This window comes from Nucisporomicrobium flavum, from assembly GCF_016464385.1.
GTDB classification, from domain to species: Bacteria; Actinomycetota; Actinomycetes; order Mycobacteriales; family Micromonosporaceae; genus Actinoplanes; species Actinoplanes flavus_A.
This window is the reverse complement of sequence record NZ_JADMLH010000011.1, coordinates 172,605-229,058: the sequence shown is the minus strand read 5'-3', so window position 1 is coordinate 229,058 and position 56,454 is coordinate 172,605. Positions and strand designations below refer to the sequence as shown.

At 72.6% G+C, this 56,454-nt stretch carries 57 protein-coding genes (1 of these 57 cut by a window edge); 27 read left to right on the top strand and 30 right to left on the bottom strand.

The window, feature by feature from the left end; all coding sequences use genetic code 11:
* Positions 1–484, bottom strand: the 5' end (the start) of a protein-coding gene (locus IT780_RS25855) for a tyrosine-type recombinase/integrase (RefSeq protein WP_307831378.1). Its footprint begins 509 nt before the window's first position; the window shows 484 of its 993 coding nt (coding positions 1–484); it begins with the start codon at positions 482–484; its stop codon lies beyond the left edge, outside the window.
* A gap of 35 nt (positions 485–519) precedes the next feature.
* Positions 520–879 carry an AbrB/MazE/SpoVT family DNA-binding domain-containing protein gene (locus IT780_RS25850; protein ID WP_199514254.1) on the bottom strand — a complete coding sequence of 120 codons (360 nt, stop codon included), beginning with the start codon at positions 877–879 and terminating at the stop codon, positions 520–522.
* Between the two features lie 333 nt (positions 880–1,212).
* On the opposite strand from IT780_RS25850, the gene IT780_RS42820 reads away from it, so the two are divergent.
* On the top strand, positions 1,213–1,335 hold the full coding sequence (locus tag IT780_RS42820; RefSeq protein WP_267910141.1) for a hypothetical protein: 123 nt from the start codon (positions 1,213–1,215) through the stop codon (positions 1,333–1,335).
* 546 nt (positions 1,336–1,881) lie between these two features.
* Entirely contained in the window at positions 1,882–2,106 is a 225-nt protein-coding gene (locus IT780_RS25845; RefSeq protein WP_199514253.1) for a hypothetical protein, read from the top strand.
* A 15-nt stretch (positions 2,107–2,121) separates the two neighbouring features.
* On the opposite strand, the gene IT780_RS25840 is transcribed toward IT780_RS25845, so the two are convergent.
* Positions 2,122–3,108, bottom strand: coding sequence for a YihY/virulence factor BrkB family protein (locus IT780_RS25840; protein ID WP_307831377.1), 987 nt, complete (start codon positions 3,106–3,108; stop codon positions 2,122–2,124).
* 409 nt (positions 3,109–3,517) lie between these two features.
* Between IT780_RS25840 and IT780_RS25835 the strand changes: the two genes are divergently transcribed.
* A complete protein-coding gene (locus IT780_RS25835; RefSeq protein WP_199514252.1) occupies positions 3,518–5,023 on the top strand; it encodes a hypothetical protein in 1,506 nt (501 codons plus the stop codon).
* A gap of 92 nt (positions 5,024–5,115) precedes the next feature.
* On the opposite strand, the gene IT780_RS25830 is transcribed toward IT780_RS25835, so the two are convergent.
* On the bottom strand, positions 5,116–6,459 hold the full coding sequence (locus IT780_RS25830; RefSeq protein ID WP_199514251.1) for a diacylglycerol/lipid kinase family protein: 1,344 nt from the start codon (positions 6,457–6,459) through the stop codon (positions 5,116–5,118).
* A 155-nt stretch (positions 6,460–6,614) separates the two neighbouring features.
* The gene (locus IT780_RS25825) at positions 6,615–8,069 is read right to left on the bottom strand and encodes a DUF2252 domain-containing protein (RefSeq protein ID WP_233413491.1); all 1,455 of its coding nucleotides are present in this window, start codon (positions 8,067–8,069) and stop codon (positions 6,615–6,617) included.
* A gap of 320 nt (positions 8,070–8,389) precedes the next feature.
* Here IT780_RS25825 and IT780_RS25820 point away from each other — a divergent pair, with 320 nt between their 5' ends.
* Positions 8,390–8,632, top strand: coding sequence for a DUF8691 family protein (locus IT780_RS25820; RefSeq protein WP_199514250.1), 243 nt, complete (start codon positions 8,390–8,392; stop codon positions 8,630–8,632).
* Positions 8,633–8,727: 95 nt separating this feature from the next.
* A complete protein-coding gene (locus IT780_RS25815) occupies positions 8,728–9,345 on the top strand; it encodes an HdeD family acid-resistance protein (RefSeq protein ID WP_199514249.1) in 618 nt (205 codons plus the stop codon).
* A gap of 39 nt (positions 9,346–9,384) precedes the next feature.
* Here IT780_RS25815 and IT780_RS25810 read toward each other — a convergent pair whose 3' ends face one another.
* Positions 9,385–9,873, bottom strand: a complete 489-nt coding sequence (locus tag IT780_RS25810) for a DUF1269 domain-containing protein (RefSeq protein WP_199514248.1) — start codon at positions 9,871–9,873, stop codon at positions 9,385–9,387.
* A 227-nt stretch (positions 9,874–10,100) separates the two neighbouring features.
* Between IT780_RS25810 and IT780_RS25805 the strand changes: the two genes are divergently transcribed.
* On the top strand, positions 10,101–10,508 hold the full coding sequence (locus IT780_RS25805; RefSeq protein ID WP_199514247.1) for an SHOCT domain-containing protein: 408 nt from the start codon (positions 10,101–10,103) through the stop codon (positions 10,506–10,508).
* 4 nt (positions 10,509–10,512) lie between these two features.
* On the opposite strand, the gene IT780_RS25800 is transcribed toward IT780_RS25805, so the two are convergent.
* Positions 10,513–10,812 (bottom strand): hypothetical protein, encoded by a 300-nt coding sequence (locus IT780_RS25800; protein WP_199514246.1) that lies wholly within the window; start codon positions 10,810–10,812, stop codon positions 10,513–10,515.
* Between the two features lie 176 nt (positions 10,813–10,988).
* Between IT780_RS25800 and IT780_RS25795 the strand changes: the two genes are divergently transcribed.
* From IT780_RS25795 to IT780_RS25770, 6 genes are read left to right on the top strand one after another with little or no spacing between them, the layout of a single operon-like run.
* Positions 10,989–11,801: an alpha/beta fold hydrolase gene (locus IT780_RS25795; protein ID WP_199514245.1), complete on the top strand. Its 813-nt coding sequence runs from the start codon at positions 10,989–10,991 to the stop codon at positions 11,799–11,801.
* Positions 11,802–11,833: 32 nt separating this feature from the next.
* Positions 11,834–12,814 carry a hypothetical protein gene (locus IT780_RS25790; protein WP_199514244.1) on the top strand — a complete coding sequence of 327 codons (981 nt, stop codon included), beginning with the start codon at positions 11,834–11,836 and terminating at the stop codon, positions 12,812–12,814.
* 38 nt (positions 12,815–12,852) lie between these two features.
* Positions 12,853–13,704: a serine/threonine protein kinase gene (locus IT780_RS25785; protein WP_199514243.1), complete on the top strand. Its 852-nt coding sequence runs from the start codon at positions 12,853–12,855 to the stop codon at positions 13,702–13,704.
* Between the two features lie 34 nt (positions 13,705–13,738).
* Positions 13,739–14,770 carry a glutaminase A gene (gene glsA, locus IT780_RS25780; protein WP_199514242.1) on the top strand — a complete coding sequence of 344 codons (1,032 nt, stop codon included), beginning with the start codon at positions 13,739–13,741 and terminating at the stop codon, positions 14,768–14,770.
* A 59-nt stretch (positions 14,771–14,829) separates the two neighbouring features.
* Positions 14,830–15,555, top strand: a complete 726-nt coding sequence (locus IT780_RS25775; protein WP_307831376.1) for a CPBP family intramembrane glutamic endopeptidase — start codon at positions 14,830–14,832, stop codon at positions 15,553–15,555.
* A gap of 26 nt (positions 15,556–15,581) precedes the next feature.
* On the top strand, positions 15,582–17,294 hold the full coding sequence (locus IT780_RS25770; RefSeq protein WP_199514241.1) for an alpha/beta hydrolase: 1,713 nt from the start codon (positions 15,582–15,584) through the stop codon (positions 17,292–17,294).
* 35 nt (positions 17,295–17,329) lie between these two features.
* On the opposite strand, the gene IT780_RS25765 is transcribed toward IT780_RS25770, so the two are convergent.
* The 6 genes from IT780_RS25765 to IT780_RS25740 form a co-directional block, all read right to left on the bottom strand.
* On the bottom strand, positions 17,330–18,004 hold the full coding sequence (locus tag IT780_RS25765) for an HdeD family acid-resistance protein (protein ID WP_199514240.1): 675 nt from the start codon (positions 18,002–18,004) through the stop codon (positions 17,330–17,332).
* Between the two features lie 103 nt (positions 18,005–18,107).
* Positions 18,108–19,880, bottom strand: coding sequence for a SulP family inorganic anion transporter (locus IT780_RS25760; protein ID WP_307831375.1), 1,773 nt, complete (start codon positions 19,878–19,880; stop codon positions 18,108–18,110).
* Positions 19,844–20,428, bottom strand: coding sequence for an Rv1733c family protein (locus IT780_RS25755; RefSeq protein ID WP_199514239.1), 585 nt, complete (start codon positions 20,426–20,428; stop codon positions 19,844–19,846). Before IT780_RS25755 ends, IT780_RS25760 begins: the two co-directional genes overlap by 37 nt.
* A gap of 13 nt (positions 20,429–20,441) precedes the next feature.
* On the bottom strand, positions 20,442–20,894 hold the full coding sequence (locus IT780_RS25750; RefSeq protein ID WP_199514238.1) for a DUF7144 family membrane protein: 453 nt from the start codon (positions 20,892–20,894) through the stop codon (positions 20,442–20,444).
* Positions 20,895–20,909: 15 nt separating this feature from the next.
* Positions 20,910–21,311 carry a hypothetical protein gene (locus IT780_RS25745; RefSeq protein WP_199514237.1) on the bottom strand — a complete coding sequence of 134 codons (402 nt, stop codon included), beginning with the start codon at positions 21,309–21,311 and terminating at the stop codon, positions 20,910–20,912.
* 162 nt (positions 21,312–21,473) lie between these two features.
* Positions 21,474–22,013 (bottom strand): DUF1269 domain-containing protein, encoded by a 540-nt coding sequence (locus tag IT780_RS25740; RefSeq protein WP_199514236.1) that lies wholly within the window; start codon positions 22,011–22,013, stop codon positions 21,474–21,476.
* A 254-nt stretch (positions 22,014–22,267) separates the two neighbouring features.
* Here IT780_RS25740 and IT780_RS25735 point away from each other — a divergent pair, with 254 nt between their 5' ends.
* From IT780_RS25735 to IT780_RS25725, 3 genes are all read left to right on the top strand, one after another.
* Entirely contained in the window at positions 22,268–22,804 is a 537-nt protein-coding gene (locus tag IT780_RS25735; RefSeq protein WP_199514235.1) for a hypothetical protein, read from the top strand.
* 237 nt (positions 22,805–23,041) lie between these two features.
* Entirely contained in the window at positions 23,042–23,593 is a 552-nt protein-coding gene (locus IT780_RS25730; protein WP_199514234.1) for a hypothetical protein, read from the top strand.
* Positions 23,590–24,045, top strand: a complete 456-nt coding sequence (locus IT780_RS25725; RefSeq protein ID WP_307831374.1) for an RDD family protein — start codon at positions 23,590–23,592, stop codon at positions 24,043–24,045. Before IT780_RS25730 ends, IT780_RS25725 begins: the two co-directional genes overlap by 4 nt.
* Position 24,046: 1 nt before the next feature.
* Here IT780_RS25725 and IT780_RS25720 read toward each other — a convergent pair whose 3' ends face one another.
* Positions 24,047–24,835 carry a metallophosphoesterase family protein gene (locus IT780_RS25720; RefSeq protein WP_199514233.1) on the bottom strand — a complete coding sequence of 263 codons (789 nt, stop codon included), beginning with the start codon at positions 24,833–24,835 and terminating at the stop codon, positions 24,047–24,049.
* A 164-nt stretch (positions 24,836–24,999) separates the two neighbouring features.
* Here IT780_RS25720 and IT780_RS25715 point away from each other — a divergent pair, with 164 nt between their 5' ends.
* From IT780_RS25715 to IT780_RS25700, 4 genes are all read left to right on the top strand, one after another.
* Positions 25,000–25,866, top strand: a complete 867-nt coding sequence (locus IT780_RS25715) for a M48 family metallopeptidase (RefSeq protein ID WP_307831373.1) — start codon at positions 25,000–25,002, stop codon at positions 25,864–25,866.
* A gap of 91 nt (positions 25,867–25,957) precedes the next feature.
* The gene (ppk2, locus tag IT780_RS25710) at positions 25,958–26,836 is read left to right on the top strand and encodes a polyphosphate kinase 2 (protein WP_233413490.1); all 879 of its coding nucleotides are present in this window, start codon (positions 25,958–25,960) and stop codon (positions 26,834–26,836) included.
* 34 nt (positions 26,837–26,870) lie between these two features.
* The gene (locus tag IT780_RS25705) at positions 26,871–27,113 is read left to right on the top strand and encodes a DUF8691 family protein (RefSeq protein WP_199514232.1); all 243 of its coding nucleotides are present in this window, start codon (positions 26,871–26,873) and stop codon (positions 27,111–27,113) included.
* Positions 27,114–27,123: 10 nt separating this feature from the next.
* A complete protein-coding gene (locus IT780_RS25700) occupies positions 27,124–27,816 on the top strand; it encodes a potassium channel family protein (protein WP_199514231.1) in 693 nt (230 codons plus the stop codon).
* Positions 27,817–27,822: 6 nt separating this feature from the next.
* On the opposite strand, the gene IT780_RS25695 is transcribed toward IT780_RS25700, so the two are convergent.
* Both IT780_RS25695 and IT780_RS25690 read right to left on the bottom strand, forming a co-directional pair.
* Complete coding sequence (locus IT780_RS25695; protein WP_307831372.1) at positions 27,823–29,754, bottom strand: alkaline phosphatase family protein; 1,932 nt, start codon at positions 29,752–29,754, stop codon at positions 27,823–27,825.
* 53 nt (positions 29,755–29,807) lie between these two features.
* On the bottom strand, positions 29,808–31,088 hold the full coding sequence (locus IT780_RS25690) for a cation:proton antiporter domain-containing protein (RefSeq protein WP_199514229.1): 1,281 nt from the start codon (positions 31,086–31,088) through the stop codon (positions 29,808–29,810).
* 188 nt (positions 31,089–31,276) lie between these two features.
* Here IT780_RS25690 and IT780_RS25685 point away from each other — a divergent pair, with 188 nt between their 5' ends.
* From IT780_RS25685 to IT780_RS25670, 4 genes are read left to right on the top strand one after another with little or no spacing between them, the layout of a single operon-like run.
* Positions 31,277–31,762, top strand: coding sequence for a DUF6069 family protein (locus IT780_RS25685; RefSeq protein WP_199514228.1), 486 nt, complete (start codon positions 31,277–31,279; stop codon positions 31,760–31,762).
* Between the two features lie 38 nt (positions 31,763–31,800).
* A complete protein-coding gene (locus tag IT780_RS25680; RefSeq protein ID WP_199514227.1) occupies positions 31,801–32,313 on the top strand; it encodes a hypothetical protein in 513 nt (170 codons plus the stop codon).
* A 26-nt stretch (positions 32,314–32,339) separates the two neighbouring features.
* The gene (locus IT780_RS25675; RefSeq protein ID WP_199514226.1) at positions 32,340–32,816 is read left to right on the top strand and encodes a DUF2231 domain-containing protein; all 477 of its coding nucleotides are present in this window, start codon (positions 32,340–32,342) and stop codon (positions 32,814–32,816) included.
* 34 nt (positions 32,817–32,850) lie between these two features.
* On the top strand, positions 32,851–33,144 hold the full coding sequence (locus IT780_RS25670; RefSeq protein ID WP_199514225.1) for a hypothetical protein: 294 nt from the start codon (positions 32,851–32,853) through the stop codon (positions 33,142–33,144).
* Between the two features lie 196 nt (positions 33,145–33,340).
* Here the strand turns inward: IT780_RS25670 and IT780_RS25665 are convergent, their stop codons facing one another.
* From IT780_RS25665 to IT780_RS25640, 6 genes are all read right to left on the bottom strand, one after another.
* Positions 33,341–34,243: a YihY/virulence factor BrkB family protein gene (locus IT780_RS25665; RefSeq protein ID WP_199514224.1), complete on the bottom strand. Its 903-nt coding sequence runs from the start codon at positions 34,241–34,243 to the stop codon at positions 33,341–33,343.
* A 3-nt stretch (positions 34,244–34,246) separates the two neighbouring features.
* Positions 34,247–35,407, bottom strand: coding sequence for an AI-2E family transporter (locus IT780_RS25660; protein WP_307831371.1), 1,161 nt, complete (start codon positions 35,405–35,407; stop codon positions 34,247–34,249).
* Positions 35,408–35,436: 29 nt separating this feature from the next.
* Positions 35,437–35,910 (bottom strand): DUF7144 family membrane protein, encoded by a 474-nt coding sequence (locus IT780_RS25655; protein ID WP_233413489.1) that lies wholly within the window; start codon positions 35,908–35,910, stop codon positions 35,437–35,439.
* Between the two features lie 21 nt (positions 35,911–35,931).
* Entirely contained in the window at positions 35,932–36,393 is a 462-nt protein-coding gene (locus IT780_RS25650) for a hypothetical protein (RefSeq protein WP_199514223.1), read from the bottom strand.
* A 116-nt stretch (positions 36,394–36,509) separates the two neighbouring features.
* The gene (locus IT780_RS25645; RefSeq protein ID WP_307831370.1) at positions 36,510–39,176 is read right to left on the bottom strand and encodes a winged helix-turn-helix domain-containing protein; all 2,667 of its coding nucleotides are present in this window, start codon (positions 39,174–39,176) and stop codon (positions 36,510–36,512) included.
* A 391-nt stretch (positions 39,177–39,567) separates the two neighbouring features.
* Positions 39,568–39,831 (bottom strand): DUF8691 family protein, encoded by a 264-nt coding sequence (locus IT780_RS25640; protein ID WP_199514221.1) that lies wholly within the window; start codon positions 39,829–39,831, stop codon positions 39,568–39,570.
* A gap of 337 nt (positions 39,832–40,168) precedes the next feature.
* Here IT780_RS25640 and IT780_RS25635 point away from each other — a divergent pair, with 337 nt between their 5' ends.
* Entirely contained in the window at positions 40,169–42,838 is a 2,670-nt protein-coding gene (locus tag IT780_RS25635) for a winged helix-turn-helix domain-containing protein (protein ID WP_199514220.1), read from the top strand.
* Positions 42,839–42,859: 21 nt separating this feature from the next.
* On the opposite strand, the gene IT780_RS25630 is transcribed toward IT780_RS25635, so the two are convergent.
* Positions 42,860–43,381, bottom strand: a complete 522-nt coding sequence (locus tag IT780_RS25630; protein WP_199514219.1) for a DUF7144 family membrane protein — start codon at positions 43,379–43,381, stop codon at positions 42,860–42,862.
* 541 nt (positions 43,382–43,922) lie between these two features.
* Here IT780_RS25630 and IT780_RS25625 point away from each other — a divergent pair.
* Positions 43,923–44,252 (top strand): hypothetical protein, encoded by a 330-nt coding sequence (locus IT780_RS25625; protein WP_199514218.1) that lies wholly within the window; start codon positions 43,923–43,925, stop codon positions 44,250–44,252.
* Here the strand turns inward: IT780_RS25625 and IT780_RS25620 are convergent.
* On the bottom strand, positions 44,228–45,496 hold the full coding sequence (locus IT780_RS25620; RefSeq protein ID WP_307831369.1) for a threonine/serine exporter family protein: 1,269 nt from the start codon (positions 45,494–45,496) through the stop codon (positions 44,228–44,230). The two genes, IT780_RS25625 and IT780_RS25620, sit on opposite strands and share 25 nt — an antisense overlap.
* 171 nt (positions 45,497–45,667) lie before the next feature.
* Here IT780_RS25620 and IT780_RS25615 point away from each other — a divergent pair, with 171 nt between their 5' ends.
* Complete coding sequence (locus IT780_RS25615) at positions 45,668–47,155, top strand: MFS transporter (protein ID WP_199514217.1); 1,488 nt, start codon at positions 45,668–45,670, stop codon at positions 47,153–47,155.
* A 36-nt stretch (positions 47,156–47,191) separates the two neighbouring features.
* A complete protein-coding gene (locus IT780_RS25610) occupies positions 47,192–48,310 on the top strand; it encodes an aminopeptidase P family protein (RefSeq protein WP_199514216.1) in 1,119 nt (372 codons plus the stop codon).
* 45 nt (positions 48,311–48,355) lie between these two features.
* On the opposite strand, the gene IT780_RS25605 is transcribed toward IT780_RS25610, so the two are convergent.
* The 6 genes from IT780_RS25605 to IT780_RS25580 all read right to left on the bottom strand — a co-directional run bounded on the left by IT780_RS25605 (position 48,356) and on the right by IT780_RS25580 (position 56,346).
* Entirely contained in the window at positions 48,356–49,696 is a 1,341-nt protein-coding gene (locus tag IT780_RS25605; RefSeq protein WP_199514215.1) for a dipeptidase, read from the bottom strand.
* A 5-nt stretch (positions 49,697–49,701) separates the two neighbouring features.
* A complete protein-coding gene (locus tag IT780_RS25600) occupies positions 49,702–50,145 on the bottom strand; it encodes a DUF732 domain-containing protein (RefSeq protein WP_199514313.1) in 444 nt (147 codons plus the stop codon).
* Positions 50,145–51,617, bottom strand: coding sequence for a glutamate/gamma-aminobutyrate antiporter GadC (gene gadC / locus IT780_RS25595; RefSeq protein WP_307831368.1), 1,473 nt, complete (start codon positions 51,615–51,617; stop codon positions 50,145–50,147). Before gadC ends, IT780_RS25600 begins: the two co-directional genes overlap by 1 nt.
* 27 nt (positions 51,618–51,644) lie before the next feature.
* Positions 51,645–52,493, bottom strand: a complete 849-nt coding sequence (ppk2, locus tag IT780_RS25590) for a polyphosphate kinase 2 (protein ID WP_199514214.1) — start codon at positions 52,491–52,493, stop codon at positions 51,645–51,647.
* Between the two features lie 17 nt (positions 52,494–52,510).
* Positions 52,511–55,327 carry a cation-translocating P-type ATPase gene (locus IT780_RS25585; RefSeq protein ID WP_199514213.1) on the bottom strand — a complete coding sequence of 939 codons (2,817 nt, stop codon included), beginning with the start codon at positions 55,325–55,327 and terminating at the stop codon, positions 52,511–52,513.
* Positions 55,328–56,088: 761 nt separating this feature from the next.
* Positions 56,089–56,346: a hypothetical protein gene (locus IT780_RS25580; protein ID WP_199514212.1), complete on the bottom strand. Its 258-nt coding sequence runs from the start codon at positions 56,344–56,346 to the stop codon at positions 56,089–56,091.
* Positions 56,347–56,454: the final 108 nt, after the last annotated feature.

The window sequence follows — 56,454 nt, the reverse complement described above, 5'->3', positions numbered from 1 at the left end:
TGATCAAACTGTCCAGCTCCGGATCATTACCCGACGTACCCGCCATGGTGACAAGCTCGGCCAATCGGTCATCGGCCAGCGCAGTGCGGGTGCTGGTCGGGCGGTGCGGCTTGGCGACCTTCTGCGCCGGATCCTCGGACGCCGAGATCAACCCGTCCGCCACCGCCCGCTTGTACAGGCACCGCAGCGCGCCGATGAGGTGCTCGGCCGCGCTGTGACCACCACGGAAGTTGCGCCGCCGCAACGCACTGTCCTGCACCTGCCGCATCAGCGTCTCGACGTCCGTGGGCGTCACCTCATCCAGGCGCCGATCACCCCACCGCTCCACAGCCTTACGCCAATAGGTGCCGTACACCTTGCGTGACCCTGGACCCACAGCGGCCTGCACGACCGGTACGTACTCAACGAAGGTCGGCACCGTTGGGCGAACACCGGTCGCTTGCAGCAGATCCGCGACGCTGATACCCATCTGATCCAGCAGCACTCGGGCCGCCTCAACCAGCTCCGGCCGTGCCCGGGTCACGACCCACCGCCTGACACCGCGGCGTGCACGGTGGCCGACCAGTGCTCCAGCATCACCAGCGGATGCACCACCAGCCGGCCCGGCCCGGGCAGGGCCGCCAACAGCACCCGCTGCGGCGATTCGATGCCCACCGCGCGGCGCACGTTCATCGGCAGCCGCACACTCCCCCGCCCGGACACCACATAAGGCGCCGCCTCATCCGCTCCGATCACGATCAGCCCGTCGACCACGGTGAATCCGACCCGCGTTCCGACCGACCAGCCCAGGGCAGCGATCACCCGGCCATCGAAAACACGGCCCTTCACATCGAGGCTGCACATACCGAACAGCACGTCCCGCCGCACCAGCTCAGGCACCGGTGGCAGCGGCAAAGGAGCACGCGAGACCTTCGCCCGCCGACTCGGGTCCCGCTGACGGCCGGCCCGATCCGCCAGCTCCAACCGCGGCGTCAACGGCGGCAACGGCACACCCCTCACCACAGCCACCACCCCGCCCGGACACCACGCGAAGGGCTCGTCGGAGGGCGCCACGACGGGTGTTCATGCGCGCCTGACCACGACAGATACGTTTTGGTGATGGGTGCTACGAACGGAAGTTGATGTCCCCCCTCGGACACGTTAATTCCACACGAGCCGTGAGTTTCCCTCACGTCACAGTCGGTCCCCGTCCTTCTGGGCGGGGATTTCTGCTTGCAGGGCGGCGGACAATGGCGCTGCCGCGAGCGCAATGCCGGCGTCTTCGGTCTCGACTATCCAGCCATCGTGATCACCGACCAGAATCATGCCGTGCCGACGCAATTCGTCGCCGACTGATACTGGGTTCCCCTGCCGCAGCGGCGGGTACGCGCCGTCCCCACCCGCTGCCCACGCTGCTTGCCGAGCACGTTCGCCGCTAGCGAGGTGGACCCCGCGGATACAGGTGGACGGCCCCACTCGCGTGGTGATCCACGAGGACCTCCGGACGTGCCCGACGCTCGGTCGACGCCTGTCATCCATGAGGGATGAGGGCCGCGGCCGAGATATCCCGCATCGTTCGATGCATGGCCACCGCCGCCGCCTCCCACGGAAGGCGTTTCCGCGTGGGTGCCGGCCGGCGGCGATGACAAGTGGAGGGAGGCCGCGGCATGGCGAAGAAGTCGAAGAAGGACAACAAGAAGAAGGACAAGAAGAACAAGCGGAAGTGACCGGGCGCGCCGACGGCGCGTCCGCGTGCGGCCGGTGCGGCGCCCTCAGGGGTACCGCACCGGCGCCTGCTACCGCGAGTGCTCGCGCGGGGTTCGACACGTACGACGCCTGCCGGAATATCACCCGGGCCGGGAAGGATCCTCATGGCGTCCAGCACCACGCCTTGAGCGCGTCGTGTTCGAGGAGCAGGGCATGGGGTCCGGCCCTTCTGGGGCGGGCGGTGCTCTCAGTGGAAGGAAGGCGGCAGCACCCGTGGGAAAGCTGATGAAGCGGATCAAGGCGGCCGCGACGTCGCCGAAGGCCAAGCAGCTCGAGAAGGACATGGTCCGCAAGGCCAAGGACCCGAAGACACAGGCGAGGATCTCCAAAGGTTTCCAGACCCTCAGGTCCAAGCACTGAACCGGCCAGCCGGTCTCACGATCTCCGGGCGCGGTCACCGCGGCCGACGTCATCGGTTGGTGGCGGCGGTGTTCCTCCCTCGGGCCGCAGCACCCGCGAGCTGACCCGGTCCAGGGCGGTGCGCTCCTGCTCACGGGCGAGCAGGGCGAGCGCACGGGCGTCGGCCGCGGTGGGCCGGGACGGGTCGAGCGCACGGGGCCACAGCCGGGCCCGGCGGACCGCGGCGATCTCGGCCGAGCACACCAGGACGATGCTGAGCACGTACAGCATGGTGAACATGCCGGCCACGGTCGCGAAGCCGCCGTAGACCGCGCCGGCCCGCCGTACCAGACCGGGCAGCACGGCCGCCCCGACGTTGAGCACGACGGTCACCGCGACCGCGCCGGGCACGGCCGCCGGCCACAGTGCCCTCACCGGCGCCCGGCAGAACAGCAGCAGCCGGGCGGAGGCCAGCAGCACGCCGAGGACAACCAGCCCGGAACCCAGCACCGCGAACGCCCGCGAGAGGCCCGGCAGGCCGGGTACCACGGTGGCCACCACGGTCAGCCCGCCGACTGCAACGGCCCCGGCGATGATGAGCACGAGCACCAGCAGCATCCGCAGGTAGCCCAGCACTGTGCCGGTGCGGGCGCGGAACGGCACTGCGGCGAGGTGGTTGAGGGTGCAGGACCCGGAGAACACCACCCCGGCGGCCGAGAACAACAGGCCCACGAGCCCGGCGGCCAGTCCCGCGGTCGAGCTCGGCAGCGCGGCGGCGGCGCCCTCCACCGTGGGCTGCAGCGACGGTGGGACGATCGCCGTCACCAGACGTTGCCGCAACTCCGGCTCGCTCGTGAGCACGCGGGACACGACGGCGACGCCGATCAGCAAGAGCGGGAAGATGCTCAGGAACCCGTAGTACGTGATCAGCGCCGCCTCCCGGCCGCCACCGTCGTCCAGGAACTTGCGCGCCACCGCGTACGCGAAGCCCAGCACACCGTGCCGCCGTTGCAAGCGGTCCACACGACCGGTCAGCCGGGCGAGCAGGACACTCCCTCACAATCCGGCGGTGGACCACAGCGGTCCGACAGTCACCCTCGCGGCGCAGGACCTCCGGAGTCGCATCGGTCTCATGGTGTGAGCATGGGTCCACCGGCGACGCCACGCGTCATCTGCCGGGGGTGAGCTTGCTCCGGACGCCGCCCACTTCGCCTGCATCAAGGCCTGACCCGGCGTGAGACGCCCGCCCACGTCCTCTGGCGGACTTCGCGCTGATCAAGCTGGGGCCGGGCATTTCATTCACCGGGGATGACCCCGCCTTCCCGAGCCTCGGCGAGGCTCGACGGGACAGCGCCACACCCGCGCCCGTGAGGGGCGAACGACCGTGACAGGGCTCGGGCGCGGCCAGCAGCCGCTGAGGATTGGGCCAGCCATGACCATCCGTCCGGACGCCGAGCACGCCGATTCCGCCTCGCCCGCCCTCGCCATGCCTCCGAATGTCACCACTCCGCCGCCCCAGGTCACCGGTGAAGGGCCCGGCGGCACCGACGACGGCCAGCCGGACGAACCGCCCGACGCCGGGGAAGTCGAGCGCCTGCGCGCCGAGGTCTCGGCGTTGCAGGAGCGGCTCGAGACCCGGCGGCGCCGCACTTCGCTGCTCGGCACCCTGCGTCGGGTCCTGGCCGCCGCGCTCATCGCCCTCGCCGCCTTCGCCCTGGTCGCGAGCGTCGTCGGGGTGTGGTCGGCCCGGACGGCGATGAACACCGACCGGTGGGTGGCCACCGTCGCCCCGCTGCCGCAGGACCCGCGGGTCGCCGCGGCGGTGGCCGACTACGCCACGAACCAGATCTTCGTGGCCGTCGACGTAGAGCAGCGCCTACGGACGGTGCTGCCCGAGCAGGCCGCGTTCATCGCCGGGCCGGTGACCGGGCAGCTGCGGGGCACCGTACGCGACACGGTCACCAAGGTTCTGCAGAGCGATCAGTTCCAGCGCATCTGGGTCGAGGTGACCCGACGCGCGCACGAGCGCGCCGTCGCGGTCCTCAACGGCACCAGCGACCTGCTGGTCGTACGCGAAGACCGGGTGGACATCGACCTGCTCCCCCTGATCAACCAGGTCCTCCGGCAACTCAGTGCGCAGCTGCCCACGATGTTCGGCAAGCAGCTGGCGTTGCCGGACCTGAGCAGCGGAGCCATCCCGGACAACCTGCGCGACCGGGTCCAGCAGACCCTGGGCGTCACCCTGCCGCCCAACTTCGCGCAGTTCGCGGTGTACGACTCCGGCCGGCTGTGGGCCGCCCAGCAGGCGGTGGCGCAGGCGAAGCGGGGGCTGATCCTCACTGTGGCCGCCACGGTCCTGCTGCTTCTCGTCGCGTTGGCCGTCTCGCCGGCCCGCCGTCGTACGCTGCTGCAGTTGGGTCTGTGGCTGGTCGTCGCCGCCGTCGCGGTGACCGCGGTGCTGCGTGCGATCCGGGCCCAGGTGCTCGAGCAGGTACCGGCGGGCCTTTACCGTGACGGCGCAGACGCCGCCCTGACCACCGTCTTCGCCCAGCTCCGGACACGCGGCCTCCAGATCATCTGGATCGGGGCCCTGCTCGCGGTGCTGATGTACCTGATCGGCCCTGGGCGCGGGCCTCGGTGGTTGCGGCGTCACCTCGCCGACGGTGCCCGGGCCGCCGGTCGCGGCATCCGCGCCGGCGCCCGTGCGGCGGTCGCCCGGGGACCCGGCTGGGTGGCGGCGTACCTGGACGTGCTACGCGTCGGCGGCCTGGTCGTGGCGGCCGGGTTCGCTCTGATCCTGTCGTCCTGGACCGCCCTGCTCGTGATCGCCCTCGTGCTCGCGGCGTACGAGGTGGCGGTCACCCTGGCCGCACGGGGCGCGGCGTACCGGGCCGAGAGGGACGCCGCGCCGCCTGCCGCCGGACTCGGCGCGAGCTGAGCTCGCCGGCGGGCGTGCCGCGCGCAGCGGGGCGACAAGCTGGTGACCCGCATCCGCACCGGCGCGGCTGCCGGGGACATCACCGCGAACTGTCAGTGCCGTCCGGTGGAGAGGGCCAACCGGCGTAGCCGGGTCCAGTCCAGTTCGGGCGACGGCGCCGGCACGCCGGGCCGCTGCCGGGGCACCCGGACCCGGAGCGCCCCCGGGCGGATCGAGCAGCAGACCGGCGTGGGCATCATGACGGCCTCCCCGTCGATACCCACCGGCACCTGCGGGACGTCCGCCGTGACGACCACCTCCGTGGCGGTCCGGACGGCCACGGCCTTCGACCACCGCCGGCCGCCCACCAGGGCCGCCGCGTCGACCGCACCGCGCATGGTGACAGCCAGCACGCCGAGGACCCCGCCGTCGAGCCGCGGGCGCCGGCCCAGCCCCGCGACGTCGTCGGAGCCGTACGGGTTGTTGCTGACCAGCACCGCCTGCGGACCGGTCAGCTCCAGCCCGCCGGCCCGCAGGTGCAGGAGCGGTCCGGAATGGCCGGTCAGAAGGTCGGGAAGCATGTCGAGGGTGGTCCGGGTCTTGTCGTCGCGGTAGGCCGGGCTCTGTACCACGGCCGCGTACGCGCCGAACGAGGCGTTGTTGACGAAGGTCCGGCCGCCGATCAGGCCCAGGTCCACGCGCAGTTCGACGCCGTCGGAGAGCGCGTCCAGGCAGGTCGCCGGGTCCTCCCGGTCCAGGCCGAGGTCGAGGGCGAAATGGTTGCGGGTACCGGCGGAGATGACCATGAAGGGCAGGCCGTGTTCGGCAGCGATGCCGGCGACCAGCGCCTGCGTGCCGTCACCGCCGGCCACGCCGAGCAGGTCGGCGCCGTCGCGGACGGCCTGCCGGGCCAGCTCGACGACGCTCGCCTGTCCCTCGAGAACCATCACCTCGGCGCCGAGCGCGCGCGCCCGGCGTACCAGGTCGAACCGGCCCACCTTGCCGCCGCCGGACCGCGGATTCATGATCAGGTACGGGTGGTGGGGCGCCGGCGTGGCGTGCTCCGAGGGACCGGCCGTAGCATCCTGCACCGCCAGCGCCCGGCGCCCGGCGGCGACGGCCGCCAGCCACAGCGCGGCGAAGAGCACCACGACCCAGATCAGGCGGGCGCGCGCGTAGAGCACCGCGATGGTCAGCGGCGCGATCACGACGAGCACGCCCGCGAGCCAGCGCCGGAGGCCGCGATGGCTGAGGAACCACCAGGCCGCGGCGAACGCCACGGCCATGCCGGCCGCGCCGACGAGGAGCAGTCCAAGGCTGCCGCGTACGCCGGCGGCGGTGATCACCAGCACGGTGGCGGCGGCCGCTACGAGGAAGGCGAGCCGGGCCAGCCACCGCTGGGCGGGACGTTCGGGCACCGGAACGGCCGGTGCCGGGACGGCAGTCGTGTCAACCATGGTGGGCTCCCGTCGCGAGGTGGTTCCCGGCAGTGTCGGAGCCGCTCCAAACCGTGTCCTCATACCGGAGGAATGAATCCACGGGCCGATCAGGCCGTGGTGGGTGCGGCTGACCGGCGCGGCCCCACCCGAGGTAGTCGACCGGGCCGGCCGGCTCAGACGCCGCCGACCACCGGGATCCGGCCCTCGCGTGCGGCCCGCGTGAGCAGCTCGAAGTCCTGCTCGTTGCGGTCGGCGTACTGCTCGGCGAACTCGATGATCGCCTGGTCGAACGCGGCGCCGTCGTCGAGGTAGCCGGCGATCGCGATCCGGTCGCCGTTGCGCGCGTGGGCCCGCGCCAGCGTCCACCCGCAGAGCGCGCCGTAGACCTCCATCGCCTTCACGTCCAGCGTCTCCACCATGGCGGAGCCCTTCCAGTCGCGCAGTTGCCGCACGTAGAAGTCGCGCTCCTGCCCGTCGATGCCGGCCACGGTCTGCCACCCGAGGAAGATGTCGCTACCGGCCTGCATCAGCCGCTGACCCAGCACGACCCGCTCACCCTCGTTGCTCCATCCGGTCTCCGGCTTCCCGGGCACGTACGGGGCCAGCACCGAGGGGGGCGCCTCCTTGACCTGCAGGAGCAGCGGGTCGTTCTCGTCGCGGCCGCTGAGCAGCACGATCCAGCACCGGGTGCCGACACTGCCCACCCCGACGACCTTGCGCGCGAGGTCGACGAACCGGAACGCGCCCAGCAGCCGGCGCCGGTCGGGGGCCAGCGACTCGGCGTACCGGGCGAGCAGGCCCCGGATGCGTGCCTCGAGGTCGGCCCGGCCGGCGTCCGGCAGCAGGTCCTCGACCGGCACGACGAGCGGCGGGTCGGCGACGATCCGGCGGCGCCCGTCCACCACCGTGGTCAGCTTGCGGAACGCCTGCAGGCTGTCGCGGGTACGGGCCTTCGCCTGGGCCGCGGCGAACCGCTTGCGCCGGTCCTTGCTGAGCAGGTTCCTGGCGAGCACGCTGACCTCGTCGACGTCGGCCCGCGCGTACCACACCTGCAGCTCTCCCTGCGCGGCGAAGGTGGCCATCGCCTGCCGGTAGCGGCCGACCGCGGACGCCACGATCACCGCCCTGCTCTTGCGCCGGAAGCCGCTGCCGCGGGCGGCGACCACGAGGCTCGCCGCGAGCCGCTTGACGTCCCACTCCCACGGGCCGGGGTACGTCTCGTCGAAGTCGTTCACGTCGAACACCAGATGCCGTTCCGGCGAGGCGAACACGCCGAAGTTGCTCAGGTGGGCGTCGCCGCAGAGCTGACACGTCAGCCCCGACGAGGGTGTCCGGGCCAGGTCCGCGGCCATGATGGCGGCGGCACCGCGGAAGAACGTGAACGGCGAGACCAGCATGCGGCCGTACCGGATCGGCACCAGCTCCGGCACCCGGGTGTCCGCCTGCGCCGCCAGCACCTCCACCGGATCGGGCCGGTCGGCGGCCGCGGGCAGACCGGCGTGGGAGTCGAAGGGCACCTCGCGGCGGATCGACCGGCCCGCCGCGAAGCGGGCCGCGGGATCCGGGAACGATCCGTCCGCCTCGGGCACCGGGGTCATGACACTGGACAGGGTTCGCCGATCGGTCATCGCGCACCTCCACGGGCTGGGACGGGTCCCTTCCGGCCCTGCCCGCGAGCCAACACCCCGCACGACCGCGGCGCGCCATCCGCTCCGGGGGATCGGCCGGACGCGCCGGCGTACGCGCTGCTCGTCCCGGCTGAGGAGCTTGGTCCCGCCCGGCGGCCCGGACTCCTGCCGTCAGCCACAAGGGATGACGCAACGCGGTCCGCCCCCGCTCACGATGGACGAGTGCCTTCCCCGCCCGGCCGCAGGACGAGGGCCGAGGCAGCACGAGCGGGTGCACCGCAGGCGGAAGGGCCGGTTCGGCGGATGAGGGGCGGGACGCCATGCAGGAGGCAACGTACCAGGTCAGGGTCTCCGGGGAACTGCCCGCGGAGCTGCTGTCGGAGCTGCGCGACCTCACCGTCAGCGTCGAGCCGCCGGAGACCGTGCTGCACGGATCGCTGCCGGACCAGTCCGCCGTCGTCGGGCTGATCTCGCGCATCCACGGCCTGGGCCTGCGGCTCATCGAGGTGCGCCGGCTGCCGCCCGACGACATCGCCGAGCAGCCTCGCCGCGACGCGCCCTGATCCGCGCTGGAGCCGACGGCGGCCGGTGCCGGGCCCCGGTCGTTTCATGCCACCGGGATGAGAACCCCCACGCCCCGGCGCCGCACCATCGGGGCATGACAACGATTCCCGAGCAGCCACTCACCCCGGCGGCACCGGAGAACGACGGACGGGCTGCCACGCGGCTGCCCACCATCCCCCCGCACCAGCACTGGCTCCGGCTCGTCGCCGGCCTCCTCGCGATCGCGGTCGGGGTGGCGGCCTTCACCTGGCCGGAGGCCACCCTGCGGGTGGTCGCGGTCCTCTTCGGCCTCAACCTCGTCCTGACCGGCTTTCTCCGTGCCGGGCTGCTGCTGTTCGCGCCCGGCCACCCGATGCTCAACCGGGTGCTCGGCATCGTGTTCGGGGTGCTGACCGGCCTGATCGGACTGCTGTGCCTGCGCAACCTCACCGCCTCCCTGGCGGTGCTGATCGCTCTCGTCGCGGTCGGGTGGCTGCTGGACGGCTTGGTTCAGCTGGTCACGGCGATCGGCGCGCGAGGCGAGAAGGGCAGCAGGTGGCAACTGGCAACCGCCGCACTCATGATGGCCGGCGCCGTCGTGGTGCTCATCTGGCCGAAGCTCGGACTCGGTGCCTTCATCTTCATCGGCGCGACGGTCCTCGTCTTCTGCGGGATCGGCATGACGATCAGCGGGATCGCCGGCATGCGCGCCGACCACCGCGCCACCGGGTGAGGGACACCGGCGCTGCCGCAGGCCGGCAGCCGCCGCGGGTCACCGGCCGCCGAGCGCCTCGAGGAGCTCGCTGCGCTCCGCCTCGGTGAGGTTCGTGGTGACGAGCGTGTTGTGCAGGCCGTGCATCCGCTCCCCGAGCCGGTCGAGGTCGCCCTGCTCGGTGACGACGAACAGGGCCGACGTGCCCTCGGTCACCTCGGCGCGGATCTTCTCCAGCTGGTCCCGGGTGATCCCGGCGTCCTCGGTCTTCTTGGCCAGCCCGCCCAGCGCCGCGCCGGCCAGGCCGCCCGCCACCGGCATGAAGAACAGCGTGCCAATGATCAGACCCATGACCGCGCCCCAGCCGGCCCCGTGCCACACCGATTCGTGCCCGTGCCGGGTGTCCGGGTGGGGCTGCCCCACCGGCCACCGTACGACCGCGTGGTCGTCGACCTTGACGAGCCCGTCCGCCTGGGCGTTCCTCAGGATCTCCACGGTCCGGTCCGCACCGTCGGGATCGTCGAACTTCCATACCGTGAAGGTCGTCATCGCTGCTCTCCAGGGATCCGTGCCGGCATGCGGCTTCCTCCCGACATCGTCGGGCGTCACCACCGCCGGCTCCTCATCCCTTCCGGGCTAATCTCCCTCGCCCACCGGGGACATCCGGCCTTCGCCGGGGCGTACGCCGTCGAGTACGCCATGGCGGATGAGGCACCGGCGACCGGCACGGCGTGGACTGGCGGGAAAGAAGGTACCGACACAGGAGGTTGTTCGCGGTGTTCGACGACAACGGATCGTTCCTGCTGGCCATGGTGGAGTTCTTCATCTTCCTCGCCTGGTTCATGGGTCTGTGGTGGGTGTTCGGGGACCTGTTCCGCAGCCGGGACCTCGGCGGCCTCGGCAAGACGCTGTGGACGGTGTTCCTCATCCTCATGCCCATCCTCGGCATGCTGGTCTACGTCATCGCCCGTGGCCGGGGCATGGGCGACCGCGCGCTCGCCGCTCAGGAGGAGGCGCAGCGACGGCAGGACGCCTACATCCGGTCGGTGGCCGCTTCGGACGGTGCTCCGCACAGCGCCACCGACCAGATCTCGTCGGCCAAGGCGCTGCTCGACTCCGGCGGCATCAACGAGACCGAATTCGAGCAACTGAAGGCCGACGCCCTGGGACGGGGTCTCCGGTAGGCGTTCACGCGGGTTCCGGTGGATCGGCCGGTGGGGGAGGGTCGAGCGGGTGACGCTTGGCGTCGCGGCTGGCGAGGCCGGCCATGGCCTGCCGGTACTGCGGTCCGGTGATCCTGCCTGTCACGAGCTGGCGGCTCAGCACGCCCTCCAGGGTCTGCGGGTCCTGACCGGGTACGGCATCGTGCGGCGCACCCGGGGATGCCGGCCTACCGGCCGCGTTGCGAACCGCCCCGCGCAGCTTCGGCCGCGCCGCGAAGACGAGTGCCGCGGTCAGGCACGCCAGCAGGAACAAGGAGCACAGCACGGGATCACCTTTCGTGTCGGGCCACGCCACGGCGGCACTTCCGCGGATCCAGTGAACCTGCCGGGGGCCGGTGCCGTTCTCATCCCGTACGGGTGGCATCGGACCCCGGCGGCGTGGTCACCCGGTCATCCCTCGCGGATGGGCCTCGGGCTCCGGCGGCCTGTGACGCTGAGGTCATGACCGATCGGTGCTTGCAGGATGCGTGGGTCGAGGTCCGTGGCCGGCCGGTCTTCCTGCGCAGGGGTCCGGAGGTGCCCGGCGCCGACCCGATCGTGCACGTGCACGGCTTTGCGGTGTCCGGCAGCTACCTGCTTCCCACCGCCGGGGCGCTCGCGCATCGCGGGACCACGGTGGTCCCCGATCTGCCGGGCTACGGACGGAGCCCTTCGCGGGGGCGGGTGCTGGGTATCCCGTCGCTGGCCCGGGTGCTGGTGGAGCTGCTGGATGCGCTCGGCATCGGGCGGGTGGTGCTGGTCGGCAATTCGATGGGCGGGCCGGTGTGCCTGGAGGTCGCGCACAGCGCTCCGGACCGGGTGGCGGGCGTCGTGCTCACCTCGCCCGCGGGCGGGCTGCACAATCAGCCGCTGGGCCGGGCGCTGGTGCAGCTGGCCCGCGACGCGGGGCGCGAACGGCTGGGCATGCTCCGGGTCGTCCTCCCGGACTATCTGCGGTTCGGGCCCGTGAACGCCCTGCGTCTGTTCGGTGAGCTCATCCGGTTTCCCTCCCTGGAACGGCTGGTACGGACACCGGTGCCGACCCTGGCCGTGATCGGGTCCCGTGATCCGCTCATGCCGCCGCCGTGGCGCGTCCGGGAGGTCGGCCGTCTGGCCCCGCCGCACCTGACGATCGTGCACCTCGAGGGCGCGGCGCATGCGATGAACTTCAGCCACCCCGGCGAACTGGCCCGGGTGATCGGTGTCTGGCTCGACCGCCGCGCGACCACCGATCCATCAACTCCGAATGATCCGGCGCGGCGACGGCGGCCATAGCTTGACGATCACCGCCGTGGAAGGAGTCACCCATGCGATCTGGGCGCAACCGTCGTCGACCGCGCGTCACCGTCCTGGTCTGGCTGCTGTTCGGCGTCATCGCCGGGCTGACCGCCTGCGGCGCCGGCGGCGGTGAGGCACCGTCGGGACTGCCGTCGACGCGTACCACGCAACGCGATGCGGAACGTCCCCCGTCGGGTGAGCCGGGCACGCCCCGGCCCGAGCGGACCACCGAGCCGGCGGAGCCCACCCGGGCCCCGGAGGCCACGGAGGCGACACCGGAGCGGACGCGCACCACCCGGTCCACCGAACCGGCGCAGACCACGACCCGCCCGCCGACCGTCGCGGAACCCGCGCCGGCCCGCACCACGCAGACCACCGAGCCCGCCCGCGCCGCTCGGACCACCGAACCGGTGCGTACCACGGGGGCCACGGAACCGGCTCGCACCACCACACCGGCCGAGCAGACGCCGACGCCTGCCGCATCCGCGTCCGCCGTCGCCACCAGCGGCACCGCCGGGGGCCTGGGCTTCTTCGGCTGGTTGCTGATGCTCGTGCTCCTGGCGGCGCTGATCGTCGCCGGGGTGCTGGTCGCCCGTTCGCAGCGGAGATCGGGGTGGGACACCGAGGCCCGCGCGTTGGAGTCGGAGACGCGAGCGATCAGCGCCACCCGGCTGCCCCCGGTCCTGCGCACGACCACCACCGGCCGGCGGGCCCTGGCCTGGCCGCCGGTCCGCGCGGAGCTCGTCGAGGTGCAGAACCGGTGGGGTGCGCTGGCCGACCGGGCCTCCGGCGATGCCCGCCGGAACTGGTCGCTGCGGGTCACCGCCCTGCTGCACGAGCTCATCACCGCCGTCGACATCGAGGGCGAGGCGCTCGGTACCGGCCAGGACTGGAGGCCCCTACGGGTACGGGTCGAGCAGGTGGACCGGGCGCTCACCTCGGTCCTCAGCGGGCAGCCACAGCCCGAGCCGCCGGCCGCGGAGCCGGGCACGAGCGCGTACCAGACCTGACGGCCTGTGGCGGCGGCTGGGAGACACGGAGGCCCCTCATGACCATCATCGATGGATACCTGCTGCTGTCCCGCATCGGGAGAGGCGGGACAGCGACGGTCTTCCTGGCGACGCCACTCGCGGGCGGTCCTCCGGTCGCGGTGAAGCTGATCCGGCACGGTACGGGCGCCTCCTCCCGGCGTGAGTTCGCCATAGCCTCCGCCGTGGACGCCGGCTGCACGGCGGCCCCGATCGCCCACGGCGTCACGGCGACGGGGTCCTACCTGATCACCGCCTACCTGCAGGGCTACAGGTCCGGGGCGGGGCTGATGGGCGACACGATGCCGGTCGCCTCGCTGCTGACGTTCGGCGGCGAGCTGGCCGGCAGGCTCGCGTCCCTGCATGACAGCGGGGTCGTGCACTGCGACGTCAAGCCGTCCAATCTGCTGGTCGGCGATGATGACGTCCGGGTCATCGACTTCGGCATCTCCCGGTACGTCGGGGAGCTTCCGCCCGAGGACGGATTCGTGCAGTGCAGTCGCGGCTGGGCCGCCCCGGAGCAGCTGCGCGGCGAGCCGCTGGCACCGAGCACGGACGTCTTCGCCTGGGGAAGCCTGATGGCCTACCTGTCCACCGGCTTCCATCCCTTCGCCGGGCGGGGCGAGGCGGACTGGATCCGGCGCGTCGGCTCGGGCCGGCCGAACCTCTCCGGGCTGCACCACGGCCTCGACGCGGTGGTACGCGCCGCGCTGGCGCACGATCCACGCGACCGCCCGGGCGCCCGCGAGCTGGCCGCGATATGCCGCGACGGGACACGGCGGGCCTCCACGCCGGAGCCGGCGGCCCGGCCACGTCCGGCCACCGTCCGTACCGAGGCGGCGCAGGAGGACACGGCGGCATGCGCCGTCTGACGGTCATCCCGCACGGAGGAAGGGTGAGTGCCCGATGGAATCCCTCGACGACGACGCCCCGTACGTGTCCACCGGTCACCTGCCGTCACCCGAGCAGGTCCGACGGTCGCTCGACGACGCGTACGAGCGCTATCGGACCACTTCGGACGGTGAACTGTCGCGCGTCTATCCGGCGTTGGCCCGGGTGCCACCCGACCTGTTCGGGATCTGCGCGGCCGGCGCCCGCGGCGGGACGTACGCCGTCGGGGACGCCGAGTCGGAGTTCACCATCATGAGCGTCGCCAAACCGTTCGTGTTCGCGCTGGTCTGCGCGGTCGTCGGCCCGCAGCCGCTGCGCCGCCGGCTGGGGGTCAACGCGACCGGGCTGCCCTTCAACTCCCTGGCTGCGGTGGAGAACAGTCCGGACGGGCGCACGAACCCGATGGTCAATCCGGGAGCGATCGCCACCGCCAGCCTCGTTCCGGGTACGAGCACCGCGGCGAAGTGGGCCGCCCTGCACGATGGTCTGTCCCGCTTCGCCGGCCGCGACCTGCCGCTCGACGAGGAGGTGTACGCCTCCGCGTCGGCCACCAACCACCGCAACCGGGCCCTCGCCGATCTCCTGCAGGCCTACCGGCTCCTCGGCTGCGATCCGGTGTCGGCGGTCGACCTGTACACCCGGCAGAGCTGCCTGCGGGTGACCGCCGTCGACCTGGCCGTCATGGGCGCCACGCTGGCGAACGGCGGGGTCAATCCGCACACGGGGGTACGGGTGGTCGAGGCCCCGGTCTGCCACCACACCCTGGCGGTGATGTCCACCGCGGGGTTGTACGAGACGTCCGGCGACTGGCTGTACGACGTGGGCGTACCCGGCAAGAGCGGCATCGGTGGCGGCCTCGTCGTCATCTCGCCCGGCAAGGGGGCCCTGTCGGCCTTCGCCCCGCGTCTCGACTCGTTCGGCAACAGCGTCCGGGGTCAGCACGCGGCGAGGTTCCTGTCCCGCCGGCTCGGCCTGACGCTGTTCGCCTCGGAACCCGCCGGCCTGGCCGAGCCCGCCGGAATGCCCGAGCCGGCCGGGAATCCTTAGCCGTACCGCCATCCGCCGGGGGTGAGGCGGGTGCCGGGCCCGGCGGCGATCCTCGAGGCGTGACCGCGGAGCCGTCGAAGCGCTGGGTGTCGCCGGCGGCGGCCGTGGTCGTCACGGTCGGGTACATGGCCGCGACCTCGGCCGCCGGGCGCTTCGGGCCCCAGGGAACCATGCTCCTGGCCGGGCCGCTCGGCGCCCTGCTGTTGCTCCTGCTGGCCCGTGCGGCGGGGCTCGGCGCCGACGACGTGGGCCTGGGCCGCCGGGCGTTGCGGTGCGGCGCGGTGTACGGGCTGTGCTGTGTCGCCGCGGTGGCCGTGGTGTACGCGGCGGCCGCGTGGCTGCCCGTCACCCGCTCAGCGTTCCTCGACGAGCGGTACCGCACGGACCTGGGCGCGGCCCTGCGCACCGCCTTCGTGGTGATACCGCTCGGCACGATCCTGTTCGAGGAGGTCGCGTTCCGGGGCGTCCTGTGGGGGCTGGTGCGTGCGGCATGGGGCCGTACCCGGGCCACGCGTTTGTCGTCGGGGCTCTTCGGGCTCTGGCACGTGCTGCCGTCGCTGCGTCTCAACCGGGTCAACCCGGCGGTGACCGGCCTGGTCGGTCCCGGCCCGGCCGGGCAGATCCTGGCCGTCACCGGGGCCGTGGCGTTCACCGCGGCGGCCGGGGTGGTGCTCTGCGAGCTGCGCCGGCGCAGCGGCAGCCTGCTGGCCCCGATCGGTCTGCACTGGGCGGTCAACGGACTCGGCGTCCTGGTCACCGCCGGAATCGCGGGATGGAACGCATGACAGCCGACGGAGAGGGTGGCACGCCGATGACTATCGTGACGTCCCCGGCGCAGACGCCGCCGGAACCGGAGCAGCCACCGCCGCTGCGGCGCGGCCGGTGGTGGCGGCTGGTGCACCGGTGGCATTACGGCTTCGTCGGGCTGCTGGGCGCGGTGACCTGCTTCTGCCTGTCGCTGACCCCGTCGCTGCTGCCCCGCGGTCCGGGGCTGCAGGCGGTGGTGGGCGGCATCACGGCGGCGATCGGGTACGGGCTGGGCGTGCTGGTGGTGTGGCTGGCCGGGAAGCTGAGCAACCGCCCGGTCCGCCGGCCCGGCCGAACGGCCTGGCGCATCCTGGCGGTCGTCGCGGTGGTCGCGGTGCTGGTCTTCCTCTGGCTGGGTGCCGGATGGCAGCGCGAGATCCACGAGATGATGGGCCTCGAAGCCCCGGGACGTCCGCGGTATCTGCTGGTGCTACCGCTCGCCACGCTCCTCGCGGTCGCCCTGGTCGGCCTGTTCCGGCTGCTCCGCCGTGCGGCCCGCGCCCTCGGCCGGCTGCTGGGGCGGGTGGTGCCGGCCCCGGCCGCGCGGGTGCTCGCGGGTCTGATGGTGGTCCTGCTCGCGCTGGGCGTGCTGAACGGCGTGGTGCTCGACGGCTTCTTCGCCGTCACCGACAGCAGCTTCAAGGCGATCAACGGCGAGACCGAGCCCGACGTGTCACCGACGCAGGACCCGCTGCGCTCGGGCGGTCCGGGCTCGCTGGTGTCCTGGCCGTCGCTGGGCAAGCAGGGCCGCAACTTCGTGACGGGCGGCCCGGACGTCGATCAGCTGCGCCGTTTCGGCGGTCCCCGCGCCGAGCGGTCGATCCGGGTCTACGCCGGGCTGGACTCGGCGCCGACCTCGCGGGAGCGGGCCGCACTGGCCGTGGCGGAGCTGCGGCGTACCGGCGCGTTCGACCGCGCGGTGCTCGTCGTGATCACCACGACCGGCACCGGCTGGGTCGACGAGGACGCCGTGGACCCGTTGGAGTACATGTACAACGGCGACTCGGCCATGGTCGGTATGCAGTACTCGTACCTGCCGAGCTGGTTGTCCTTCCTCGTCGACAAGGAACGCGCGCGGCAGGCCGGCCGGGACCTGTTCAACGCCGTGTACGGCGAATGGTCGAAGCTGCCGCTGACCCGGCGGCCCAGGCTGCTGCTGTTCGGCGAGAGCCTGGGCTCGTTCGGCGCGGAATCGGCGTTCAGCGGCGCCGACGACATCCGGAACCGGGTCGACGGCATGCTGCTGGTGGGCCCGCCCAACCGCAACGAGCTGTGGCGCCGGTTCGTCGCCGGCCGCGACCCCGGCAGCACCGAGATCCTGCCCAGCTACGAGAACGGCGCCACCATCCGCTTCGCCCGTGATCCGGCCGCCGACCTGGACCGTCCGGCCACGCCGTGGGCGGCGCCGCGGGTGGCGTACCTGCAGCACCCCTCGGACCCGATCGTGTGGTGGAGTCCCCGGCTGGCGGTGAGCCGCCCGGACTGGCTGCGCGAGCCGCGCGGCGCCGACGTGTCGGCCGGCGTCCGCTGGTACCCGTTCGTGACGTTCTGGCAGGTGACCGCCGACATGGCCTTCTCCACCGGGGTACCGGCCGGGCACGGGCACAGCTACGGCGCCGAACCCGTGACGGCCTGGGCGCGGATCGCATCCCCGGACGGCTGGACCCCGGAGCGGACCGCGGAGCTGACCGGCCTGATCGCCACCCGGGAGGGCTGATCCGTCCGTCATCGCTCGCCGGGCCGGTCGCGCGGTCAGGCCGTACGGGCGGCCGTGGCCGTTCCGGGCCCGGACGGCGCGGGAACGTCCGGCTCCAGCTCGCCGGCCCGGGCCGCGGCGGCCGTCCTGCGCAGGAACAGCGCCAGCACGACCTCGGCGAGACCGACGAGCAGGCTGCTGCCGCCGGTCAGGACGACCAGGGTGGTCAGCGAGAGGTCCGGCATGAGGACGAAGGCGAGCCCTGCCGCCACGGAGAGCACGCCGACGCCGACGAGACCCAGCCGGGCCGGGCCGGTGCGCTGGACCCCGAGCACGACCGCGGTGATCCCGCTGAGGATCCAGGTGACCGCGAACAGCAGGGCGAGCACCGCGAGCCGGCTGACGAGGTCACGCAGGCAGATCAGGCCGGCGATGAGGACGACGACGCCCACGATGCCGGACAGCACGTGCCGGGCCAGCGAACCGCGGCCGGGCAGGAACGCGCCGATGATCCGCGCGATGCCGGCGAGGAACAGCCACACCCCGGTCATCGCCGCCATGATGCGCAGGGAGATGTCCGGCCAGATGAGCACCGCGGCGCCGAAGACGACGCCGAGGACGCCGGTCACCAGCATCGTTGCCCATGGGACGGGGAGCGACCTCAGCTCCTCGGCGACGCCCGGCCCGCCGGCCGCCGTACCCTCGTGCGTTGTCGTCGATGTTCCGGTCATGCTGTCCTCCTGGCGGAATGTGCCCGTACGGTCCGGTGCGCCGAGCAAACCGCGAAGGCGGGTGCACGGTCTTCATCCGCGGCGAGGGAACGGGCGGCGATGGTCACCGGGGCGGTGCAGTCCACGCCGCACCGGTACGCGCCCGGTAGGCGGTGACCGCCTCGTCCAGGGTCGCGAAGAACCGCTCCGGGCCGAGGGCCGCGGTCAGGCCGTACCGGTCGATCTTGCGCCGCACCGGGTCCTTGAGCTCGGCCCACATCAGCGACGTGCCCTGGGCGTCGAGCTCGCCGACGAGCGCCTCCAGCATGTCCCCGGCGGTGGTGTCGACGTCGGTGACCGGCTCGGCCGCCAGCACGATCCAGACCGGGCGCGGGTCGGTACGGGCCAGGAGCCGGATCTGGTCGCGGAACACCCGGGCGTTGGCGAAGATGAGCGGGGCGTCGAACCGGAACAGCACCAGGCCGGGCAGACTCTCGGCGTCCGGGTACGAGCGCACGTCGTGGTAGCCCGGCACGCCCGGCGCCCGGCGCAGCTGCGTCTGGTACGGCCACCACACCCGGCGGAACACGTTGAGCACGGACAGCCCGACCGCGACACCGATGCCGGGCAGCACGCCGAGCAGCGCCACCCCGAGGAACGCGGTGATCGACACGAGCGACTCGAGGCGCCGATGACGCCACAACCGCACCGAGCCGGGCAGGTCAGCCAGCGACATGGACGCGGCGATCACCACGGCGGCGAGCGCCGGCTGCGGCAGGTCCCGCAACAGTCCGGGCGTCAGCACCAGCATGACGACGATGACGGCGGCCCCGACGATCCCGGTCACCTGGGTACGGGCACCGGCCTGTTCCGCCACCGCGGTCCGGGAGCCGCTGGTGCTGACCGGGAAGCCCTGGAAGAAGGAGGCCGCGACGTTGGCGGCACCGACGCCGATCATCTCCTGGTCGGCCCGGATCTCCTGACCCGTGCGGGCCGCGAACGACGACGCGGTGGAGATGGTGTCGGTGAGCGACACGATGGTGATGCCGACGGCGCCGGCCAGCAGCAGGACGAGTTGTGACCAGGACGCGTGCGGCACGGTGAGGGGCGGGAAGCCGCCCGGCAGCGGACCGACCAGGTCGACGCCGCGGCCGCCCAGGTCGAGCAGCCACGTCGCGGTGATCGCGGCGACGACGGCGACGAGAACCGCGGGGAGCTTGGGCAGCCAGCGCTGAAGCACGAGGATGATCGCGAGGGTGAACACGCCGACCGCGCAGGCCGCCGGCACGGCGTCGCCCGAGGCGATCCCGCGCAGGAATCCGGCGGCCTCGCTGAGGAGGCCCTCGCCGTCGACCGAGAACCCGCACAGCTTGGGCAGCTGACTGACGAAGATGGTGACCGCCAGACCGTTCATGTAGCCGATCTGGGTGGGCTTGGACAGCAGGTCGGCGATGAAGCCGAGCTTCGCGATCCCGGCGACGGCCATGGTCACGCCCACCATCAGCCCCAGCATGGACGCCAGCGCGATGGCCACCGCGGGGTCGCCGCCGGAGCCGACGGTGGCGACGAGCACGGCGGCGATCATCGGGCCGAGGGACGAGTCCGGACCGACCACCAGGATGCGCGAGGCGCCGAAGACGGCATAACCGAGCAGGCCGAACACCGTCGTGTAGAGCCCGGTGATCGCCGGCAGGCCGGCGAGTTCCGCGTACGCCATGCCCTGCGGCACCAGCAGACTCGACAGGACGAGGCCGGCCACGACGTCCTTGGGCAGCCACGCCCGGCGGTAGGTCAGCACGGTCTGCACACCGGGCAGCCACCGCCGGACGCCGCCACCGGCGACGGGGCTGCCCGTGCCGGTCACCGCCGGCTCCATCGCGGCCCGACGACGAGCCACTCCGTCTCCCACGAGCGCAGGCGGCGGCGGTCGAGCCGCCAGACGACGATGCGCCGGACACCGCCGAGGAACGCCGCCAGCGCGGTGACGGCCAGCGTCCCCGCGACCGTGGCGTCGATGCCGGGGTTACGCCATCGGGGCCGGGGCACCTCGCTCCCCTGCTCGTCGATCCAGACGGTGACCGTGCTGCCGGCCCGCGTACCCGCCGCCACCTCGCCCGTTCCCGAGCGGACCGCGCCGTCCGGGCCGGTCCAGCGCACCGCCACGGGCACGTCCGGCGAGTCCGCCGACGTCGCGCCGGCCTCGGCGTAGGCGCCGGGCGCGTCCTCCACCGAGACCGCCGCCACCGGGCGATGGTGCTCGCGTTCCCACTCGCCCGCCCGCACCTGGGCGGTGTACGTCGTGGTCGCCGCCCACCAGCCGAGCCACGGCCCGGCACCGAGCGTCGCCACGATCATCACCAGGGTGAGCCACGCCTGGACCGTGTCCGAGCGACGGCGCAGCGGGGACCGGCGCCACGGCATCCGGCGGGCGGTTCGCCTCCACATTCGAGCTCCCCTGTCACGAGTTGCCGTACGCATCGACGACCTCGCCCCCGTGCGCGGCCACCGCGTAGATGACGACCACGGCCATGGCGATGGCCGTGACCGACCACAGCGGGTAGAGGCCGATGAAGGCGAAGTTGACCAGGGCGGCGACGCCGCCCAGCAGGACGGCGGCGATCCGCGCCCAGGCCCGCCCACGGACCAGGCCGACGCCGGCGACCATCGCCACGCCCCCGAGGACGATGTGGAACCAGGCGAGGGCGGTCAGGCTGACCGGCAGCAGCTGGTCCGCGCGCCGCGACACCAGCGCTTCGGGGTGGAACAGCGCCACGAGCCCGGTCCCGGCGTGCACGGCGCCGAGCATCACGAGCATGACCCCGCCGAGCAGGACGAAGCCGACCCACGCGGTCGCCTCGCTGCGGTCGACGCCGGTGTACGGCGCGCCGGGCGCCGGATCGGTCCGCGACATGGCGTCTCCTCGTCCTCAGCAGGTGCCCGACATGGCGTCACCGAGGCTGCGCAGCCCGGTCTGGAGCGTGCCCATCGCCGTACGGACGGCGCTGACGTGGGCCACGTCGGGCGTCTCCCGGGCCGCGGCGACGGTGGCCGACACCTGGTCGGCGGCGGTCCTCACCGCCTGCACCTCGGGCGCCCACTGGGCAGCGGCGTCGGTGAGGAGCTGGCGGACCTCCACCTGCAACTGCCGGAGCTGCGTGGTGAGCGACGTCAGGCCGTTCTCGGCCACGTTCGCGTCGCGGATGTGGTGCATCGTCGTCTGGACGGCGGCGAGGCTGTCGCACACCGGCGGCTGGTCCGCACTGCATCCGCCGAGGCCGAGCGTCGCGACCGCCGTGACGGCGGCGATCCGGGGAGTCATCCATGTCATGGAGCGAGCCTCGTTTCTCCGGTTCCGGCGAAGCGTCATCACGCGGGGATGAACACCCGCGGAAGGGGGATGCCGGTCCGCCACCTCGCGAACCGGCATCCCTTCGGAGGTCCGGCGTCTCGTCCCAGGTCCTCGCCGGAGACCGGACGAGCGCCGGGCCGGTCAGGAGGCGGAGGGCGCGGACGAGCTCGCCACCGTGTCGGCCTGCGCGTCGCCGTCGGCGCCGTGCAGGGCGGCCTGAAGCTCCGCCTCGGTCTCCTTGGGCAGCGACGACTTGAGCACCGTGCCGCCGAACTGCGCCAGCCCCTCGATGGCCTTGTCGGGGGTGACGTGCTCGACCACGAGGAACAACGCCGACGTTCCCGGCTGCAGCATGTCGCGCACCTGCGACTGGAACTCCTTGTTGATCGCGCCCTTCGTCATCTTGCCCATGAGCGCGCCCAGCCCGGCACCGACGGCCATCCCGAGCACGGGGATGAAGAAGAGCATGCCGAACAGCAGCCCCCAGAACATCCCCCAGGTCGCGCCGCCGCCCACCGCATGGTGGTTGGTCGTGACGTGGAACTTCCCCTCCCGGTCGCGGATGATGGCCGCGATGGCGTCGGGCTGGATGATCAGATCCTTGGCGAGACGTTGCGCTTCCAGCGACGCGGCCGTCGCGGTGGTCTCGTCGGGGTAACCGATGGCCACGAGTGTTGCCATGATTCCTGCACATCCCTTCGCTGGTCTGCACCGGCAGGTCGCGTCTCCGGCGTCGGACCCAGTCAGCCACGCCGGCGGCCCGCCGGCCTCATTCCGGACGAATGAAGCGGCGGCCACCGCAGGGGCCCCCGCCGGGCGGCCCCGCCGGCCCGGCCCGGGCGTCACCCGTGCGGGATGAGGTGGTCCGCCCGCATCCAGCCGGAGGATCGGCACCCAGGGAACCTTCGTCCGTCACAGGAAAGAGGTGGCAGCAGATGGCTGTCGGGCCGGTCCAGCTGATCGTGCTGGGCTTCAACCATCCGGACTTCCACGGTGAGGTCATCGCGGAGCTGGAGGAGCTCCGGAACAGTGACACCGTTCGGGTCATCGATGCGCTCGCGGTCTACAAGGACGCCCGCGGCGAGATCGAGGTCGAGCACCTGAGCAACCTGTCCACCGAGGAGGCCGTCGAGCTCGGCTCCAAGATCGGCGCGCTGATCGGTCTCGGCATCGAGGGCGAGGCCGGCATGGAGGCCGGTGCCGCCGCCGGTGCGGAAGCCGCCGCGTCGGGCCTGCAGGCGTTCAGCGACCAGGACGCCTGGGACATCCTCGCGGAGATTCCCGACGACTCCGCCGCGGCGCTCCTGCTCATCGAACACCACTGGGCGGTGCCGCTGCGCAACGCCATCGCCCGGGCCGGCGGCTACCGCATCAGCGACGGGTTCATCAGCCCGTTGGACCTCGTCACCATCGGCCTGGCCACGGCGGCGGAGGCCAAGGAACTGCACGACATCGAGATGGCGGCGGCCTGAGGCCCGCCGCGGACGGACAGGAGGTGCACATGTTCGGATCCCGTCGGGTGGCCCGGCGCACGGCTCGTCGCACAGCGCGGCGCGTGTCGCGGCGCCGCCGCCACTGAACCAACGCCGTACGGATGCAGCCGGGGCACGAGTCCCCGGCTGCATCGGCGTGTCCGGGCCACGGAGGAACTCCTCGTTTCATCCGTCGCGGGTGGGGCGCCGGAGCGCAGCGCGGGCGACCGTGACGACATGACCATCACGGATCCAGAGCTCGTAGCCACCACTGCGGACGCGCCGGCCGGCGTCCGATCACCCCGGCGATCGCTCCTGCTGTGGGGCGACACGCTCGTGGGTGCCGCCATCGCGGCCGAGCAGGCCACCACGGGCGTCGTAGCCGGTCTCCGCCGGGGCGCGGCGCGCCGGGCGCAGCGTCTCAGCCGGCTCGCCGACCGCGGCGCCCTGGCCCGGGAGGACTGGCGCCGGCGGGCCGAGGACGTGACCCGGGCCGCGGTGACCACGGTCGCGACGTCGCCGGTGGTGGACCGCGTCGTGGACCATCAGCTCGAGCGCGTCCTGCGCCCCATCGTGCTCGCCGTCCTCGACGACGTCCTGCTGCTGCTCGAGAAGGAACCGGAGCGGATACAGACGCTCATCCGCGGGCAGCGCGAGACCATGGTGGACGAGCTGGTCGGACGCCTCCGGAGCGGTACGGAGGCCGGCGACACGGCGGTCGACCGGCTGACCGCCCGGATCTTCCATCGCGGCCCCCGCCCCGATCCGCCGCCGCCACTCGACCTGTGACCGCCACCGCGCCACGGGCGTACGCCGGAGCGGTCAGCCGCGCGGTCGCGTACCTGATGGACGTCCTCGTGGTCGGCGTGCTGTTCACCGGCGGTGCCGCGCTCGTCGGCGTCATCGCCGCGGTCGTCGGCGCCCGGTGGAGGGACATCGCCCCGGCCGCCGCGGTGTGCGTGGCGGTGCTGCCCGCCCTGCTCGCCGCGTACTGGGCGCTGTTCTGGGCGCTGGCCGGACGGACGCCGGGGATGGCGGTGCTGGGCATGCGGGTCGTCGCCACGGGTCGCCACCGGCTGTCCTGGCCGGCCGCGCTCGTACGGGCGCTGGTCCTGGCCTACTTCCCGATCGGCGCCGTGTGGTCCCTGGTGGATCGGCGGCAGCAGGGCGTCCACGACAAGGTGGCGCGCACCACGGTGGTCCGCGTGCCGTGGCAGCCGAGGCGCCCGCCGGCGCGGTGACTCATCCGGCCCTCGGGAAGCGGTGCGCGACACCGGTGTGCCATCCGGCCGGGCCCTGCCGGCGCTCCTCGACGAGGATGGACGTCCGGTCGACGCGGATCACCGTCCAGGACCGGGGAGTACCGCGGGTACGCCGGCTGACGGCCGTGCCCGCGACCACCTCGACCGGCCGGTGCGCGGTGTCGTCCAGGTCCATCAGGCCCGCCCGGGGCACGTGGGTGTGGCCCGCCAGCACCAGGTCCACCCGCGCGGACGCCAAGGCCCGCAGGAACCGGCCGCGCCCGGCGATCCGGCCCGGTCCGGCGGCCCGCGGCGGGTGGTGCAGGGCCAGCACCCGGACCGCGTCGGCCGGGGCCGAGCCGAGCACGGCGACGACGGCGGCACTCTGCCCCCTCGTCACCCGGCCGCTCTTCCACCGCCAGCGCGGCGTGCTCTGCAGCCCCAGCGCGGCGAGGCCGTCCAGCCGTACGACGGGATCGAGGTCCGCCCGGACGAAACGCTGGTACCGCCGGTACGGGACCAGCAGCCGCCGGACGCTGACCAGCGGGATGTCGTGGTTGCCGGCCACCACCAGCGCCGGTCCCGGCAGCCGGTCGAGCAGGGTCCGGGCCTGCCGGAACTGCCCGGTCCGGGCGCGCATGGTCAGGTCGCCCGTGACCACCGTCAGCGCAGGGCGTACGGCGGCGACATCGGCCGCCACGGACGCCACCGCCTCCGGATCGTGCGCCCCCAGATGAAGGTCGGACAGGTGGGCGATGACGAGCCCGGCCGCACCGTCGCCTTCACGCATGGCACCCTCCCGGACGGCTCGCCCACTCCCTGCATTGTCGTTGCGGGCGGGAGTCCCGGCCTCACCTCGGCGGGGTGAGGCGCCCCGGGGCGGGGACGGCGCACCCTCGGCCTCAGCCCACGCCGGATCGTGCGTCCGGGCAGGAACCAGTCAGGAGGATCGCCGTGTCGACGTCCAGGCAGCGCCCCGTCATCCCCGCCGGCAGGTTACGGCACCCCGCCGAGCTGCCGTTCACGATCTTCATGATCCTGCTCAACGTGCTCATCATCGGCCTGATCGTGCAGGCCGCGGTGATGCTGCCGGGCCTGCCCGAGCGACTCCAGGACACCGGCTGGGCCACGGCGGTGCGCAGCGCCCTCATCGGCCTGCTGCTGCTCGTACCCGCGCTGATCGTGGTCCGCGAGACCCAGCGCGCGTCGGTGCGCGGGACCGCGGTGGAGCTGTCACCCCGCCAGTACCCGGAGCTGTACCGGACGGCGGACGACTTCGCCCATCGGCTCGGGCTCAAACGCCGCCCGCAGATCTATCTGAGCAACGGCAACGGCACGCTGAACGCGTTCGCGGCACAGGCCACCGGGCACGACTACGTCGTGCTCTCCAACGAGCTGTTCGTCAACCTGTACCACGGCAACCGGAGCGGCCTCCAATTCATCCTCGGGCACGAGCTCGGCCACATCCGGCTGCACCACGTGTCGCTGTGGTATCAGCTCGCCGTCGCGTACTCCGAGCGGATCCCGCTGCTGGGACCGGCGTTGTCGCGGCTGCGGGAGTACTCGTGCGACCGGCACGGCGCCCACCTGTCGCCGGCGGGCATGACGGGCCTGATCCTGCTGGCGTCCGGGCGGCACACCGAGAACGTGGTCGATGTGGACGAGCTGGTCCGCCAGGGCCGCGCGCTCAAGGGCTTCTGGGTGGGACTCTCCCAGCTGCCGCGGTCCCATCCCTTCACGGTGCGCCGGCTGGAGCGGCTCTACCGGCTCGGGCTGTTCCACGGCCGCATCCGGGAGGCCGAGACCGAGACACCGGTGTGAGCCGCGCGGCAGGGGAACGTCATTCACGCAGGATGAGCCCGCGAGGGCCGCCCTGGGCGAGGCTCGGGGCCAGGCGGTGAAGAGGAGGACCATGATGCCCGCGTCACCACCCCCGGCGGAGCTCGCGGCGGCGTACGAACAGGCCCTGCACGAGCTCGCCGCGCTGCGGCGGGAGCAGGCCACCCTGGCGCGCAAGCTGATCTCCGACCGGGACCTGCGTCCGTGGCAGGTCGAGCTCCTCAAACTGCAGCGCCACCTCGAGGCCGAGAACCTGCGGATGATCGTGCTGTTCGAGGGGCGGGACGCGGCCGGCAAGGGCGGTGCGATCCGCCGGGTCACCCGGTACATGAACGAGAAGCACTACCGGGTCGTGGCGCTAGGCCGGCCCACCGAGGAACAGCGGTCCCAGTGGTACTTCCAGCGGTACGTGGCCCAGTTCCCGACCGGCGGGGAGATCGTGCTCTTCGATCGCAGCTGGTACAACCGCGCGATGGTGGAACGGGTCTTCGGATTCTGCAGCCGCAAGGAGTACCGCGACTTCCTGTGCGGTGTGACCGGTTTCGAGAAGGACCTCGTCCGGCAGGGCACGATCCTGGTGAAGCTGTACTTCAGCGTCACCAAGGAGACGCAGGCACGCCGCTTCGAGCGCCGGCTGACCGATCCCCTGCGCCGGTGGAAGCTCAGCGAGATCGACCTGCAGGCGCAGAGCCGCTGGGACGACTTCACCGACCGCAAGTACGAGATGTTGCTGCGTACCGACACCAGGGCGGCGCCCTGGCTCATCGTCCGCTCGAACGACAAGCAACAGGCGCGGCTGAACACCATCAAGGTCATCCTCAACGCGGTGGACTACAAGGAACGCAACCCCGACCTCGACCTCGCTCCCGACCCCCGGATCGTCGTGCCCGGCCGGGACGAGATCGCCACGATGCAGGCCGAGTTCCGGAGCAACGGCAGGTTCACCGGATGACCGGCCGACCGGGGGTGCGACGAGGGGAGAAACCATGCTCGAGGCGTCGTACCAGGTCAGGGTCGCCGGAGTCATTCCGGACGAGCTGCTGTCGGAGCTCCGCGACCTGACCGTCAGCGTGGAACCGCCGGAGACCGTGCTGCACGGCTCGCTGCCGGACCAGTCCGCGGTCGTGGGGCTCATCTCCCGCATCCACGGACTCGGGCTCCGCCTCATCGAGGTGCGGCGGCTGCCGGCCGAGGAGGGCCCGGAGCCGCAGCCGGGCCCGTACCGCTGAACCGGCCGGCATGACCGCGCCGGCGCCTCAGCCACCGGCGGGACGCGGCTACGGGCTCGTCCTGATGCTGATCGTCGCGACGTACGTGCTGGCGCTCGTGCCCGGCGTACGGTGGGTCCCGGCGGTGCTGCTGCTCGTCCAGACCGGGACCGTGTGGCAGGCGCTGCGCGTGTCCCGCGCCCGTCCCGTCGTCCGGCTCGTGTGCGCCGCCGTGGTCACCCTCGCCGTGGTGGCGGCGGCGTTCGCCCTGCTGGTTCCCGGCACGGCGCTGACCGGGCTGAGCTTCCTGGCGGCCGGCGGCCTCTACCTCGTCGCACCCGTCTCGATCGTCCGCGACCTCGGCGGGCACCGCCGGGTCGATCGCGGCACGATGCTGGGTGCCCTGGCGGCCTACCTGTTCATCGGAATGGCGTTCGGTTTCACGTACGCCTGCGTTGCGGCCCTGCAGCCCGGCCCGCTGTTCGGCGACGCGGGTGATCCGGCCCTCCCCCAGGCGCTGTTCTTCAGCTTCGTCACCCTGACCACGACCGGCTACGGCGATCTCGTGCCCGCGACCAACCCGGCGCAGAGCATCGCGGTGCTCGAAGCCCTGCTCGGCCAGCTCTTCCTGGTGACCGCGGTGGCCAAGGTGGTGGAGAATTGGCGGCCCCGCGGCTGGCGGCAGGCGGACGACGGATCCGGCGGTCCCGCCGCACCGCGCTGAGCCGGTTCAGGCCCGGTCCCCGAACTTCTCCAGCCACCGGACGAGCTGGTGGTGCACGGCGTCGGCGCCGGTCAGGTCACCGTCCACGGGCCACTGCTGCGGATGGATCAGCACCGGGCGTTCCTGCCATCCGCCCAGTCCACCGTGGCACCCGATCAGGTCCTCGAACGCGGCGACCTCCTGGGTCACCGGGTCGTACACGCTGTTGACCACGATGTCGCCGGTGTGCGGCAGCCCGTCGTGGCGGCGCAGGTCGGCGGCGGCGTGCGGGCCGTACCCGGCCAGCGGGTCCTCGCCCTCGACCCGGTCGCCGGTCAGCAGCCGACGGCCCGACCGGCCCAGGACCACCGGGCCGAGCCGGCGCGACCGGACCATGACCCACCCGATGCCGGGATGGCCGGCGAGACCGGCCAGCAGCCGCGGATAGTTCTCCTCGATGTACTCCATGCTCGCCCGGCCGGGCACCCGGGCCAGGTACACCAGGGCGAGGTTGCCCGACGCGGCCACCACGAATTCGGGCCGCACCGGGGCCGGGACATCGAGGGCCGGGACATCGGGGGCCGGCTCCGGCGCGGGGCGCACCAGCACGCCCCGCAACGCCCCGACCCGCCCGGCGTGCTCATCGTTGCGGCCGGCCGCGACAGCCGGGCCGTCGGCACAACTCAGCTGCCGCACCAGCTCGTCCACGGTGATGCCGTACCGCTGGGCGAAGGTCGCACCCTGGCTCTGGCCGTGGTCGGAGACCACGACGAACCGGTACGGGCGCGGCGCCGCGAGGGCCACCGCCTCCAGCGTGGCGAGCACGTCGTCGATCCCCTCGAGCGCCGCCAGCGCCTCCGGACGGGTCGGCCCGGCATGGTGGGCGATCTCGTCGTAGTCGACGAAGTCGCAGTAGACGGCCGGCGCGCCCCGCATCACGTGCTCGGCGAGGATGGACAGGTTCAGGTGGCGCAGCAGCACGTTGGTCAGCCCGCGCAGCATCACGTACGAGGCGGTCCGCGCGGTACGCGGCTGCACCCGCCGCAGCCGCTGCCGCCGCGCCTGATGCAGCTCCTTGACGATCTCCCCGGCGGTCAGGAACAGCGACCGGGTGAGACCGAACGGGTCGAGGAGGTACGCGGCGACGTACCGCGCGGGGCGGCCGGACGCCGCCCGTTCCCCGATCGTGCTCATCGTCAGCAGGCTGGTCGGCGCGTCGCCGGAGAACACGTTGCTGACGCTGACGCCGCCGTCGGCCAGCAGGCCACGACCGTCGGAGAGCCGGGACTCGACCAGCGCGCTGTCGCGTGGCCGGTTCGTCACCACCAGCCGGCCGGTCTCCTTCTCGTACCACCGGAAAGCCGGCACCTGCGCGCTGGCACCGTGCAGCAGCCCGGCCTGGCTCGCCGGGGTGGTCGCGGGCAGCCGGGCATGCCACTCCACCAGGGTGTGGCTGCCCGAGCCGAGCCACCGCGCCACCGTGGGCAGGGCGCCGGCGGCCAGCGCCCACCGGGCCAGCGGCGCGGACAGTCCGTCGATCTGGATCAGCACCACACCCGGGACGTCGCTCGTGGTCGCGGCCCGCCGGAAGCGGCGGTTGACCCGCAGCAGATGCCGGACGACCATCCCGGGCCGGCCCGCGGTGACCACCCAGAGCCCGGCGCTGACCAGTCCGGCGTAGACCCAGGAGGCCCAGAACGCGCTCCAGAAACCGGCCACCTGAAGACCGGGCGTCACCGACAACGCGACTTGGAGCAGCAACGCCTGACCCAGCAGCCAGCCGCCGACCACCCCGGCCCAGCCCGCACGGGTGAGCAGCACCGCGGCGGCGGGTCGCAGCGCCGCGCCGAGCAGGCCCAGGACCAGCGCGGCGAGCAGCACTGCGGCGCCGTCGACCGCCGTGATCCCCGGTACGACTGCGATGGTGACGGCCAGCGCGGCCCAGCAGAGCAGCACCACCGCCACGACCGTGGACGCCCGCGAGGCACGCCGGGGCTCTACCGCGCCCGCGCTCACGGGGCCCGGCCGCTCGTCACGGGCGGCGCCGCGTCGTGTCCGCCGGGCGAGCGCCGCAGCCGCGTGGCCGCGACCGGTTCGTGCAGGCCCCCGGCCTTGAGCGACCCGCTGTGCGCGCCGTACCGGGCGGCCCAGGGCCCGGCGCTCACGCCGTGGGCCACCACGCTGAGCAGCACGGTCAGCACGATGGCGGCGACGGCGGGGCCGGCACGGTCGCCCAGCTCCTCGACGGCCAGCAGGGCGAAGACGACGGAGGCGAGCCCGCGCGGGCCGAACCAGCCGACGAACAGCACGGTCCGGCCGCCGAGGCGGGACCCGATCAGGCTGAGGGCGACCGGCACCATGCGGACCACGGTCAGGCTCAGGACGGCGTACAGCAGCAGCGCGACGTCGACGCGGCCGTACAGCACCGGCACCGCGAACGCCCCGAACAGCAGCCAGACCAGGAGCGAGGCGAGGCCCCCGGTCTCCTCGACGTAGAACACCTCCCGCGGCCCGCCCCGCCCGGCCACCTGCCCGAACGCCATGCCGCCGGCGAAGGCCGCCACGAACCCGTTGCCGTGGCCGGCCACGGATGCCGCGTACGCGATCAGGGCCAGCGCCAGCACCGCGGGCCCGGCGAAGCTGTCGTCCGTCCAGCCCCGACGGCCCGCCGCCCGTAGCAACCAGCCGCCGCCGGCGCCCACCGCCGCGCCGATCAGCGCACCGCCGAGCAGTTGCAGCACGGCGGGCAGCACGAAGCCGCCCTCGTGCCCGGGAGCCGCTGCGGCCCCGGCGAGCGCCAGCATGACGACCGGTGTGACGATGCCGTCGTTCAACCCGCTCTCCACGTTGAGCAGGCGCCGGATCCGGGCCGGCACCGCCGGATGGGTGATCACGACGGCGCCCAGCGCGGCGTCGGTGGGTGCGAGCGCGGCCCCGATGAGCAGGGCGTACCAGGGCAGCGGGGCGTCGAGCAGCAGCCAGGCGGCGCCGGTGCCGGCGACGACGGTCAGCGGGAGGGCCAGCCCGAGGAGGCGGCCGTACGCTCCGGCGTCACCGCGCAGCTCGCGCAGCCCGACACGGGAGGCGTCGCAGAACAGCACCCAGGCGAGCGTGACCTCCGTCAGCACGGTGACCCCCGCGGGGCCGGCCTCGGCGTGCATGCCCTGCGCCAGCAGCACGCCGACGCCGACGAAGGCCATCGGTGCGGTCAGGTCGGCGCGTTCCAGCCTCGCCGAGAACGCCCCCCAGGCGAACACGACGGCCGCTACCACTGCCAGAGCACCCGAGGTCACACCCCATTCGAGCGCGGCACGGCCCCGGCCGGATCGTCCGTGGCGGGTGAGCAGCGCCGCCCCGCTCCCGCCGGACCGGACCGGCGGCGGGAGCCGTTCACCCGCGCCGGATGAGGTGCTGCGGGCCGTACGCCGACGACGCTCGACCTCGAGCGGCCACCGTGCTGCACCCGACGAGGAGGGACGCCATGACGGCGATGTACCAGTCCGCGACGCCCCCGTCGCGACCGGCGGTCAACGCGGGCCGGCTGTGGGCCGGAGGAGCGGCGACCGGGGTCGTGGCGTCGCTGATCGCGGTCGTCGGGATCCTCATCGGCCGCGGGCTCTTCGGCGTGGCCGTGCTGGCGCCGAAGGGCGCCGGGGTGTGGGGCGACGCCAGGACCGGGTGGTACGCCCTCGGCGCCGCGACGCTCAGCCTGGTCGCGACCGGGCTGATGCACCTGCTCCTGCTGTTCACCCCGCGTCCCATGCTCTTCTTCGGCTGGGTCATGACGCTCGCGACCGTGACCGCGATGCTGGCGCCGTTCATCACCGAGGAGGACTTCGGCTCGCGGTTCTTCACCGCGGGGCTGAACTTCATCCTCGGCGTGGCCATCGGTTCCCTGGTGGCCGGCTCCGCGCATGCGGCCATGCGCCCGGCCGCGGTTCCGCCGGTGACGCGGCCGTACCGCTGAGCGTGCCGGCCGCAAGCGACCACGGAACGGACGGCGCCATGACGGCGGACCTGGCGGGGCAGCCGTCGCGGCGGGCGAAGTCCGCCCACGAGGTACGGGAGGCCACCGCCGCGGGAATCTACGGGATCATCGTCAGCGCGGCCGTGCTGGCGACCTCGCACGCATCGACAGCCGTCGCCACCGTCGTCACGGTGCTGGTCACGCTCTCGGTCTACTGGGCCGCCGAGCGCTACGCCCGGATCCTGGCCGAACGCATCCACGAGGGCCATCGTCCCCGGTGGGAAACGGTCCGAACGCAGCTGACCAGCGGCTGGGAGATGATCACCGCTTCCCTGTTCCCGCTCGGCGTCCTCCTCGTGGCGCGGCTCGCGGGGACGGCACTGCGTACGGCGATCATCGCCGCGCTGGTGTGCGCCACCGTCCTGCTCTGCCTGGCCGGCTGGCGGATCGGCCGGTACGGGCAGCTCTCCACGCTCGAACAGGTGATCTCCACAGCGGTGGCGGGGCTCTTCGGCATCGCCTTGATCGTGCTGAAGGCACTGCTGCACTGATGCGCCGCGCCGGAGGGAGCACGCGGATGGGAAGCCGGCTCAGCATCCACGGGCATTCGTGTGCCCCCGTACTCCTCATGTTCCCGTTCGGTCTGCTGACCGTCGCGATCCTCCTGGACCTGTTCGACGTGCTCGGCGGGCCTCGGCTCGTCGGCACCCTCGCCTACTGCACCGTGGCGGTGGCTCTGGTGGGGGGAGCACTGCGGGCGCTCGCCGTGCAGATCAGCGCAGCGGCCGCCGGCGACCGGGCGGAACGGCAGGCCACGGCCCAGCGGCTTCTCCTGGACGCAGCGGTGCTCCTCGTCTTCGCGGTGATCCTGCTGCTGCGCATGCGCACGCCGGAACGCACGGTCGGGCCCGGGCTCCTGGTGATCGAGGTCGCCGGACTGGTCCTGGCTGTCGCCGGAAGCCTGGCACCAGCCGTACCGGGCACCCGGCCGACGCGCGGGAGTGAGGAAACCGTGCTGCTGGCGCAGATCCTCGACCGGCCCGGACATCGATGACATCGACGGTGACAGTCCGAAAGAGAGGGACCCGATGAGAGCCCATCGCCATCACACCAGCTGGTCGAAGCGAATCGCCGACGCCCGCGCCGTGCTCCGCGGGCGACCGCCCCGGTTCGACTACGGCCTTCTCGTGGTCATGCCGTTCATCGCGGCGGCGGGCGGCGTCCTGATCTCCCTGGCGATCGAGGATGCGGTCGAGCGTCGCCGGGCGCACCGGCCCGGACACGACGGGGCCCGGCGCACGGGGACGGGCTCCACCATGCCCCTTGCGGAACGCTCACTCCCGGCGGATGAGGCGCCGGCCCGGGCGACGACCGAGACTTGAGCTGCCGGTCCGGTTCCGCCGAGGGGGTGTGAGCCGGGTTCGCCGCAGGCGCCGGTGACCCCGCGCCGAACCGATCACAGTCACGCCGAGACGCCGGGTCGCCGCTGCTTCGTGAACCCGACGGAAACGCTGCGGAACCGGGCCGGCACCGGCCGGCGACCGGGATCCACGGCCCGGTCGTGACCGAACGTGCCGCTCAGGCGTCTGCGGCGCCCATCCGGGATCCGCGGACGATGCGGCCGGCGACCCCGGCGTCCCGGGCGATGACCTCCCCCAGCACCGCGGTCACGAGCAGGCAGAACGCCATGACGTAGAGCCAGCCGATGTACGTGAACGCCAGGCCGATGGTGCCGTAGCGGTCATAGCTGGTCTGGAGTGCCCGCGGCAGGTAGACGCCGCCGACCGGACGCACCACGAGCATGACGCAGGCGAACGCCAGACCACCCGGCAGCAGCATCCGGGCCGGCACCGCACGGCTGAGCAGCAGCACGGGCAGGAGTACGGCGATCGCGCAGTCGGCCGCCAGCAGGAGGGTGCCCGACCACAGGCGAGGCCGGGGCAACCCGGCGGTGAGCCAGCCCGACAGCCGCGTACCGACCAGCAGCGCAGCGACCACCATGACGGCGAGGAGCCACCGCCAGGCGGCGCGCGGACCGCTCGGTAGCCGACGCACCTCCCACACGGTGCCGTAGGCACGGGCGAGCGCCCGGGCAAGGCCGGTGGACGACAGCAGCACCACCAGGATGCCCACCACGCCGAACGCTCCCGCACCGCGATCGGTCAGGGTCTCGTCGATCAGGTGCCGGGACGATTCCGGCATCCGGGCCAGGGACGCGAACCGCGCCACCTGATCCGCTCCGAACAGCGCCCCGACCATGATCAGGATGGGGAAGAGCGAGGTGAACGCCTGGGCGGCGAGCGTCATCGCCCGGTCGAAGACCTGCACCCGGACCAGCCCGGAGGCGGTCCCGACCAGGATCCGGCCGCCGGACCGGTGGGCGACCCAGGCGACCGGCGGGCGCACCGGCCCCGGCACCGCCCTCAGGAAGCGGTCGGCGCGCTCCGGCTCCCGGCCGCCGTGACCGGACGGCACGCCCACCGGTCAGCGCCGTCCGGGCGCCGGCACGCCACGGGCGCCCCCCCGCGAACCGGCCTGGCCGGCCGAGATGAGCGACCCGATCCAGCGCGTCCGCGGGTCGATGTCGACCAGCAGACCCTTGGTCAGCAGGCTCAGCGGGATGGCCAGCAGGGCGCCCAACGGCCCCAGCACCCAGGTCCAGAACACCAGCGACAGGAAGGATGCCGTGGCGGACAGGCCCACGGCATCACCGACGACCTTCGGCTGGATCACCGACTGGATGACGAAGTTGACCGCGCTGTACAGCAGCACGACCGTCATCATCAGCGGTACGCCGCCCTCGAGCAGACCGAGCAGCGCCGGCGGCACCAGGCCCACCACGAACCCGATGTTCGGGATGTAGTTGGTGATGAACGACAGCAGCCCCCACAGCACGGGCAGCGGGATGTCCAGCGCCCACAGCACCAGCGTGTCGATGACCGCGACGACGAGCCCGAACAAGGTCGAGACGAGAAGGTACCGCCGGGTGCCGCCGGCGAAGGAGCGCAGCGCCCCGGCCACCTCGGGGCGCTGGACCGCGATCCTGCCCAGCCGTACCGGGAAGCCGACGGCGTCCAGGCAGAGGAACAGCAGGACGGCGAGCAGGAAGAAGGCGTTGGATGCGGTGGCCAGCAGGCCGCCGAGGAAGGTCTGTGCCAGGTCCGCCACGGCACCGGGACGGATCGGGTCGGTGATCCCGCCGGCGTGCTGGGGGTCGACGCCCAGGCCGGCCAGCGTCCGGGCCGCGCCGGCCTGCAGATCGGCGAGCCTGTCCTGGTACTGCGGCAGCAGGGCCACGAGGCGGGAGACCGACACGGCGAGCGCCCCACCGAGTGCGAGCAGCACCAGATACACGGTGACGATCAGCGACGCCGCCGCCAGCCAGGCCGGTGCGCCACGGCGGATCAGCCAGGTGCTGAGCGGGCTCGCCGTGACGGTGAGCATCAGGGCGAGGAACACCGGTGCCAGGATGTCCGCGAAGATCCGCAGCCCGGCCACCGTCACCACCGCCCCGGCGAGCCCGAGCAGGACGACCAGCCCGCGCGGCAGACCCACCGTGCCGGTGCCCGCGCCACCGTTCGTCCCGTTGACATGCCCCCGGACGCGCAGCGCCGGCCGGCCGTACCTTGCTGTTGCCCGGCCCACCGGCGCCTCCTCCGTCCGGATCCGGCGGGTCAGGACTGGCCGGCTTCGCGGCCGTGCACCGCGAGGGCGTAGATCACCAGGACGTCCATGGCGATGATGATCGTGCTCCAGATCGGGTACGCGGACAGGAAAGCGATGTTCGCCAGGGCGCTGATCACCGCGATCACGATCCCGAGCACCCGGGCCCACATCTGCCCCGCCATGACGCCGATACCGGTGGCCACCGCCACCAGCCCGATCAGCAGATGGGTCCAGCCCCACGCCGTGTAATCCACCTCGAAGACGAGACCGCGCGGGCTGACCAGGTAGTAGTCCTCCCGGAAGATCGCGACGAAGCCCTGCATCGTCTGGAATCCGCCGAGCATCATCAACATGATGCCGCCGAACAGCACCACGCCGACCCATGCCGTCGGCCGTGGCCGACCGGGGACGTCGTAGGGCTCGTCCATGTCGTACGAAGGCTGCCGCGGCGTACCCGTGGTGCTCTGCTGTGTGTCCGACATGCGTGTGCCACCTTTCGTCCGTCAGGTGCGGCGCCGGGGTACCGGCGCCTGCGGGAGATCGTTGATCGCCGCGGCCATGTACGGGCCGACCACCTTCATCCGGTCCTCGGTCGAGGCGGCGACCTCGATCAGCGACCCGTCCCAGATCCGCAGCACCACCCCGAGCGGGGTGCGGCCGCACAGTCGCGGAGCCTCGAAGACCAAGCTGTGCACACCGTCCACCGGCGACTGGGTGCGCAACGGGATGTCCCGGGCGAACACCGGACCGCGGCGTACGAGCAGCACGTCGTCCTCCCACAGCGCCCACATCGGCCGGGACCAGCGCCGGCCCAGCGCCGGCCAGATCGCGGACCGGTGACACCGGACCCGCAGCCGGCACCGGAACGCGTCGCCGGAGTCGCGGAAACGCTGCAGGCTGCGCCGTGCGGCCACCCTGGTGGCCAGCACCGCGAAGAACACTCCGAGAGCCAGCACTATCAGCACGGCCGGGCTCCTTCCGCTGGCTTACCCGGCAAATGCTCGCGGTGTGGCACCTGCCGCGCACCATCCGCGGCGAGTGAGTCGCCCGGCCCTGCGGATGCCGGCCGGGAACCGGCCGATCAGATCAGGCCGAGCGCGCGGGCCCGGCGCACCGCCTCGTTGCGGCGGGACGCGGACAGCTTGCGGAGGATGCTGCGGACGTGCGTCTTCACCGTGTTGATCGACACGAAGAGCCGGGCCGCGATCTCCTCGGTCGGCAACATGGCCGCGATGCCCTCCAGGACCTCCATCTCCCGCCGGCTCAGCGGCTCGACCAGCACCGGCCCGGTGTCGGCCGCACCCGGCCGGTCGGCGCCGCGCGCGATGCCCTGGAGCACGCGGTGCTGCTCGGCGAGCTCGTCATCGTCGCGCAGAAGCCGTCGCAGCTGCGCCCAGACCTGGTGGACGGCCCGCCGTTGCGCCTCGGGGATGGCGTGCCGAAGCGCGTGCCCGAGCGCCTCGCGTGCCTTCTCGGGCTCCCCGTCATGGGCCGTCACGGTCGCCATGACGAGCCAGGCCTCGATGACCACCGGTGACGGTATGCCCACCGCGCCCAGGACCGGTCCGAGCACCTCCCGCGCGCGATCGCGGTGGCCGGCCGAGGCCAGGGCGGCGGCATGCATCACCGCGCCGCCGGGCAGGCCGGGCGTGGGCAGACCCTCGATCACCTCGAGCGCTTCACCGGCCAGGCCCATGGCGATCATCAGCCGGGCCCGCGCGAGGATGATCTCGTGAGCCAGCCAGCGTGGCGCCCGCCCCCCGACCTGGTGATCGGTGTCCTCGAGCAGCTTCGCCGCCCCTCGCAGCTCGCCCCGGGCCTGCAACCGCCTCGACTTGACCAGGGCGTACGCCGCGGTTGTCAACGGGTCGGTGTCGGGGCGGCGACGCTGGTCGGCGATGCGCAGATGGCGGCCGGCCTCGTCGACGTCGTACCGCTCCATGGCCACCCAGGCCAGAGCGACGTGGGCGGTGACCGATGACCGGTCCGGCTCCGTACCGCATCCGTCGGCGAGGCCGACAGCCTGCTCGGCCAGCCGTCCGGCGTGTCCCAGCCTGCCGCGGTAGGCCTCGATGACCGCCAGATGTTCGAGGCATCGGATTCGCGGGTACCGGGAACACGGGTCGGTGTCGGCCGCCGCTCTGGTGAAGGTGACCGCAGCGGCGTCGATCGCCCCGCTCCGGCTCTGTGCCCTGCCTATCCCCGCCATCAGCAGCACCGCCAGTTCGGGGTGACGCGCGAGCTGCTCGGGAGGCGTCTCGGTCAACGCCTGTTCGACCGCGGAGCAGCAACTGAGGACCTGCTCCGCGGTGCCGTGGGCGTCGGCGAGCATGACCCGCAGGAGCAATTCGGACAGGACCACGGCGGAGTCGTCGCCGGCAGGGCCGGGAACGGCCTGCTGAAACCGGCGCAGGTGCTGCGCGCACTCCTCGGCGGATCCGTCGCACAGCGCCAGCGCGGCAGCGACCAGGGCTGTCCGGGGTGTATCCCGATCCGCCGGCAGATGCTCGAGGAGCCTGCCAAGCAGGCCGGCCCGTCCGTCGAGGACCAAGCGGCCGATCGCATAGTGATCGACGATGACCGCGGCGGCGGTGTCCCAGTCGCCGGCCTTGACCGCATGCCCGACGGCATCCACCGTCTGGCCGCGCTCCGCGAACCATTCGGCCGCTCGCCGGTGCAACGCACGCAGCCGCTCCGGCGCCGCGCAGAGCAGCTGGGCTCCCAGAAGCTCGGCGAAGAGCCGATGGAAGCGGTAGACCGCGGAGAACTCGGCCACGGGCTGGACGAACGCGTTGCGCCGTTCCAGGTCGGCGATGATGCTCCGGGCCTCGGCCCGGCCGGTGACCGCCTCGGCCAGTTCGGCGGTGAAGGTGTCGAGCACGCTGATCTCCAACAGGAACGACCGCACCTCCGCGGGTAGCGTGCGCAGCACCTCGTCGAAGAAGTACTCGGCGATCGTCGCCTCGTTCCCGGTGATGGTGTCCACCACGCTGTCGGCGTCGGGCCGGCCTTGCAGAGCCATCGCGAACAAGCGAAGCCCCGCAGCCCAGCCCTCGGTATGCTCCAGCAGCGATGTCAGCTTCGCCGGGCTCAGCTGGACGCCGTGCTGCCCGAGGAGCTTGGTGGCCTCGTCGGCGGTGAAGGCCAGGTCGGCGCTGCGGATCTCCAGCAACCGGCCGGCGAGACGGTACCGGTGCGTCGGCAGAGGCGGATCCCAGCGGCCGATCAGAGTCAGCCGGAGCACGGGAGCCGTGTGCCGCAGCACGAACTCCAATTCGGTCGCCCACTCGGCGCCGTCCAGGTCCGACACGCCGTCGAGCACCAGCATCACGGGGGTGTCCAGCCGGTTCAGCTCGGCGACGAGCCGGACCAGGAAGGACCGGTCCACCGGCGCCCGGGCGGTCGAAGGCCCGAGCGACGATGACATCTGCAGGCCGGCGTGCCGCAGCGCCTCGACCACCACCGTCCAGAAGGGAAGCGGAGGACCGTCCTCCAGGTTTATCCAGGCCACCGTTCTCGTCGCCGTCGCGTCGGCGACCCAGGAGGCCACGAGCTGGGTCTTTCCGCTGCCCGGCGGTCCGACAACCATGGTCAGCGGCGCGAGGCTGTGCCGTAATCGGTCCAGCAGGCGCGGCCGCGTGACCACGAAGGGCGGCCGGTCGGGTACGTCGAATTTGGATCGGAGCAGCAGCTCGTCGAGGTCGATCTCGTCGGTCGTCGGTACGTTCGCGGGAAGCTCGGCACGCACGGGATCCCCTTCCGTGGCGCGGATCAGAACCCCACCCTCCCCACCCACCCGGCGGCGTCGCATCCTCCGGATCGGATAGTCCGGCCATCCGCGAGGGATGAGCCGGCACTCTGCACCACGGGGAGTCCGGCGGCACCGGGCAGGCACCGGACCGGCGAGCACAGCCGTCGGCCGGGATCGTCCAGGACCCGCGCCGGCCGGCGTGGTCGTCCTGGTTCATCCACCGGGTATGAGGCATCCGTCCCGGACGGCGGGCGACGCTGCGGGAAGAACCCGCACCGACGGAGGCGACATGACCAGCCATGCCCGATCACCGGCCGCCATACAGATACCGTCCACGCCGTCCCGTCCGGCCCGGCACTACTGCACGATCACCCGCTCACTGCTGCGGTCAGCGGTCGGCCGGGGCGTCCGGACCCGCCGGCCGTTCGGCCGCCGCGAGCCGCCCGGGCCGCTCGCCGTCCTCCGAGAGGACCCGTTCGAGGTCGACGCCGCACTCGTCGAGCTGATGCAGAAGACGCCACAGCTCGTCGGTGGACAGACGACCCCTGATGGTCGTGCGCCGGGCCACCGCCACACAGCACAGATCGGCGAAGGCGGTCCGGAGCACCGGCCCGAGCAGGCCCTGGACGTGGATCTCGTAACGGACATTCATGGCGTCGGCCCCCAGATCGGTCGGCTCACGGTGAACACGAGGCCCATGGTGCTACCGATCCGCGCCGGCGCACGTCATCCAAGCCGGGTGGGCCCGGCGCACAGAGATCCGCGAAGGATGTTGCCACGGCGGTGCATCCATGATGGCCTGCGGTGGGTCAGGATCAAGGATTCATCAATGCGTAGCCGGTGGGGTTGGCGTCATCCGAGCGCCGAGCCCCCCAGCGGTCCGACACAGAACGACCCCCGCGGCCCGTGTGCCGGATGCCTCGACCACGCCCGTCGCGTGGTGGCAGCTCCCCGCCCGGTACGCCGCGGGACGTTGCCGAGGGGGAGCTATGACATGGCACAACGGGGACGCGACCCGGGTGCGGGCGGAGCCGATGGCGGCCGGGCCGAAGTTCGCGCGCCCACATGTCGGTCGTTCGAGGCTCTTCCGTCCGCGCCTCATCGGGAAGCTGGACGGGGGGACGCGCGGGCTGTTGACGCTGGTCAGCGCCGGTCCGGGATGGGGCAAGACCACGCTGGTGGCGGCCTGGGCGGCCACCCAGCGCGTGCCGATGGCCTGGCTGACCCTCGACCGGTACGACAACGATCCTCAGATCTTCGCGGCGGATGTCGTCGCCGCCCTGCGAGCGGGCACACCTGCACCGGCCGGGGAGCAGCCCGGTGACGCCGACGCGGCGCTGGACGACGACGTACGCACGATCCGGGGTCTGGGCCGGGTGCTCGGCCGGCTCCGGACGCCGATGGTGCTGATCCTGGACGACTTCGACATGATCGAGGACCACGGGTTGCTCGCGGAGCTGGACGGATTGCTACGGGCGCAGCGCTCCCCCGTCCGCATGGTGTTGATCAGCCGGTCGGAGCCGGCCCTCCAGCTGCACCGGCTGCGAGCGGCCGGCGAGCTGACCGAGATCCGCGCCCATGATCTCGCGTTCACCGCCGAGGAGGCGGCGGAGCTGCTCGCCGGTCAAGGGCTGAACCTGACGCCCGACGAGGTCACGACGCTGGTCGAGCGGACCGAGGGCTGGGCGGTCGGCCTGCAGCTGGCGGCGGCGTTCGTCTCCGGTCCGCACGGCCGGTCCGTCGCCGAGTTCGCCGGCGACTTCCAACCGGTCGAGGATTACCTGTCCGAGGAGCTCCTGGCGCGCCAGACCCCGCAGTTCCGGACCTTTCTGCTGTACACCAGCATCTGCGAGCACCTCTGCGCCGACCTGGCCGACGCGATCACCCTGGGAAACACCGGGCAGCGCACCCTCGAACGGCTCGAGCAGGTCAATCAGTTCGTCGTCCGGCTGAACTCCCGGCCCTCCTGGTTCCGCTATCACCACCTGATCCGCGACATGCTGCGGCATCGTCTGGCGGTGGAACGACCCGGCCTGCTTTCCACGCTGCACCGGCGAGCCGCCGGATGGTACGCCGAGCAGGGCTCCGTCCTCGACGCCTTCGGACACGCGGTCTCCGCGCAGGACTGGGAGTACGTCGGCCGGCTCGTGGTGGACGCGGCGCCGATGGTCCTCTCGCGCGACCGCCGGCGCCTCGTCAAGGTCATCGAACAGATCCCGCCCGGCGAGTTGGCAAGCACCGCCGAGCTGGCGGTGTGCGGCGCGATCCTGCTGTTCAACGCCGGCGACTACCCGGGGATCAGGGAGCAGCTCGGTGAGGCGCAGAAGCTTCTGGCGGGACGGCCGGAAACAGATCGCCGGACGGTCGAGATCGCCATCCGGGCCCTGCGGGGAGCGGTGAACCGGGTGCAGGGCGACATGCCGGCGATGCTCGCCGACACGACCAGCCAGCTGACCGAGCTCGCCCAGGTGCCGCTCGCGCAGCTGCCTTCGACGTTGCAGTACCGGGCCATCGCGTTGAACAACAGCGGCGTGGCGCTGCTGTGGACCGGCCGCCCCGCGGCCGCCGAGCGGTACCTCTCCGTGGGCGCGGCAGCGGCACACGCCGCCGGCCTCGACCTCGTGGAGATCAACGCGATCGGGCATCTCGCGTTGCTCGAAGTGATGTTCGGGTCGGTCCGTGAGGCGGAGAACCTGGTCAGGGACGCGCACGACCGGGCGCGGCGGGGTGGCTGGATGGATTCGCTGCAGGTGGTCGCCGCACACCTCGCGGCCGCGCTGGTGGAGCTGGAGCGGGTCCGCCCGGCGGCCGCCGAACGAGCGTTGCAGCAGGCTGTGCGGGCCCATCGCAGCGACCCGGAAGCGGTGCAGCGGAAGCTGTCGCTGGGCGTCAGTGCGCGGCTGGCGATGGCCCAGAACCGGTTGCCCAGCGCGCGGGTGTTCCTGGACGAGGCGAAGAAGCAACGGTATCCGATCGGCTGGATGCCCACGATCGATCGGTGGCTGCTCACCACCGAGTCCGAGATGGATGTGCTGTCCGACCGGGCAGACCGGGTGCACCAGCGGTACGCCGCGCAGGCCGGTCACGGCACGCTGACGCGGCCGGAGCGGAACCTGCTGATCCGCGCCGCACTGGCCACCCGCGACCTGGCGGCGGCCGAGGCGGTGCCCCCCGAGCCGGGCTCGCTGATGTCGGAGACGGTGGCGAACGTCGAGGCACACATCCTGGACGCTCTGGTGTCCGAAGCGGACGGCCGGGGCCTCGAGGCCGCAGAGATGCTCGGCCGGGCGATCGCCCTGGCCGCACCCGAGGGGATCCGGCGCCCGTTCCTCAGCCTCGCCGGTGGCCGGCTCGGTCCCCTCCTGACCCGGCAGAGCCTGACGGCCGCCGACCATGCGCCCTTCATCACCGACCTTCTGCACCTGATCGGGACGGGCGGCCCGACGGGCACCCCCCGCGTCATCGCCGGCACGCTCAGCGATCGGGAGGCCGAGGTGCTCCGCTATCTCCCGACCATGCTGACGGCCGCGGAGATCGGCGAGGAGCTCGGCGTGTCGGTCAACACCATCAAGGCGCACATGCGCGCGATCTACCGCAAGCTCGGTACCCCGCGGCGACGTCAGGCGGTCGTCCGGGCCCGCGAGCTCGGCCTCATCTGACGGCGAGGTGCGCGACGCCGGTCATCGCCGGCTGGTGCGTAGCGCCCTGGCCGCTCCCCCGTGCACGACGAGGGCGTAGATGGCGATGACGTCGAAGGACACGGCCAGAACCGTCCAGCCCGGGTACGCCGCCGCGAATCCCAGGTTCACCAGGGCGTTGACCGCCGCGGCCACGACGCCGATGGTCCGGCCCCAGCCGTAGCCGGTCAGGACGCCGTAGGCACCCGCGACCAGCGCCACGCCCAGGACCAGCAGGGCGATCCCCCACGCGGTGTAGCTCGCCCCGACCGCCAGGCCGGCCGCGGAGGCGCCGTAGAAGTCGTCGTCGAACAGCGCGACCATGCCCTGCGCGATGTTGATCAGGCCGGCGGCGAGCATGATGATGCTGATGAACAGGACCCATCCCAGCCATGCGGTCGCCCTGGCGGTCAACGGGGCCTGCGGCGCGGAATGCGCCGGACGCCTCGCCTCGGCGGGCGGCGGCGGGCCGGCGCCCGTGGCCGGTGCCGGCTGATCACTCTCGGACTGCTGCATGTCGGTCATGTCGTCCTCCTCCAAGCGGGACCTCCGGGTCGGGCCGAGCCTGCTCGATACCTCCCACCCGCTGCCTCATCCGGCTGGAATGAATGGCGTCACCCGGGCCGCGCCCCGCGAGACCGGGCGGAGCCCGTCTCATCCCTCCGGGGTGAGGTCCCCGCGGCCGGCAGCGGGCTGAATGGGTGGAACGCCGGCGAGCACGACCCGCGGCGCACATGCCGGGCAGACGTGGGGCCCTGCGCGGCACTGTCGAAGGCGCGTCCGCCCAGCAGCCCGGATGCGCCCCCGGGTCCGGGTGTGAGGGAGAGACACACCGTTGCCCGGCAGGATGCCGGCCCGCCGTCGGGCGGGCCGGCATCGCAACGGAAAGGACGGCGGCACGTTGCCTCGGACCGCTCGCGACCGGTGGCTGCACACCGTCGGCGTCGCCCCGTACGCGCGGGTCGAGCGGAGACCGGCCTCTCCCCGCCCGTGATCGGCGAAGATTCCTGAGGATCCGACCTTTCCGCGGTCGCTATCCGGGCGTGCTCCCAGTACGGTGTCTGTCGTGCTCTCGCCCGGTGAACGGTGTCCTGCGCGGATCGAACTCAGCGACTACCAGGTCTTCTGGCTCATGCGCCGGCCCTACGCCACCCACCACGTCAGACGTCACCATGAGTGCCGTCTCGAGTTCCGCCACGACGGTCCCCACGGTGACGTCGGGCAGCAGAGCCACGAGGTCGAATGGTGGATCCGCTGGACGCTGACCTCCTCGGCGATCGAGCAGGTGGGTGCCTGCCCCACCGTCCACGAGGAATCGGGCGACCCGCCGGAGGAGGTGGCGTGCCTGCTGTTCGAGGGCCATCCCGGGCGTCACTCCTTCGACCTCGAGCCCTGACGGGCGCCCACGGCGCGGGCCAGTGACCGGAACAGCGGATGGCCGCAGAGCACGCCGAGGGCCACCGCCACCATCGAGCCGATCGCACCCACCAGGTCGTCGGCTCCCCGTACGACGTCGCGGCTCAGGTACTCGGTCATCCCGATGAGGCTCAACGCCCCGGGCACGAGGAGCCAGAACCCCGGCAGGAAGGACACCAGCGCGGGCGGCCCCGACGGGACCCGCTCCACCGCGTACGCCACGATCGTCAGGACCACCGCTCCGACGAAACCGCTGAGGTAGCCGCCCAGGACCAGGCCGCCGAGGTACTGGCCGATCCAGCCGGCGTACAGCACGACGCACAGCCAGCCCAGCGAACGCCGCGGTCCGGAGTGCAGCAGATAGCTGCCGATGCCGACGATGAGGGCGCCGATCCACGGCGCCCAGCCGCTGATCGCGCCGGGCGCGGTGTCCGCACCGAGGTGCGCCGGCGGCGTGCCCACCGCCTGCGCCGCGCCGATGATGCCGAAGGCGAGCAGGAGCAGCTGCAGGAAGCCGGTCACCAGCCGGCTCGAGCCGGTGATCATCTCGGCGGCGGAGATCTCCACTACCGCCATGGTGAGCATCGCGCCGGGCAGGAACGTGACCAGCGGCGCCACCATGGCGCGCAGGTCCGCGTCGGCCCACCCCGTTCCGGCGATCAGGAACGTGAGCGCCGCGACCGTGAACGCCGCGATCACCGGCATGATCATCTGTACGCCCGCGAAGCGCGCGGCGGTCAGCTTCAGGACGCCGACCAGCACCCCGAAGGCCGCGGCGAGCACCAGGTCGCCCCCGGTCGGCTGGAGGACCAGGCAGATGCCCACGGTGAGGACCGCATGCCCGGCGACCCGGACGACCGGCCCGAACCGGGGCGGCATGTCGATGAGCGCCCGGATCCGCCGGCTTCCCTCGGCGGGGCGCAGGCCACCGCCCTCGGCCGACCGCAACACGTCGAACAGCGCCGCGGTCTGGTCGAGCCGCAGCCCGCCGCGGAGCTGACCGGTCGGCTCCAGCGTCGCCGGACGCCCGGGTTCCAGCGCCACCACCAGGTACGTCGGCAGCACGCTGACCCGCGCGTAGGGCGCACCGTAGGCCGCAGCCACCCGGCGCAGGCTCTCCTCGATCTGGTTGACGGCCTCGCCGGCGGCGGTCAGGGCACTACCGAGGAACAGCAGGAACCGCTGCAGATCCTCGGCCCCGCCGGCCACCCGCTCCGTCGCCACGGTACGGACGCTAGGCAGCTGTGGCCGTGCCCGCCTCACCACGCCGGGGTGATCGCCGCCGCCGCGCGGCTGCCGTCCGGTGCGGTCATCCCCGCCGAGTGAGGCCGGAGCACCGCCCGGTTGCCAGGCTGGGACCGCGGCGGTCGACAGCGGCCCGCGGAGGGAGAGGTCATGTCCAGCACAGCGGCGGGACGCTCGGCGGGCCACGGAGTCCTTCTGGCGGCCTGCGTGTCGGCGCTGGTGGTCAACGCGAACACCTCCGCGGTGACGATCCTGCTGCCCGCGATCAGCGCGGATCTGGGCGCCACGATGGAGCAGCTCCAGTGGGCCGTGACCGGGTACATGCTCGTCGGCGCCGCGGTCATCGTGACGGCCGGCGCCATGGGCGACGTGTTCGGCCGGCGCCGGATCTTCCTCGGCGGCCTGGCCCTGTTCATCGTCTCGTGCGTCCTCATCGCGCTGTCCGGCAGCGGCGCGGGGGTGATCGCCGGGCGGATGGTGCAGGGGGCGGCCGGTTCCACGATCCTGGCGTGCGGGATGAGCCTCCTCTCGGTCGCCTCGTCCGGAGCCGCGCAGATGCGCGCGATCACGTTGTGGGGCGCGGCATCCGCGGTCGGCGCGGCGGCCGGACCGCTGATCGGCGGCCTGCTCGCGGACACGACGGGCTGGCAGGGACTGTTCTGGATCGACGCCGCCGTCGCCGCGGCCTGTCTCCCCCTCACCCTGCGCACCGTCGGCGAGTCACGCGATCCCGGGCGCCCGCGCTCCATCGACGTGCTGGGTACCGTCCTCGTCGCCGTCGCCCTGGTCCCGCTCGTCCTCGCGCTCAGCGAGGGCGCGGACTGGGGCTGGGTCTCGGCGCCGACCATCTCCTGCCTGGTGGCCTCGGTCCTGGGTGCGGCCGGATTCGTGGCCGCCGAGCGCCGGGCCGCGGCGCCGCTGGTCGACCTGCGGCTGCTGCGGAACCGGGTGGTGATCGGCGCGACCCTGGCGATCCTGCTCGTCGCCGGCGCGATCAACGCGCTGATGTACATCCTCAGCCTGTATTTCCAGGATCCGGCGGCCTTCGGCATGAGTGCGCTGGAGGCGGGCTTCGCCACGCTGCCGGCGGCCGGGGCGATGATCGCCGTCACCCCGTTCATCACGCCGCTGGCGGTACGGATCGGGCCGCGGTACGCGATCGCGGCCGGCTTCGGGCTCGCCGCGCTCGGCTGTGTGGGCCTCGCGTTCGTCACCGCGTCCTGGAGCTACGCCGCCTTCATCGTCCCGCTCGCCGTCATCGCGGTCGGCCTCGGCCTGTCCAACGGACCCGCCGCCTCCGCCTCGACCGCCGCTGTCTCCCCCGCCGAGGTCGGTCAGGCCTCCGGGATCTCGAACATGGCACGGTACGTGGGCGGTTCGCTGGCCGTCGCCGCCGTCGCCACCCTGTCCACCGCCGTCACGGCAGGGCGCACGGCCGACGGTGCGACGCCGGTCGACGCGCTCGCGGCGGGCCTGTCCCGCTCCGCGCTGCTGCTCGCCGTCATGGCCGGGGCAGGCATCGCGCTCGCCCTGCTGATGGGCCGGCATCGCGGCGGCGCGTCGTCCGCCCTCCACCGCTCCGCCGCCGCCGCGGCGGCCAGCCACACCATCCCGACACAGCCGCCGGCGCTGCGCTGAGGCAGGCACCGCGCCGCCGGGAGGAGGTAACGTCCGATGTCCACCAGCGCGTTCTCCACGAAGGACTACGTACGCCGCATGGAACGTGCGGCCGGGCAGGCCGCCGAGGCCGGGCTCGCCGGGATCCTGGTGAGCCCGGGACCCGATCTCACCTACTTCACCGGCTATCGACCGACCGCCGTCACGGAGCGCATCACCCTGCTCATCCTGGACACCGATCGCGAGCCGGTCATGATGGTCCCGGTGCTCGAGAGGCCCGACGCGGAGCCGGCTCCCGGCGCGGCTGCCGTGTCGCTCGTCGACTGGGCCGACGGCGACGATCCGTACGCGGCACTCGCGTCGCTGCTCGACCCCGTCGGCCACTATGCGGTGTCCGACTCCGCGTGGGCGATGCACCTCCTCGGGCTGCAACGGTCCGTGCCGGGCTCCCGCTACAGCGCCATGACCGATGTGCTGCCGATGCTGCGTGCGGTCAAGGAGTCCGACGAGGTGGACCGGCTCGCCGCCGCCGGGGCGGCGGCGGACGCCGCGTACCGGGACATCCTCGGGGTCAGCTTCGCCGGCCGCAGTGAGCGTGACATCGGCGCCCAGCTGGCGGGCTTCCTCCGCGAACACGGGCACTCGCAGGTCGACTTCACCATCGTGGGCTCCGGGCCCAACGGCGCCAACCCGCACCACGAGATGAGCGACCGCATCGTCCGCAATGGAGACACGGTGATCCTGGACTTCGGCGGTCTGTGCGCCGGTTACGGGTCCGACACCACCCGCACGGTGCACGTCGGCCCGGCGACCGACGAGGAACGCCAGGTCTTCGACGTGGTACGCCGGGCCCAGCAGGCGGCCTTCGAGGCGGTACGCCCGGGCGTCACGTGCCAGGAGATCGACCGGGTGGCGCGGCGGGTGATCGGCGACGCCGGGTACGGCCGGTACTTCATCCACCGCACCGGGCACGGCATCGGCCTGACCACGCACGAACCGCCGTACCTGGTGGAGGGTGAGCTGCAGCCGCTCGTGCCGGGCATGTGTTTCTCCATCGAGCCGGGCATCTATCTGCCGGGCCGGTTCGGTGTCCGGATCGAGGACATCGTGACGGTGACCGAGGACGGCGGGCGGCGGCTCAACAACACCGCGCGCGACATGCACGTGGTCTCGTGACGTGCGGCGGGCGGCGGCATCACGTCCGATGCCGCCGCCCGCCTGTCAGCGGGCGCCGTACCGTTGCAGGAACAACGCCTCGGCCAGCGCCATGCCGGCCAGCTCGGCGGGATGGACGCTCTCGTTGGGCGCGTGCATCCCGCACGCCGGATCCTCGACACCGATCAGCATGATCTCGGCGTCCGGGTACGTGTCGGCGAAGACGGTGCACAGCGGGATCGACCCGCCCTGTCCCAGCGCCGTCATCGGACGCCCGAAGGCGTCCCGCATGGCCCCGGCGAGCGCTTCGTACGCCGGCCCCCCGGTCCTCGCCCGGAACGGCTGGCCCACCGCCTCCTGCGCAACGGTCACGTGCACGCCCCAGGGCGCGACCGCGTGCAGCTGCCCGGCCAGCGCGTCGTACGCCTTGTCGGTGTTCAGCCCGGGCGGGACGCGCAGGTTGAGCCGGGCCCGCGCGTGCGGCTGGATCGCCGCGGCCGAGCCGACCACCGGCGGACAGTCGATGCCCAGCACCGTGACCGCCGGGCGTGCCCAGATCATGTCCGACACCGACCCGTCGCCGAGCAGCGAGACCCCCTCCAGCAGCCCGGCGTCGGCGCGGAACCGGTCTGCGGGGTACACCTCCCCGTGCCAGGTCTGGGTGTTGTCCAGGCCGTCGATCGTCGTGTTCCCGGCGCTGTCGCGCAGCGACGCCAGCATCTGCACGAGAGCGGCGAGCGCATCCGGCGCAGCTCCGCCGAACATGCCGGAGTGCACCTCCGAGCCGAGCGCCTCCACCCCGACGACCACGTTGACCATGCCGCGCAGGCTCACCGTGGCGGCCGGCGCACCGACCGCCGCGTTGCCGGTGTCGCACACCAGGATGGCGTCGGCGCGCAGCAGGTCGGCGTTGCGGGGGACGAAGTCCTCCAGCCCGCCGGTGCCCTGCTCCTCGGAACCCTCCACGATCAGCTTCAGGTTCACGGGCACCCGGTCGGCGAGGGCCCGCAGCGCCGTGAGATGCATGACGATGTTGCCCTTGCAGTCGGCGGCGCCGCGGCCGTACCACCGGCCGGCCACCTCGGTCAGCGTGAACGGCGGGGTGTTCCAGGCGTCCTCGTCCAACGGGGGCTGGACGTCGTAGTGCGCGTACAGCAGGACCGTCGGTGCGCCGGGATCCGGGCCGGGCCGGGCGCCGTAGACGGCACGGCTCCCGTCGGCGGTCTCCGCCAGGCGCAGGTCGGAGAACCCGACCCCGGCGAAGCGGTCCAGCACCCACTGGGCCGCCCGGCCGCACATCTCCGGCGGGTACTGGCGCGGGTCGGCGACCGACGGTATGGCGACCAGCTCGGTCAGGTCGGTGCGGGCCTGTCCCATCAGGCCCTCGATGCGGGAACGCAGGTCCATTCCGCTCACCCCTGCGCCACGTCGGCGTAGCGGAGGCCGTCAGCGACCTCGGTGAACTTCTCCAGCTCGTCCGGGCAGTACACCCGGATGGCCAGCAGCTGGCCCTTGAGCACGTTGTTGTCGGCGATCACCGGCCGGCTGCCCGGACCGCCCGCGCCGTTGGTCAGCGCGCCGTACAGGACGGCGCGGTTGAGCCCGGAGGCCGGGTCGTCGCAGAGCGCGCCCCCGTCGTCGCCGAGCACCTTGACGATCTGGTCCTTGGAGGGGACCCGCAGGCCGTTCGCGTTCAGTTCGGCGATGTACTGGTCCGCCTTGGCCTCCGCCTCGGCCGTCGACCGCGCCGAACTGAAGGCGAACAGCGCGACGCCGGCGAGCAGCAGGAAGATCACGCCGAGCACGATGTACGTCGTCCGGCGGGTCCGGTCCGCGTCATTGACGGTCGCTCGCATCACGCCGGCACCTCCTCGGGGGTCGCCGTCCGCCAGGACGGCTTGCGCAGCCGGTAGAACAGATAGGGCACGAGCAGGCCGAGGCCGAGCGCGCCACCGGCCACGATCAGCAGGTAGACCCCGACGTTGCCGGAGCCGAACTGCGACGGCGGGATGAATCCGATCAGCAGGGCGGCGAGCGAGGCGGCGAAACCGACGCCGCACAGCCCGACGAGCATCGGGGCGCGGTACCCGCGGGGGTGGTCGGGCTGCCGCCGGCGCAGCCGGGCCGCGGCGACGAACATCAGCAGGTACATGATCAGGTAGACCTGCGTGGTGATCACCGAGAAGATCCAGTACGCGCTCGAGACGTCCGGGATCAGGGCGTATCCCAGCGCGATCAGCGTGGTGATCAGGCCCTGGGTCACCAGGATGTTCTGCTGGACGCCGTGCTTGTTCAGGCGCTGCAGGAACGGCGGGAGGTAGCCCTCCTGCCGGGAGATGAGCAAGAGACCACGCGACGGGCCGGCCAGCCAGGTGAGCATGCCGCCCAGCGACGCCATCACCAGCATGACCCCGATGATCGGGGTGAGCCACTGCGTGCCGAACTCGGCGAACACCGCGTCGAACGCCTGCATGATGCCCGCGGTCAGCGACAGTTGCTCGGCCGGCACGATCCAGCTGATCGCCAGCGCGGGCGGGATGAAGATCAGCAGCACCAGGCCCATCGCCAGGAACATCGCCTTGGGGAACTGCTTGGCGGGGTCACGCAGTGAGGACACGTGCACCGCGTTCATCTCCATGCCCGAGTACGACAGGAAGTTGTTGACGATGAGCACCAGGCTCGCCAGGCCCGCCCACGCCGGCAGGAGGTTGTCGGCGGTCATCGGCGCGGCCGACTCGTTGCCCTGCCCGAGGAAGACGAGACCGAGCGTGACCAGCAGCACGCCGGGGATCAGGGTGCCGATGATCAGACCGCTGCTGGCCAGCCCGGCCACGCCCTTGGTGCCCCGCGAGGACACCCACACCCCGGTCCAGTAGCACACCACGATGACGATCGCGGTCCAGACCCCGCTGGAGGCCAGGTCCGGGTTGATGACGTACGCCAGGGTGGCCGCCACGAAGCCCAGCAGGCTGGGGTAGTAGAAGACCGTCATGGCGAACTGGCACCAGACGGCGAGGAAGCCCATCGGCTTCGAGATGCCCTCGCTCACCCAGCGGTACACGCCGCCGCTCCAGCCGGAGGCCAGCTCGGCCGAGACGAGCGAGGTCGGGATCAGGAAGACCAGAGCCGGGATGAGGTAGAGGAAGACGGCCGCAAGCCCGTACACGGCCATCGTCGGTGACGGGCGCAGGCTCGCCACCGAACTGGTCGTCATGAGGGCGAGCGCGACCCAGGAGATGTAGGCGACCGCGGGCGCCCGGGTACCCCCGGCGGCCCGTGCGTCCGTCGGCGGTGCCGATCGGCTCGCGGGGACATCCTTCGTACTCACGATGGTTCCTCCGATTCTGCGGGACGGTCAGTACGGTGTCGGGATGTGGCGCAGCGGTACGGCCGGCTCCCGGTGGCCGGTCGGCTTGTGCCGCTTCGGCAGGCTCACCGAGCGGCGCGCGAGCGGCTCGTACGGGATGCTGCTGAGCAGGTGGCTGATGATGTTGAGCCGGCCGCGCTTCTTGTCGTCGGTACGGGCCACGTACCAGGGCGCCCAGGCGGTGTCGGTCGCCCGGAACATCTCGTCCCGGCACCGGGAGTAGTCGTGCCAGTGGCTGTACGACTTCAGGTCCAGGTCGGACAGCTTCCACACCTTGCGCGGGTCGTCGATCCGGCTCTGCAGGCGGCGCGTCTGCTCCTCGGCGCCGACCTCCAGCCAGTACTTGAGCAGGATCACGCCGGAGTCGACGATGGCGCGCTCCACGTCCGGCGTCGCGTGCAGAAACTCGTCCGCCTGCGCCTCGGTGCAGAATCCCATCACCCGCTCGACGCCGGCGCGGTTGTACCAGCTGCGGTCGAAGATGACCACGTCGCCGGCCCCGGGCAGATGCGGCAGGTAGCGCTGCAGGTACATCTGGGACCGCTCGCGCGCGGTGGGCGCGGGCAGCGCGACGACCCGGAACACCCGCGGGCTGACCCGCTCGGTGATCGCCTTGATCGTGCCGCCCTTGCCGGCGGTGTCGCGGCCCTCGAACAGCACGCACACCTTGGCGCCGGTGCCCCTCACCCACTCCTGCAACGCGACCAGTTCGCCGTGCAGCAGGCGGAGCTCCTGCCGGTACGCCTTGTTCTTCAGGCGCGGCCGGGGCGGACCACCGTTGTCCCCCGGCGGGTGACCGGCGTGTGCGGCCTGTGCGGCGTGCTTGTGCTTGACCATGTGTCCTCCTCGGCGCCTCAGGTGACGGGCGGCGCGGTACGGATCGGCGCCGGCGGACGGGCTCGGCGCGGCGTGACCGTCTCCACCGGGTCGCCGGGCACCGTCGGCACGCGAACCCGGCGGATGAGCTTCGCCGTCTCGACGACCACGGGCAGCGCCAGCGCGAGAGCCAGGCAGGCCAGCCATTGCGGGCCGGTCAGTGGCTGGGTCAGGAGGCTGGCCTGCAGGAAGTCCACCCGGGTGGCGAGCACGAGCAGGGCGACCGTGACCAGGCCGATGGCGGCGGCTTTGACGATCGGCGGCAGCAGCCCACCGGCCGGGTCACGGCGGTTGGTGATGGCATTGCCGACCGTGCCGAGCCCGAGCACGACGAACGCCATCGTCACGGCGGCGCTGGGCGCGGTGGTGCTCGGCTCGTCCGGCCCGGCGACGAGCGGCACCAGGGCGGCGGCGAACAGGACCACGGCGTACAGCACCCAGAACAGGACCGCCCGTGGATTGGTGATCGGCACCGACGGATCGCGTGGCGGCCGATGCATGACCTGCGGGTCGCCCGGGTCCACGGCGATGATGACCACGCCCACAGCGGTGGCGAAGAAGAACAGGTACAGCACCATCGAGGGGGTCAGCGCCATACCCCGGTTGATGTTGAACGCGGTGGCCGCCACGAAGAGCAGCACCAGCGCCAGCAGCTGCGTCATCTGATACCGCACGTACGCGACGATCTTCTCGTACACCTTGCGGCCGATCTCGACCGCGCGCACCAGCGTGCCGAAGTTGTCGTCCGTGAGGATCATGCGGGCCGCCTGCTTCGTGACCTCGCTGCCGCTGCCCATGGCGACGCCGATGTCGGCCTGCTTCAGCGCCGCCGCGTCGTTGACGGCGTCACCGGTCATGGCGACGATCTGACCCTGCCGCTGCATCGCGCGCGCCAGCCGCAGCTTGTCCTCCGGCGACACCCGGCCGAAGACGTGCAGCTCGGGCAGCCGCCGGACGAGCTCCTCGTCGGACAGTTGCCGCAGCTCGGCACCGCTGATCGCGCCGGGGCCGAGCCCCAGCATGCCGGCGATCGCCTGGGCCGTCACCGCATGGTCGCCGGTGATCATGCGGACGTCGATCCCGGCCCGCAGGGCGGTACGGACCGCGTCACGCGCCTCCGCGCGCAGGGGGTCGATGATGCCCACCATGCCGACGAAGATCAGCCGGCCGGTGAGCGACATCGGATCGCGGGCCGGCGTCCCCTCCTCGTCGCCGTCGAGGATCCGGGCCGCGAACGCCAGCACCCGCAGCCCCTGCGCGCCCATCCGCCGGTTGGCCGCCTCGATCTCGTCGCGGACCTCGCCGATCGGTACGGCGTCGTCGAGCAGCAGCCCCCCGGCGCGGTCGCAGCGGGTCAGGATCACGTCCGGCGCGCCCTTGACCAGCTCGATGACCCGCTCCACGCCGTCCACCGGATACCGATGGAAGGTCGCCATGAACTTGTACTCGGAGTCGAACGGCACCTCGGCCAGGCGCGGATACGCCCGCCGCGTCTCCTCGGCGTCAACGCCCAGCTTGGCCGCCAGGACCACCAGCGCCGCCTCGGTGGGATCGCCGACCACCGCTCCGTCGTCCGCGACGGTCGCATCGCTGTCGAGCACGAGTCCCAGCGCCAGCCCGGTGAAGTCCGGAACGGCGGTCCCGGCCGCCGAGGTGATCGCCCCGGACTTCCGGTAGCCCTCGCCCGCCACGGAGAACCAGGCCCGGCGGGCGTACAGCACCGACACCATCATCTGGTTCATGGTCAGCGTGCCGGTCTTGTCGGTGTTGATGGCGCTCGTGGCGCCGAGCGTCTCCACATCGGTGAGGTTCTTGACGATGGCGCGCGCCGCGGCGAGGTTCTTCGCACCGAAGGACAGCAACGCCGCGACGAACGCCGGCAGCCCGGTCGGGATCGCGGAGATCGCCATCGCGGTGCCCAGCAGCAGGAGCTGATCCAGCTCCAGGCCGCGCGCCCAGCCCACCACGACGATGAACACGACCGCGGTCCAGGCGATGATCCCGAGCGCCTTGGTCAGGCTGTCCAGCTCACGCTGCAACGGCGACCGGGTCCGCTGGACCTGGGTCAGCATGGTGGCGATGCGGCCCATCTCGGTCTGCATGCCGGTCGCCGTGACCACCATCGTCGCCGTGCCCCGGGTCACCGAGGTGTTCTGGAACAGCATGTTGGACCGGTCCCCGAGGGCCACCTCGCCCGGTGGAAGAGCGGCGGCGTCCTTCGTCACCGGTGCGCTCTCGCCCGTGAGGGCCGCCTCCTGGGTCTCGAGCGTGGCCGAACGCAGCACGCGCCCGTCCGCCGGGACGACATCCCCGGCCTCCAGGTGCACGACGTCGCCGGGCACCAGCTCGACGGCAGCCAGCACCTCGGCGTGGCCGTCGCGCAGCACCCGCGCGGCCGGGACCTGCATCTTGGCCAGGGCGTCCACGCTGGCCCGCGCGGCCAGCTCCTGCCTCGCCCCGAGGACGACGTTGAGCAGCACGAGCAGCGTCACGATCAGGGCGGTCGAGAACTCACCGATGACGATCCCGGCCGCCACCACGACCACCAGCATGATGTTCATGGGATCGCGCAGCTGCTGCATCGCCACCGCCCACGCCGGCGGCGGCTTCTCCTCGGCGATGCGGTTCGGCCCGAGCCGGCGGAGCCGTTCGACGGCCGCCGCCGGTGCCAGCCCGCGCTCGGCATCCGTACCCAGTGCCGTCACCGCCTCGGCGGCCGTGCAGGCGTACCACGGAGGTCGACCGGCCGCAGCGCCGGACCGCTGTTCATCGATCGCGCTGGTCGTTTCCGTCATCGTGTGCCCCCAGGGTGCGGACAGGCCGATCCCGCCCGGCGTACGGGTTCACGGTCACGCGTCGGCGGTGGGCACTCCTCACCCTCAATGGATGGTTTCGGCGCGCCGTCCGTATCCGGTGTCTCCGACACCGGCGCACACGGCCACGACCGGGCGGCATGGTAGAGGGCTTTTCGTCCCTGGCAGATGACGTTCGCCGGCCACGGCGACGTCCATCCTGAGGCGATGGGACAACCACGCTGTTCTGGCATCGACCACGACGCGCAGGCGGTCGACGGCGGGAGGCCGCGATCGGGGGCCCCCAGAACGTCCGGGGACGGCGACGTACGGCCTCAGCGGAGGAGCCTGTGCTCCGGCAACCCCCGACGCCGGCGCCGCAGTGCGGGCGCGTGGTCGGCGGCCCTGGCAGTGACGGCCGCCGTGCTGGTTGTGCCCTGGACGGCATGGTGGAGCACACAGCCGACGTTCCGAGAGGACCGCATGAAGCCCGAGGGCCAATTCCCGGTCGTCGTCCTGCTCGCGCCGTCCGATCCGCGTGCGACACGACTACCGGTACTGACCCTGGGAGCCGGACGAGTGGACGGCGCGACGAGGGCCGAGCCCGGCGCCACCGCATCCGGCCTCGGAGCCGGCTGCTGCCTCCTCATCCGGGTCGGATAGCCGAGCACGGATCCGGCGTGCCCTGTACCCGGCAGCCGGATCCCAGGATGCCGGCCTAGCGGCCGGCCGCCGGATGCACCGACGGCCGGCGGCGGCCGCGCTCAACGCCGTGACGCCTCCCGCTCCGGCCGCAGGCCATCGACCGGCGGCCCGGACGGCATGGTGCGCCAGGCGCTCACGCCGGCGGAGGTCGCAGCCCTGAACCTGCCGAACTGCTGCCGAGCCAGCTCGGACGGCGGGATCTCCATCTTCGCCACCCGCTGCCGAGTCACGGAGGCGACCGCCATCGTGCACAGAGCGAGGCCGGCGATCCCGAGAACGCCCGCCGCCCCCTCCAGCACCGCGGCCGCCACAAGCATCCGGCGAGTCGACCGTCCAGGATATGACTGTGTTCGTACCATCTTCGAGCCTCCACTCTGATCCGGCACGGTGTGCGCTCCGGCCACCATGGCAGTCTGCGAGCGGCA

Excerpts from the sequence above, each read along its gene's own strand:
- IT780_RS25835 (WP_199514252.1), top strand. The coding sequence starts at position 3,518 with ATGACCATCCGTCCGGACGCCGAGCACGCCGATTCCGCCTCGCCCGCC.
- IT780_RS25830 (WP_199514251.1), bottom strand. The coding sequence starts at position 6,459 with ATGGTTGACACGACTGCCGTCCCGGCACCGGCCGTTCCGGTGCCCGAA.
- IT780_RS25825 (WP_233413491.1), bottom strand. The coding sequence starts at position 8,069 with ATGACCGATCGGCGAACCCTGTCCAGTGTCATGACCCCGGTGCCCGAG.
- IT780_RS25820 (WP_199514250.1), top strand. The coding sequence starts at position 8,390 with ATGCAGGAGGCAACGTACCAGGTCAGGGTCTCCGGGGAACTGCCCGCG.
- IT780_RS25815 (WP_199514249.1), top strand. The coding sequence starts at position 8,728 with ATGACAACGATTCCCGAGCAGCCACTCACCCCGGCGGCACCGGAGAAC.
- IT780_RS25810 (WP_199514248.1), bottom strand. The coding sequence starts at position 9,873 with ATGACGACCTTCACGGTATGGAAGTTCGACGATCCCGACGGTGCGGAC.
- IT780_RS25795 (WP_199514245.1), top strand. The coding sequence starts at position 10,989 with ATGACCGATCGGTGCTTGCAGGATGCGTGGGTCGAGGTCCGTGGCCGG.
- IT780_RS25790 (WP_199514244.1), top strand. The coding sequence starts at position 11,834 with ATGCGATCTGGGCGCAACCGTCGTCGACCGCGCGTCACCGTCCTGGTC.
- IT780_RS25785 (WP_199514243.1), top strand. The coding sequence starts at position 12,853 with ATGACCATCATCGATGGATACCTGCTGCTGTCCCGCATCGGGAGAGGC.
- glsA (WP_199514242.1), top strand. The coding sequence starts at position 13,739 with ATGGAATCCCTCGACGACGACGCCCCGTACGTGTCCACCGGTCACCTG.
- IT780_RS25770 (WP_199514241.1), top strand. The coding sequence starts at position 15,582 with ATGACTATCGTGACGTCCCCGGCGCAGACGCCGCCGGAACCGGAGCAG.
- IT780_RS25765 (WP_199514240.1), bottom strand. The coding sequence starts at position 18,004 with ATGACCGGAACATCGACGACAACGCACGAGGGTACGGCGGCCGGCGGG.
- IT780_RS25755 (WP_199514239.1), bottom strand. The coding sequence starts at position 20,428 with ATGTGGAGGCGAACCGCCCGCCGGATGCCGTGGCGCCGGTCCCCGCTG.
- IT780_RS25750 (WP_199514238.1), bottom strand. The coding sequence starts at position 20,894 with ATGTCGCGGACCGATCCGGCGCCCGGCGCGCCGTACACCGGCGTCGAC.
- IT780_RS25745 (WP_199514237.1), bottom strand. The coding sequence starts at position 21,311 with ATGACATGGATGACTCCCCGGATCGCCGCCGTCACGGCGGTCGCGACG.
- IT780_RS25740 (WP_199514236.1), bottom strand. The coding sequence starts at position 22,013 with ATGGCAACACTCGTGGCCATCGGTTACCCCGACGAGACCACCGCGACG.
- IT780_RS25735 (WP_199514235.1), top strand. The coding sequence starts at position 22,268 with ATGGCTGTCGGGCCGGTCCAGCTGATCGTGCTGGGCTTCAACCATCCG.
- IT780_RS25730 (WP_199514234.1), top strand. The coding sequence starts at position 23,042 with ATGACCATCACGGATCCAGAGCTCGTAGCCACCACTGCGGACGCGCCG.
- IT780_RS25720 (WP_199514233.1), bottom strand. The coding sequence starts at position 24,835 with ATGCGTGAAGGCGACGGTGCGGCCGGGCTCGTCATCGCCCACCTGTCC.
- ppk2 (WP_233413490.1), top strand. The coding sequence starts at position 25,958 with ATGATGCCCGCGTCACCACCCCCGGCGGAGCTCGCGGCGGCGTACGAA.
- IT780_RS25705 (WP_199514232.1), top strand. The coding sequence starts at position 26,871 with ATGCTCGAGGCGTCGTACCAGGTCAGGGTCGCCGGAGTCATTCCGGAC.
- IT780_RS25700 (WP_199514231.1), top strand. The coding sequence starts at position 27,124 with ATGACCGCGCCGGCGCCTCAGCCACCGGCGGGACGCGGCTACGGGCTC.
- IT780_RS25685 (WP_199514228.1), top strand. The coding sequence starts at position 31,277 with ATGACGGCGATGTACCAGTCCGCGACGCCCCCGTCGCGACCGGCGGTC.
- IT780_RS25680 (WP_199514227.1), top strand. The coding sequence starts at position 31,801 with ATGACGGCGGACCTGGCGGGGCAGCCGTCGCGGCGGGCGAAGTCCGCC.
- IT780_RS25675 (WP_199514226.1), top strand. The coding sequence starts at position 32,340 with ATGGGAAGCCGGCTCAGCATCCACGGGCATTCGTGTGCCCCCGTACTC.
- IT780_RS25670 (WP_199514225.1), top strand. The coding sequence starts at position 32,851 with ATGAGAGCCCATCGCCATCACACCAGCTGGTCGAAGCGAATCGCCGAC.
- IT780_RS25655 (WP_233413489.1), bottom strand. The coding sequence starts at position 35,910 with ATGTCGGACACACAGCAGAGCACCACGGGTACGCCGCGGCAGCCTTCG.
- IT780_RS25640 (WP_199514221.1), bottom strand. The coding sequence starts at position 39,831 with ATGAATGTCCGTTACGAGATCCACGTCCAGGGCCTGCTCGGGCCGGTG.
- IT780_RS25635 (WP_199514220.1), top strand. The coding sequence starts at position 40,169 with ATGACATGGCACAACGGGGACGCGACCCGGGTGCGGGCGGAGCCGATG.
- IT780_RS25630 (WP_199514219.1), bottom strand. The coding sequence starts at position 43,381 with ATGACCGACATGCAGCAGTCCGAGAGTGATCAGCCGGCACCGGCCACG.
- IT780_RS25615 (WP_199514217.1), top strand. The coding sequence starts at position 45,668 with ATGTCCAGCACAGCGGCGGGACGCTCGGCGGGCCACGGAGTCCTTCTG.
- IT780_RS25610 (WP_199514216.1), top strand. The coding sequence starts at position 47,192 with ATGTCCACCAGCGCGTTCTCCACGAAGGACTACGTACGCCGCATGGAA.
- IT780_RS25605 (WP_199514215.1), bottom strand. The coding sequence starts at position 49,696 with ATGGACCTGCGTTCCCGCATCGAGGGCCTGATGGGACAGGCCCGCACC.
- IT780_RS25600 (WP_199514313.1), bottom strand. The coding sequence starts at position 50,145 with ATGCGAGCGACCGTCAATGACGCGGACCGGACCCGCCGGACGACGTAC.
- ppk2 (WP_199514214.1), bottom strand. The coding sequence starts at position 52,493 with ATGGTCAAGCACAAGCACGCCGCACAGGCCGCACACGCCGGTCACCCG.
- IT780_RS25585 (WP_199514213.1), bottom strand. The coding sequence starts at position 55,327 with ATGACGGAAACGACCAGCGCGATCGATGAACAGCGGTCCGGCGCTGCG.
- IT780_RS25580 (WP_199514212.1), bottom strand. The coding sequence starts at position 56,346 with ATGCTTGTGGCGGCCGCGGTGCTGGAGGGGGCGGCGGGCGTTCTCGGG.